Annotated in this window: 45 protein-coding genes (1 of these 45 running past the window's edge); 35 read left to right on the top strand and 10 right to left on the bottom strand. The window is 68.5% G+C overall.

The features are described 5' to 3' along the window. The 3 genes in view from treY to glgX are tightly spaced (each overlapping or abutting the next) and all read left to right on the top strand, a layout consistent with a single transcriptional unit that may run on beyond the window. On the top strand, nt 1-2,238 hold the 3' portion of the coding sequence (treY, locus tag QP609_RS11860) for a malto-oligosyltrehalose synthase (RefSeq protein WP_197621213.1). The gene continues 336 nt to the left of window position 1, outside the view; only the last 2,238 of its 2,574 coding nucleotides appear in the window; its start codon lies off the left edge, out of view; its stop codon occupies nt 2,236-2,238. Continuing rightward, nucleotides 2,207-2,377, top strand: a complete 171-nt coding sequence (locus QP609_RS11855; RefSeq protein ID WP_014647380.1) for a DUF2934 domain-containing protein — start codon at nt 2,207-2,209, stop codon at nt 2,375-2,377. Before treY ends, QP609_RS11855 begins: the two co-directional genes overlap by 32 nt. Continuing rightward, nucleotides 2,364-4,484 (top strand): glycogen debranching protein GlgX, encoded by a 2,121-nt coding sequence (glgX, locus tag QP609_RS11850; RefSeq protein WP_014647379.1) that lies wholly within the window; start codon nt 2,364-2,366, stop codon nt 4,482-4,484. Before QP609_RS11855 ends, glgX begins: the two co-directional genes overlap by 14 nt. 68 nt (nt 4,485-4,552) lie before the next feature. On the opposite strand, the gene QP609_RS11845 is transcribed toward glgX, so the two are convergent. Both QP609_RS11845 and QP609_RS11840 read right to left on the bottom strand, forming a co-directional pair. After that, nucleotides 4,553-4,867, bottom strand: coding sequence for an AzlD family protein (locus tag QP609_RS11845; protein ID WP_014647378.1), 315 nt, complete (start codon nt 4,865-4,867; stop codon nt 4,553-4,555). Then, entirely contained in the window at nt 4,864-5,595 is a 732-nt protein-coding gene (locus QP609_RS11840) for an AzlC family ABC transporter permease (RefSeq protein ID WP_049439472.1), read from the bottom strand. Before QP609_RS11840 ends, QP609_RS11845 begins: the two co-directional genes overlap by 4 nt. Nucleotides 5,596-5,722: 127 nt before the next feature. Here QP609_RS11840 and QP609_RS11835 point away from each other — a divergent pair, with 127 nt between their 5' ends. The 15 genes from QP609_RS11835 (at nt 5,723) to QP609_RS11765 (ending at nt 32,479) form a co-directional block, all read left to right on the top strand. Beyond that, nucleotides 5,723-6,187, top strand: a complete 465-nt coding sequence (locus tag QP609_RS11835) for an Lrp/AsnC family transcriptional regulator (protein WP_005413654.1) — start codon at nt 5,723-5,725, stop codon at nt 6,185-6,187. A 538-nt stretch (nt 6,188-6,725) separates the two neighbouring features. Next, entirely contained in the window at nt 6,726-7,406 is a 681-nt protein-coding gene (locus tag QP609_RS11830; RefSeq protein WP_046430979.1) for a TonB-dependent receptor, read from the top strand. Between the two features lie 16 nt (nt 7,407-7,422). Beyond that, a complete protein-coding gene (locus tag QP609_RS11825) occupies nt 7,423-7,953 on the top strand; it encodes a sigma-70 family RNA polymerase sigma factor (RefSeq protein WP_032961748.1) in 531 nt (176 codons plus the stop codon). 69 nt (nt 7,954-8,022) lie between these two features. Next, nucleotides 8,023-9,003: a DUF4880 domain-containing protein gene (locus QP609_RS11820; protein WP_197621108.1), complete on the top strand. Its 981-nt coding sequence runs from the start codon at nt 8,023-8,025 to the stop codon at nt 9,001-9,003. A gap of 58 nt (nt 9,004-9,061) precedes the next feature. Further along, nucleotides 9,062-9,613, top strand: a complete 552-nt coding sequence (locus QP609_RS11815) for a hypothetical protein (protein ID WP_046430975.1) — start codon at nt 9,062-9,064, stop codon at nt 9,611-9,613. Between the two features lie 120 nt (nt 9,614-9,733). Then, nucleotides 9,734-10,315, top strand: a complete 582-nt coding sequence (locus QP609_RS11810; RefSeq protein WP_046430973.1) for a hypothetical protein — start codon at nt 9,734-9,736, stop codon at nt 10,313-10,315. A 57-nt stretch (nt 10,316-10,372) separates the two neighbouring features. Next, nucleotides 10,373-10,810: a type II secretion system major pseudopilin GspG gene (gspG, locus tag QP609_RS11805; protein ID WP_046430971.1), complete on the top strand. Its 438-nt coding sequence runs from the start codon at nt 10,373-10,375 to the stop codon at nt 10,808-10,810. Between the two features lie 9 nt (nt 10,811-10,819). Then, the gene (gspK, locus tag QP609_RS11800; protein WP_142234841.1) at nt 10,820-11,725 is read left to right on the top strand and encodes a type II secretion system minor pseudopilin GspK; all 906 of its coding nucleotides are present in this window, start codon (nt 10,820-10,822) and stop codon (nt 11,723-11,725) included. Continuing rightward, nucleotides 11,722-12,885, top strand: a complete 1,164-nt coding sequence (gspL, locus tag QP609_RS11795; RefSeq protein ID WP_014647369.1) for a type II secretion system protein GspL — start codon at nt 11,722-11,724, stop codon at nt 12,883-12,885. Before gspK ends, gspL begins: the two co-directional genes overlap by 4 nt. Then, on the top strand, nt 12,882-13,409 hold the full coding sequence (gspM, locus tag QP609_RS11790) for a type II secretion system protein GspM (RefSeq protein ID WP_014647368.1): 528 nt from the start codon (nt 12,882-12,884) through the stop codon (nt 13,407-13,409). Before gspL ends, gspM begins: the two co-directional genes overlap by 4 nt. Beyond that, nucleotides 13,406-15,784, top strand: coding sequence for a type II secretion system secretin GspD (gene gspD / locus QP609_RS11785; RefSeq protein WP_197621107.1), 2,379 nt, complete (start codon nt 13,406-13,408; stop codon nt 15,782-15,784). The genes gspM and gspD overlap by 4 nt, the downstream gene beginning before the upstream one ends. Further along, nucleotides 15,781-17,214, top strand: coding sequence for a type II secretion system ATPase GspE (gspE, locus tag QP609_RS11780; RefSeq protein WP_197621106.1), 1,434 nt, complete (start codon nt 15,781-15,783; stop codon nt 17,212-17,214). Before gspD ends, gspE begins: the two co-directional genes overlap by 4 nt. Nucleotides 17,215-17,221: 7 nt before the next feature. Then, nucleotides 17,222-18,421: a type II secretion system inner membrane protein GspF gene (gene gspF, locus QP609_RS11775; RefSeq protein WP_197621105.1), complete on the top strand. Its 1,200-nt coding sequence runs from the start codon at nt 17,222-17,224 to the stop codon at nt 18,419-18,421. A gap of 299 nt (nt 18,422-18,720) precedes the next feature. Continuing rightward, nucleotides 18,721-19,896 carry a substrate-binding domain-containing protein gene (locus tag QP609_RS11770; protein WP_014647364.1) on the top strand — a complete coding sequence of 392 codons (1,176 nt, stop codon included), beginning with the start codon at nt 18,721-18,723 and terminating at the stop codon, nt 19,894-19,896. Between the two features lie 199 nt (nt 19,897-20,095). After that, nucleotides 20,096-32,479 carry a filamentous haemagglutinin family protein gene (locus QP609_RS11765; RefSeq protein WP_197621104.1) on the top strand — a complete coding sequence of 4,128 codons (12,384 nt, stop codon included), beginning with the start codon at nt 20,096-20,098 and terminating at the stop codon, nt 32,477-32,479. A 366-nt stretch (nt 32,480-32,845) separates the two neighbouring features. Here the strand turns inward: QP609_RS11765 and QP609_RS11760 are convergent, their stop codons facing one another. The 3 genes from QP609_RS11760 to gspH are packed head-to-tail and all read right to left on the bottom strand — an operon-like array spanning nt 32,846 to nt 34,262. Continuing rightward, entirely contained in the window at nt 32,846-33,460 is a 615-nt protein-coding gene (locus QP609_RS11760; RefSeq protein ID WP_046430961.1) for a prepilin-type N-terminal cleavage/methylation domain-containing protein, read from the bottom strand. After that, nucleotides 33,457-33,807 carry a type II secretion system minor pseudopilin GspI gene (gene gspI, locus QP609_RS11755; protein WP_219634480.1) on the bottom strand — a complete coding sequence of 117 codons (351 nt, stop codon included), beginning with the start codon at nt 33,805-33,807 and terminating at the stop codon, nt 33,457-33,459. The genes QP609_RS11760 and gspI overlap by 4 nt, the downstream gene beginning before the upstream one ends. 8 nt (nt 33,808-33,815) lie before the next feature. Beyond that, nucleotides 33,816-34,262 carry a type II secretion system minor pseudopilin GspH gene (gspH, locus tag QP609_RS11750; protein WP_014647360.1) on the bottom strand — a complete coding sequence of 149 codons (447 nt, stop codon included), beginning with the start codon at nt 34,260-34,262 and terminating at the stop codon, nt 33,816-33,818. Between the two features lie 103 nt (nt 34,263-34,365). On the opposite strand from gspH, the gene QP609_RS11745 reads away from it, so the two are divergent. Then, nucleotides 34,366-34,842 carry a general secretion pathway protein gene (locus tag QP609_RS11745; protein ID WP_014647359.1) on the top strand — a complete coding sequence of 159 codons (477 nt, stop codon included), beginning with the start codon at nt 34,366-34,368 and terminating at the stop codon, nt 34,840-34,842. Nucleotides 34,843-34,932: 90 nt separating this feature from the next. Here QP609_RS11745 and QP609_RS11740 read toward each other — a convergent pair whose 3' ends face one another. Further along, the gene (locus tag QP609_RS11740; RefSeq protein ID WP_014647358.1) at nt 34,933-35,268 is read right to left on the bottom strand and encodes a hypothetical protein; all 336 of its coding nucleotides are present in this window, start codon (nt 35,266-35,268) and stop codon (nt 34,933-34,935) included. Nucleotides 35,269-35,469: 201 nt separating this feature from the next. Here QP609_RS11740 and QP609_RS11735 point away from each other — a divergent pair, with 201 nt between their 5' ends. The 6 genes from QP609_RS11735 to QP609_RS11710 all read left to right on the top strand — a co-directional run bounded on the left by QP609_RS11735 (nt 35,470) and on the right by QP609_RS11710 (nt 42,253). Further along, nucleotides 35,470-37,086 carry a ShlB/FhaC/HecB family hemolysin secretion/activation protein gene (locus tag QP609_RS11735; RefSeq protein WP_197621103.1) on the top strand — a complete coding sequence of 539 codons (1,617 nt, stop codon included), beginning with the start codon at nt 35,470-35,472 and terminating at the stop codon, nt 37,084-37,086. 38 nt (nt 37,087-37,124) lie between these two features. Then, on the top strand, nt 37,125-38,909 hold the full coding sequence (locus tag QP609_RS11730) for a MotA/TolQ/ExbB proton channel family protein (RefSeq protein ID WP_197621102.1): 1,785 nt from the start codon (nt 37,125-37,127) through the stop codon (nt 38,907-38,909). Between the two features lie 10 nt (nt 38,910-38,919). Next, the gene (locus QP609_RS11725; RefSeq protein ID WP_005409874.1) at nt 38,920-39,333 is read left to right on the top strand and encodes a biopolymer transporter ExbD; all 414 of its coding nucleotides are present in this window, start codon (nt 38,920-38,922) and stop codon (nt 39,331-39,333) included. 39 nt (nt 39,334-39,372) lie between these two features. Further along, nucleotides 39,373-40,038: a TonB family protein gene (locus QP609_RS11720; protein ID WP_197621101.1), complete on the top strand. Its 666-nt coding sequence runs from the start codon at nt 39,373-39,375 to the stop codon at nt 40,036-40,038. 42 nt (nt 40,039-40,080) lie between these two features. Then, nucleotides 40,081-41,826: a putative porin gene (locus QP609_RS11715; protein WP_197621100.1), complete on the top strand. Its 1,746-nt coding sequence runs from the start codon at nt 40,081-40,083 to the stop codon at nt 41,824-41,826. Nucleotides 41,827-41,923: 97 nt separating this feature from the next. Then, nucleotides 41,924-42,253, top strand: coding sequence for a hypothetical protein (locus QP609_RS11710; protein ID WP_005409871.1), 330 nt, complete (start codon nt 41,924-41,926; stop codon nt 42,251-42,253). Nucleotides 42,254-42,261: 8 nt separating this feature from the next. Here QP609_RS11710 and QP609_RS11705 read toward each other — a convergent pair whose 3' ends face one another. The 3 genes from QP609_RS11705 to QP609_RS11695 all read right to left on the bottom strand — a co-directional run bounded on the left by QP609_RS11705 (nt 42,262) and on the right by QP609_RS11695 (nt 44,341). Next, a complete protein-coding gene (locus tag QP609_RS11705; protein WP_049404363.1) occupies nt 42,262-42,660 on the bottom strand; it encodes an OsmC family protein in 399 nt (132 codons plus the stop codon). Between the two features lie 61 nt (nt 42,661-42,721). Next, the gene (locus tag QP609_RS11700; protein WP_014647352.1) at nt 42,722-43,402 is read right to left on the bottom strand and encodes a hydrolase; all 681 of its coding nucleotides are present in this window, start codon (nt 43,400-43,402) and stop codon (nt 42,722-42,724) included. A gap of 72 nt (nt 43,403-43,474) precedes the next feature. Then, a complete protein-coding gene (locus QP609_RS11695; RefSeq protein WP_014647351.1) occupies nt 43,475-44,341 on the bottom strand; it encodes a pirin family protein in 867 nt (288 codons plus the stop codon). Nucleotides 44,342-44,490: 149 nt separating this feature from the next. On the opposite strand from QP609_RS11695, the gene QP609_RS11690 reads away from it, so the two are divergent. The 10 genes from QP609_RS11690 (at nt 44,491) to QP609_RS11645 (ending at nt 55,934) form a co-directional block, all read left to right on the top strand. Beyond that, the gene (locus tag QP609_RS11690; protein ID WP_014647350.1) at nt 44,491-45,417 is read left to right on the top strand and encodes a LysR family transcriptional regulator; all 927 of its coding nucleotides are present in this window, start codon (nt 44,491-44,493) and stop codon (nt 45,415-45,417) included. 130 nt (nt 45,418-45,547) lie between these two features. Continuing rightward, nucleotides 45,548-46,051, top strand: a complete 504-nt coding sequence (locus QP609_RS11685; RefSeq protein ID WP_014647349.1) for an RNA polymerase sigma factor — start codon at nt 45,548-45,550, stop codon at nt 46,049-46,051. 82 nt (nt 46,052-46,133) lie between these two features. Beyond that, on the top strand, nt 46,134-47,090 hold the full coding sequence (locus tag QP609_RS11680) for a FecR domain-containing protein (RefSeq protein ID WP_197621099.1): 957 nt from the start codon (nt 46,134-46,136) through the stop codon (nt 47,088-47,090). Nucleotides 47,091-47,274: 184 nt separating this feature from the next. Beyond that, on the top strand, nt 47,275-50,391 hold the full coding sequence (locus QP609_RS11675; RefSeq protein ID WP_289213779.1) for a TonB-dependent receptor: 3,117 nt from the start codon (nt 47,275-47,277) through the stop codon (nt 50,389-50,391). 52 nt (nt 50,392-50,443) lie between these two features. After that, nucleotides 50,444-51,208, top strand: coding sequence for a Slam-dependent surface lipoprotein (locus QP609_RS11670; RefSeq protein ID WP_014647346.1), 765 nt, complete (start codon nt 50,444-50,446; stop codon nt 51,206-51,208). Between the two features lie 89 nt (nt 51,209-51,297). Then, nucleotides 51,298-52,752, top strand: coding sequence for a porin family protein (locus tag QP609_RS11665; RefSeq protein ID WP_197621097.1), 1,455 nt, complete (start codon nt 51,298-51,300; stop codon nt 52,750-52,752). Between the two features lie 136 nt (nt 52,753-52,888). Next, nucleotides 52,889-53,293, top strand: coding sequence for a response regulator (locus QP609_RS11660; protein WP_014647345.1), 405 nt, complete (start codon nt 52,889-52,891; stop codon nt 53,291-53,293). Nucleotides 53,294-53,302: 9 nt separating this feature from the next. Continuing rightward, nucleotides 53,303-54,889 (top strand): PAS domain-containing protein, encoded by a 1,587-nt coding sequence (locus QP609_RS11655; protein ID WP_197621096.1) that lies wholly within the window; start codon nt 53,303-53,305, stop codon nt 54,887-54,889. A 70-nt stretch (nt 54,890-54,959) separates the two neighbouring features. After that, nucleotides 54,960-55,301 carry a type II toxin-antitoxin system prevent-host-death family antitoxin gene (locus tag QP609_RS11650; RefSeq protein ID WP_014647343.1) on the top strand — a complete coding sequence of 114 codons (342 nt, stop codon included), beginning with the start codon at nt 54,960-54,962 and terminating at the stop codon, nt 55,299-55,301. Nucleotides 55,302-55,304: 3 nt separating this feature from the next. Further along, nucleotides 55,305-55,934: a hypothetical protein gene (locus QP609_RS11645; protein ID WP_014647342.1), complete on the top strand. Its 630-nt coding sequence runs from the start codon at nt 55,305-55,307 to the stop codon at nt 55,932-55,934. 72 nt (nt 55,935-56,006) lie between these two features. On the opposite strand, the gene proP is transcribed toward QP609_RS11645, so the two are convergent. Next, the gene (gene proP / locus QP609_RS11640; RefSeq protein WP_014647341.1) at nt 56,007-57,497 is read right to left on the bottom strand and encodes a glycine betaine/L-proline transporter ProP; all 1,491 of its coding nucleotides are present in this window, start codon (nt 57,495-57,497) and stop codon (nt 56,007-56,009) included. Between the last annotated feature and the right edge of the window lie 174 nt (nt 57,498-57,671).

Here is a 57,671-nt window from a genome sequence, read left to right as displayed (position 1 = left end):
CCGCACGCAGCTTGGTTTGACATCGAGTGGGAGGCGCCGGGCTGCGAGGGCCGGCTCTGGCTGCCGGTACTGGACCGGCCGTTGCACGACGCGGTACGCGACGGCGTGGTGCGCGTGGTGGTGGACAACGCGCGGCCCGTGCTGCGCCACCATGGCCTGGCATTGCCGTTGTCGCCGCGCAGCCATCCGCTGGAACCCGCGCAGTGGCCGGCGTGGGCCGAACGCTGCAACCGCAGCGTTGAACGGTTGCACACGCTGCTGCAGCGGCAGCACTACCGTCTGGCCTGGTGGCGCACGGCCGGCGATCAGGTGAACTACCGGCGCTTTTTCGATATCAACGAACTGGCCGCGCTGCGGGTGGAGCGCGAGGATGTGTTCGAGGCAGTGCATGCGCTGCCGCTGCGGCTGGTACGCGAGGGATGGGTGGACGGCCTGCGCATCGACCACGTGGATGGCCTGTCCTGCCCGGGCGCGTACCTGCAGCGCCTGCGTGAATCGCTCGACGCCGCCTGCGCGGCCGGCGGTCGTGACCCGCAGGCCGTCAGCCTGCATGTGGAGAAGATACTGGCCGAGGGCGAGCAGCTGCCCGACGGCTGGGCCTGCGACGGCACCACCGGCTATGACTTCATGGACCAGGCCGGTGCCTGGTTGCACGATCCGGCGGCTGCACCCGCGCTCTCGCGCACGTGGCAGGCGCTGGGCGGTGACCCGCGCAGCTTCGACCGGATCCAGCAGGACGCCCGCGCCATGTTGCTGCGCCAAGGCCTTCATGCCGACTTCCAGCGGCTGCTGCGCAGCGCGCAGCAGGTCCTGCAGGCGCGGCTGGCCGAAGCCGATATCGGAGTGGCTGCGCTGGCCCGCGCATTGGCTTCCGTGCTGGGGCATTACCGCACCTACCGGCCCTATTCGCTGCAGGGGGCGGGTGAACGAAAGGCGCTGGCGGACGCTTCCGCCGCAGCGCGCCAGGCACTGGACGGTGCCGCACGCGCGGCGCTGGACCTGTTGCTGGCAGCGCTTGCCGGCGAGGCGCAGGCCGAGCGCGTGCTGCGTGCGCGTTTCGGTCAACTGGCCGCGCCGTTGAATGCCAAGTCGGTGGAAGACACCGGGTTCTATCGCTATTTCAGGCTGCTCTCGCGCAACGACGTCGGCAGTGATCCGCAGCGGCTGGGCATGGAGGGGCGCGCGCTGCTGGAACACGCCGCCGCGCGCCTGCGTCGCCATCCCAGGGCGTTGCTTGCGCTTGCGACCCACGATCACAAGCGCGGCGCCGACAGCCGGGCACGGCTGGCGGTTCTCAGTACCTGCACGTTCGAATGGCGGGACGCTGTGCGGCGCTGGAACCGGATGTTGACCCGCGCCGGCGCGCCGATGCCATTGCCGGGTGCCGAGGCCTACGCACTGTGGCAGGCGCTCGTGGCCGCATGGCCGATGCACGGTGCCCCTGGCGCCGACTTCGCCTCGAGGATGGTGCAATGGCTGACCAAGGCATTGCGCGAGGGCAAGCGGGTCAGCAGCTGGTCAGACCCGGATGTGGCCGTGGAGGAGGCCGCCGCGCAGTGGCTGCACGCGCTGCTGGACGCAGCGCCCTTGCAGCCGGTGCGCGAGGCGCTGGCGACGTTCGTGGCGCGCATCGCGCCGGCCGGCGCCTGCAACGGCCTGGCGCAGCTGTGCCTGCAGCACTGCCTGCCCGGCGTGCCCGACCTCTACCAGGGCGGCGAAGGCTGGGACCTGAGCCTGGTGGACCCGGACAACCGGCGTGCCGTGGACTATCCAGCGCGGCAGGCGTGGCTGCGCGATACGCGCGGGTGGCCCGCGCTGCTGGAAGACTGGCGGGACGGTGGCATCAAGGCATTCCTGCTGCGGCAATTGCTGGAGTGCCGCCGCAGGCACCCGCACCTGTTCCTGCATGGCCAGTTGCAGCCGCTGTCCGCGCCTGCGCGCTCGCCGTGGCTGGCGTTCACGCGCAGGCATCAGGCGCAGGTGCTGCTGGTGATCGTGCGGCGGGGTTCGCCCGCCGCCGTGCCTGGGCCCAGCCTGCACGCCGCGCACGACGTTGGCACCGGCGTAGCACTGCACGGTCTGCCGACAGGCCCCATGCGCAACCTCCTGGACGGGCGCATCGAACATTTCAACGCAACCGCGGACGTGGGCAGGCTTCTGGCTGGCAGCCCGCTGGCGATATGGATCAACGAGGAGACAGGTAGGGATGGACAGCAGGGAACGACGGCAGCGGATTGAGGCATTGGCCCACCAGATCTGGGAAGCGGAGGGGCGCCCGGACGATCAGCAGCAGCGGCACTGGCACATGGCCGAGCGCCTGGTGGAGGCCGAGATTGCCGCGGCGCGCGGCGAGGAGGGCACCGATGGCCAGCCGTAAGTGGACGCAGACCTCGCGCGTGCGCGAAGGCCGGCCGTTCCCGCTGGGCGCGACGTGGGACGGGCTGGGCGTGAACTTTGCGCTGTACTCGCGGCATGCCACCCGGGTGGAGCTGTGCCTGTTCGATGCGCGCAACCGTGAAGTCGAGCGCATCGTCCTGCCTGAGTACACCAACGAGATCTGGCACGGCTACCTGCCGGACGTGCGGCCCGGGCAACGCTATGGCTATCGGGTGCACGGCCCGTATGCGCCGGAGGAGGGGCATCGCTTCAATCCCAACAAACTGTTGCTGGACCCCTACGCCAAGCAGATCGTCGGCGAGCTGAAGTGGGCGCCGCACCTGTTCGGCTACACCCTGGGCCACCGCGATGGCGATCTCAGTTTCGACCGCCGCGACAGCGCCAGCTACATGCCACGCTGCGCGGTGATCGATCCGGCCTTCAGCTGGGGTGTCGAACGTGCACCCGCAACGCCCTGGGACCGGACCGTGATCTACGAAGCGCACGTGCGCGGACTGACCATGCAGCACCCCGATGTCCCGCAGGCCGAGCGCGGCACCTTCTCTGCCCTGCGCCACGACGCGGTGGTCGACCACCTCAGCCATCTGGGGGTGACCGCCATCGAGCTGCTGCCGGTGCATGCCTACGTGGATGACCAGCAGCTGCTCGAGCGCGGGCTGCGCAACTACTGGGGGTACAACACCATCGGCTTCTTCGCGCCGCAGCCACGCTACCTGTCGCTGGGCACCGTGGCCGAGTTCAAGCAGATGGTCGCGCGGCTGCACAGTGCCGGCATCGAAGTGATCCTGGACGTGGTCTACAACCACACCGCCGAAGGCAATGAGCTGGGCCCTACGCTGTCCTTCAAGGGCATCGACAATGCCAGCTACTACCGCCTGGCCGATGATCGCCGCTATTACATCAACGATACCGGCACCGGCAACACGTTCGACCTGACCAATGCCGGCGCGCTGCGCATGGTGATGGACTCGCTGCGCTACTGGGTGACCGAGATGCGGGTGGATGGGTTCCGTTTCGACCTGGCCACCATCCTTGGCCGCGAGCGGCATGGCTTCGATGCCTCGGGCAGTTTCCTTGATGCGGTACGCCAGGACCCGATCCTGAGCCAGGTGAAGCTGATTGCCGAGCCATGGGACATCGGCCCGGGCGGCTATCAACTGGGCCAGTTCCCGCCGGGCTGGGCGGAATGGAACGACCGCTTCCGCGATACGGTGCGCGCGCTCTGGCGCGGCGATGGCGGCCAGTTGCCGGAATTCGCCACGCGCTTCACCGGCTCGGCCGACCTGTTCGAACATCATGGCAGGCGGCCCTCGGCCAGCATCAACCTGGTGACGGCGCACGATGGGTTCACCCTGCACGATCTGGTGAGCTACAACGATCGCCACAACGAGGCCAACGGCGAAGACAACCGCGATGGCCACTCGCACAACCTCTCCAGCAACCACGGTGTGGAGGGCGACACCGATGATGCGGCGATCCTCTCGTTGCGTGCGCGGCAGATGCGCAACCTGCTGGCCACGCTGCTGTTCGCGCAGGGCACGCCGATGCTGCTGGCCGGCGATGAGTTCGGCCATTCGCAGCAGGGCAACAACAACGCCTACTGCCAGGACAACCCGCTGAGCTGGATCGACTGGGAGCGTGCGGCATCGCCGGCTGCACAGGCGCAGGTGGCGTTCGTACGCCGGGCGCTGTCGCTGCGCCGACGCTATGGCCTGCTGCGCAGGAACCGGTTCCTGCGCGGCGAATACGATGAAGCGCTGGGCCTGCGCGATATCGACTGGCGGCATCCTGACGGCCGCAGCATGGAGGAAGCGGACTGGCATGACGCAGGGCTGCGTGCGCTGCTGATCGTGCTGGACGGCCGCAGCCCGGACAGCGGCCTGCGCGAGCCCGGGCGGCATGTCAGCCTGGCCCTGCTGTTGAACGCCGGAGACCAGCCGCAGCGGTTCAGTGTGTCGGATGAAGCCTTGTCGTTCCGGCGCGTACTGCTGCAGACCGACGAAACGCCGTTGGAGCCGGATGAAGCAGGTGCCTGGACCCTGCCGCCGCGCAGCCTGTGCCTGCTTGCGGCCAGCAGCAGCGCCTGACGGCAGCGCGCGTACAGGCGGTGCTGCGATGACTGGCCAGCGCCGGGCCTTTGCCCGGCGCACCGCAGTCAGCCCATCAGGTAGCGCAGCAGCCCGGCCGAGGCCACGCCGATCAGCACCGTCGGCAGCATCGACAGCCGCGTGGCGGCCAGCAGGGTGATCGCCAGCGCGGCCAGGTCGGCGGGCTTGTCGGCGACGAAATCCGGAGCGATCACCGAGATCAGCACGCAGCCCGGCGCGGCTTCCATCACCGTCACCGCGCGCTTGCCCAGCGTGCGGTTGCGCAGCGCGAGGAAGCCGACGATGCGGGTCAGGTAGGTGGCGGCGGCCATCAGCACGATGGTCAGCACCGAGGACCAGTGGATCAGGCCGTTGAAGATCATGCTGCGTCCTCCGCCAGCAGCCAGGCGGCGGCCAGGCCGGCCAATGCGCCGCTGGCCACGTACCACGCACCCGGGATCAGCAGATAGGTGGCGGCGGCCACGACCAGGCTGACCAGCCACGGGCGCGCGGCCTTCATGCCCTGCCACATGCCGCGCAGCAGCACCAGGAACACGGCGGGGAAGGCCATGTCGAAGCCGTAGGCGTGGATGTCGCCCAGCAGCGGCCCGACGATCGCACCCAGCGCGGTGCAGGCCACCCAGACGGTGTAGAGGCCCGCGGAGACGCCCAGGTAATAGGCCAGGCTGAAGCCGAGCGCACGGCGGCGCGCATCGGCCACGCCCATCGCCCAGCTTTCGTCGCACATGAAGAACAGGGCCGGCAGCACCCGGCGGCGCGGCAGGTGCTGCAGCAGTGGGGCCAGGCTGGCGCCCATCAGCAGATGGCGGCTGTTGACCAGTGCGGTGATCGCCACGATCAGCGCGATGTGCGGTGGCGAGGTCCACAGTTCGACGGCGGCGAACTCCGAGCCGCCAGCGAAGTTGAGGCCCGTCATCAGTGGCACTTCCAGTGCGCTCAGGCCTTTCTGGGCGGCCTGCGCGCCGAGCACCAGGGCGAAGGGAATGAAACCGATCATCACCGGCACGGCGGCGCGCAGGCCGCGCAGGAATTCGGCACGCGGCGCGGTATCGCAGGTGTCGGGCAGGGGGAGGGTGGTACGGGCGTCCATGGAACGGCACAACGAGGTGGGGGTGGCCCATGCTAGCGGTCCGATCGCGAAATCGGGTTGCGTTGATGCCACTGGATTCTGGATGATTGATATTTCATGCGGCCAAAAGTGACAAGGGCGAAATCCCATGCAGTATCAGCTCGACAACCTCGATCGGCGTATCCTCGACGCCCTGCAGCGCGACGGCCGCCTGCAGAACCTGGAGCTTGCCCGGCTGGTCGGGCTGTCGCCGTCGGCCTGCCTGCGTCGGGTGCGGCTGCTGGAGGAAGGCGGCTACATCGACCGCTACGTGGCCTTGTTGAACGAGGCCAAGGTGGGCCGTGGCTTCACGGTATTCGTCCGCGTGTGGCTGCGCGGGCAGGACGAGGACACCACCAATCACTTCATCAACAGCATCAAGTCTTTCCCGGAAGTGCTTGAATGCCATCTGATGGCCGGTGACTGCGATTTCCTGCTGCGGGTGGCGGTGGCCGACCTTGATGCCTACCGGCAGTTCCAGATGCAGCACCTGAACCGGATCGCCGGGGTGCAGAACACCAAGACCGAGATTCCGATGCAGCGGATCAAGCAGACGACCCAGCTGCCGCTGTGAAGGGCGGGGGTTTCCGCCCGGGTGGCGCCCGGCACCCGCAGGTAGTGCCGGCCGCTGGCCGGCAACCCCAGAAGCAACAGCCGAAGCAACAGCCGAAGCAACAGCGTGCATTCCGTTGGATGGCGGGGTGGGTCCGGTTGCAGGGGACGCCGTAAACCCTTCCATGGGGGCTTGGCCGCGGCATTCATGCCGCGGACGCCCCTGCAACCAGACCCACCCCGCCTTCGACAGTTCCCCGCAATCTGCCGGAACGGCATGAACTGCTCTTGGTGGGTGTCGACCTTGGTCGACACGTTTGGGCCGGCACGGGGTCGGATCCCGTTGCTGCGCAACGGGCTCTGACCCCAGGCGTGGATGAGGTGGTCCGTTCGATTTATTGATTCCTGATGGGTGACTGGCTTCACGTCGGCTGTAGGCGGCGGTCATCGCAATGACATGTGGCCCCGCTACGGTTTGAGCCCGCTTGCGGGTCGCGCGCGGGCCGGGGTGCTGGTCCTGGTGCGCGTCCACTGCAGCTGCTGTCGCTGCCGAGGGTCATGTGTTCTACGTCAGGGGGCTGAATGGACACCATGCGGTCAGAACTTGGAAGGTGGCCATCGTCGCGTGGCTGCTGCTGTCCTCTGCCGCTGCCGGGCAGGACGGAGTTCATGCCTACGACATCCCTGCGCAACCGCTGGAACAGGCGGTCGAGCGCTTCAGCGTCATCAGTGGGTGGTCGGTGATGTACCCGGGCGACCTGGCCGCGGGCCGCAGCAGCCATGCGCTGCGCGCCAGCCTGGAGCCGCTGCCTGCCTTGCAGGTGCTGTTGCAGGACTCCGGCATCGAGGTCGAGGTGATCGGCGCGCAGCGCGTGGTGCTGCGCCGGGGCACGTCCTCGGCCGCCGAACCCGGTGTTGGCGCCGAACTTCCCGAGGCCGAACGTCGGCGTCGCTATGGCGGGCTGCAGCAGCGGCTGCGTGCGGCGTTCTGTGACGACCCGGAGATCGCGCCCGGCCGCTACGCCGCGACGCTGCGCTTCCGCATCGACGGCGCGGGCCGGGTGAGCGAGCCCGAGCTGCTGTCCGGCAGTGGTAGTGCCCGCCGCGATGCACGCCTGCTGCAGGCGCTGCAGGGCCTGGTGCTGGCGACCGAGGCCGCCGCGCTGGCGCAGCCGGTGACCCTGCAGATCCGTCCTTCCGGCACCGACCACGACTGTGGCGGGCGCGCGCCCCTTCCATGACTTCAAGGATTCGAACATGAGCAACGGTACGGCTGGCGCAGTTGACCTGATGGACCACCTTCTGGGGGCCTACGACGAGCTGAAGCGCCGGTTGGTGCGCAAGCTGGGATCGGAGGAACTGGCCGGTGACGCGCTGCAGGACACCTGGATGCGCCTGAGCGCGCGCCGTGACCGCCTGGACGCCGTGCAGAACCCTGCGGCCTACCTGCTGCGCATGGCGATGAATACCGTGATCGACCGCCAACGTGCCGACCATCGCCTGCTGAGCCTGGAAGAGGTGGAGACGCTGATGGACATGGCCGACCCGGCACCGGGGCCGGCGCAGGCGGCCGAACTGGACTTCGCGCTGGAGGACATGGTGGGCCTGCTGCAGCGCATGCCCGAGCGGCGTCGCCGCATCCTGCTGGCAATCCGCGTCGATGGCCTGCAGCAGCGTGACGTCGCCGATCACCTCGGCGTGTCGCTGCGGCTGGTGCAGCGTGAGCTGAAGGCGGCCCAGGACTACCTGGCCGAGCGCAGCGGGCAGGGGCGCCAGGTGCGGTTCTGAGCGGCGGCATCCGTCTACACTTTGACGCCGAGCAGAACCCCGCAGCGTGCGGGTCCGGCATGAGCCCCCATGGATCCTGACGATCACCCGCAACGCCCGCTGGATGCCGTCGAGCGCCAGGCGCACGCGTGGGTGGTGCGGCTGACCTCGGGCGAGGCTACTGCGGCCGACGGGCGCAGCTTCCGCGCGTGGTGCGAGGCTGATCCCCGTCATCGCGAAGCATTCGGCCGTGCGCGCCGGCAATGGGAGCAGGTACGCCTGGCCGGCGAGCAGCTGCCTGCCGCTGCACGCCAACCGGTCGTGCCGACGCCGACCCAGCGCTGGAGCCGGCGTGCCTTCCTGGGTGCCGCGATTGCCGCCCCGGCCAGCCTGGCAGTGGTGGCGGCGATCCGTCCGCCGCTGGGGCTGTGGCCCTCGGTGACGGCGATGACGGCCGACTTCCACACCGGTACCGGTGAACGGCTGCAGATCGCACCTTCGCCACAGCTGAAGATCGAGCTGGATACGCAGAGCAGCCTGCGCCGCCGTGCGGACACGGAGGGCGAAGGCTTCGAGCTGGTGCAGGGCCAGGCCGCGATCGAGATCCGGGCCGGCCTGCGCCTGGCCCTGTTCGCAGGGGCGGGCTGCGTGATTGCCGATGAAGGGGCGGTGCGCCTGGACGTGCGCAACACCCACGGCCAGGTACGGGTGACCTGCCTGCAGGGCAGCGCCCGGATCGAGCACCCGCAGGGCCGCCTGCAGCTGCAGGCGGGCCAGCAGACCCGGTACGACGAGCGCCTCAGTGGCGTGGTGGCCGAAGCCGTGGCCTCGGAAGTGAGTGCCTGGACCGAAGGCATGCTGGTGTTCCGCCGGGCGCCGCTGCGCGAGGTGGTGGAGGAGATCAACCGCTACCGCCGCGGCAAGGTGCTGCTGGGTGAATCGGCATTGGCGCGCGCCCCGGTCAGCGGCCGCTTCCGCATCGATGATCCGGATGCGGCGCTGGAGCAGCTGCGACTGACGATGTCGCTGGATCTGCGTCGCTTTCCAGGTGGCATTGCCGTCCTTGGTTAGGTGAAGACGCTGGCCGTGCGCGCCGCGCAGGGCTGTTGCAAGCAAGGAGACGCCAAGGATGCGCAACGAGACCATCGGTGTGCTGGATCTGCGCCGCAATCTGTCGGCGTTGCTGGAAACCACCCAGCGACGGCCGTTGATGGTGCACCGCTACGGCTCGCCATGGGTATGCGTGGTATCGGACGCACAGTGGCAGCAACAGGCCGTGCTGCTGGACTTCGATCCGCAGTCGCACCCGCTGGCGATGCTGTTGCGCCTGCAGCAGCAGGTGCTGCCGCTGGCTGAAACCGGTGTGTTGCCGCCTGCGGCGCTGGCACGCGCACTGCTGCTGATGGACATGCATGGCATCAGGGATCTCGCGCTGCTGCACGAGCAGGTGCTGCACCATCGGCTGTGGCACTGGTTCGTGGCGGGCACCCGCGGGCTGATGGACGGCTGGCAGCTGCCCGCGGTGCGCATTGCGATGGCGTCGTGGTGCGATGACGTGGACATGACAGACGCGCTGGTCGCGTTCGCCGCGCGCAGCGACGTGGCGGTACTGGCCCGCCGCTGCGGGGGTGACGCACCGCGCCTGCAGCGCGAAGCCTGCAGGCGGATGACGCTGCGATGACGTTGCCGATGAAGCACCACCCAGCGCACAGAGCGGCATTCGCGCTGTCGCTTCACCTGCCTTGCTGACGTCTTCTCCAGAGTACGACGCACCACGCGTCGCGGAGCACGGGCGACGAAGATGGCAGACAGTCGCAGGATCAGCATGCTGGAGCTGGATCGCCACCTGAGCCGGTCACTGGAGCAGGCGCGGCACACGCCCTTGAATGTGCAACGCTACGGACACTCGTGGGTCTGGGTGCTGTCCAGTGATGCCTGGGCCGATGCCGCGCGCTGGGCGGCACTGGACAGCAGCGCGCATCCATTGGCGGCGCTGCGGCACGCCCTTGATCTGCAGCTGCGGCCGTGGTCCGAAGCAGCCATGAACGCGCTGCCGCTTGACGCAGGCGATGCGCGGCTGCTGCAACGTGCGGCCCTGCTGGTGGTCGTGCGTGATCTCAACAGTGCGCAGCGCGTGTACGACGATCTGCGCTATCACCAGGCCTACCGCACGTTCATCGGCCTCGACCATGGCACCGCGTGGTCGCCGATGCAGTGCGTGCGCCTGTTGCAGGCGTGCGCGCTTCCGCTGCTGCGCGGCTGCATCGACGAAACGCTGGCCAGTGTGCCGCCACACCTGCTCGAGGCGGCACGCGGACCGGCTGCGCCGGCGCCCGCCCAGGCACATGCGCAGCGAATTGCCGGCGGATGTTTATCGTACTGACACATGCACCGCTGACCATGGCGCAGCGGTCTCTTCCAGGATGACGAGGGCGGAACAATGGCAAGGCAGGTGGGTGGTCGCAGGGCTCGGCAGCAGGGTTTCAGCCTGATCGAGATCATGGTGGTGGTGGTGATCATCGGCATTCTCGCGGCATTGATCGTGCCGCGCTTGATGGACCGTCCCGACCAGGCGCGCGTGGTGGCGGCGCGCCAGGACATCGCGGCGCTGATGCAGGCGCTGAAGTTGTTCAAGCTGGACAATGGTCGCTATCCCAGCGCCGAGCAGGGCCTGCAGGCGCTGGTGAAGCCGCCGCAGGGCAGTGGCGCGATGCCGGTCACGCCCTATCTGGATCGCCTGCCGAACGACCCGTGGGGCCACCCGTACCAATATCAGGTGCCTGGCACACATGGCGACATCGATGTGTTCTCGCTGGGTGCGGACAGCAGGCCCGGTGGCGACGCCGGGAACGCGGACATCGGCTCGTGGCAGCTGTGAGGCAGGCCGATGTCAGCCCGGATGCGGTCTGTTTCGAGTGTCCGTCAACGTGGCATGGCGGTGATCGTCGCCCTGCTGGTGGTGGCACTGGTGGCAGTGATTGCCACTGCACTGCTCACCCGGCAGTCGGCCCAGCTGCGCGCGCTGCGTGGTGACCAGCTGCGCGCACAGGTACGCATGGCCGTGGACGCAACGCTGGAACGTGCGGCGCAGCAGTTGCGTGAGGATGCAAAGGAACAGCTGACCACGGTGCGCAGCGGGCGCTGGGCGCGCCCATTGGAGCTGCAGGCGCCGTTGCCGGTGCAGCTGCAGCTGGTCGATGCGCAGTCGATGTTCAACCTGCGCAATCTGCTTGCGCATGGCAGGCCGGACCCCGAGGCGCGGCGCGCGTTCATCGCGTTGTGTGCCGGGCAGGGGCTGGGCCAGGGCGCCTGCACATCCGCCGCGGACCACATCCAGGCGCGCCTGCGCGATGGCGACATGCAGGCGCAGGCGCCGCTGCCGCGCGAATCACTGATCGAACAGGCGCTGCCGGGTGCCGATCCGGTGGCGTTGCAGGCGCTGGCGCGACGCACCGTGGTGTTGCCGGCACAGACCCTGGTCAATGCCAACACCAGCGACCTGCGCGTTCTGCAGGCGGTGACGCCTGCGGTCGAGCCGGCACGGCTGCAGGCGCTGCTCGGTGAGCGCGACGCTGGCCATTGGCTGCTCAATCGCGGCGACATCGCCAACCGACTCCAACTGAGCAACGAACAGATGGCGGTACTTCCCTTGGGTATCCATAGCGAGTGGTTCCTGGCTGTCGGCCGGGTGCAGGCTGACGGCAGCGCGGTTGATTTCCGCGCGCTGCTCTGGCGCGAGTACCGCGACGATGGCGTGCGTGTGCAACGCGTGTGGACGAGGATCGGCGCATGAACGGGCAGCTTCGGGTGCGCCTGCCGACGCTTGAGGGTCTGCACGCCGACAGCGCGGTGGACTGGGCGCAGCTGCACAAGGGCGAGGTGCTGGCCCACGGTTGCGCCACGCTGGCGGCGCTGGGTCTGCGGCATCCGCGGGCTGCGGTGCATGCCTGCCTCGATCCGAGCGACCTGATCCTGCTGGAACTGCAGCTGCCACCGTTGTCCGGGCGCCGCCTGCAGTTGGCGTTGCAGGGTGAGGTGGAGGCGATGTTGCTGGATGACCTGCAGGACGTCGCGCTGGCCCACGGTGCGCAGGCGGCTGACGGCACGGTTCCGGTGGCCTGGCTCGGCCAGCAGGCGGTCCTGCAGGCGCAGCAGTTGCTGGCTTCGTGCGGACTGCAGCTGCAGGCACTCCATCCGACGCCCCTGCTGCTGCCCTGGCAGGACGGACAGGCCACGCTGCAGGTCAGCGGCGAGCACCTGCTGGTGCGAAGCGGGCGCGATCGGGGCTTCGTCCAGTGGTATGGCGGACGTGATGCGTGTGCAGTCATGCAGGCGCTGGCCGTGCGCCTGCGACAGGCCGGCGTGCAGGCCGTGCAATGGATCGGCAGCGTACCGCCGGCGTGGCCGGACAGCCTGCCGGCCACCGCCGTCATGAAGGAACGGCAGGCATGTGGCCCTCTGCCGGGGTGGTCACTGCCGCTGCCCGGTGCGGGTCGGCAAGCGCCACGCCTGGCAATCGGCCTCGCGTTGGCGGCAGTGCTGCTGGCCGCGCTCGGCCTGCAGCTGCAGGTCTGGCGTTGGCGGATCGAGGGCGAGGCGCTGCAACAGGACATGGCGCGGCAGTTCAGCGCACGCTTCCCGGAGATCACCGATGTGGTGGATCCGGTGCTGCAGGCAAGGCGTGCTCTGGCGGTGCCGCCACCGGCGCCACCGTTGCCGCCGTTGCAACGGCAGGTAGCCAGCACGCTGCTGGCGGTTCCGGAACTGGCCGGGCAGGTGCGCAGCCTGCATTACCAGCCCGGCCAGCTCGACATGGAGCTGGATGCCGATGCCCAGGCATTGGCCGACGATCCGCAGCGGCTTGAGCACTGGCAGCAGGCGCTGCAGGTGCAGGGCCTGCTGCTGGCGCGCGACGCCGGTGGGCGCCTGCGGGTGAGCGGAGCGGGACAGTGACGGCCCGCACCCTGCGGCTGGGCGGGGGGCTGGCCGGCCTGCAGCAGCGCTGGCAACGCCTGCCACCGCGCGACCGGCGGATGCTGTGGGTGATGGTGGTGGCGCTGCTGGTGGCGGGCCTGTGGTCGTTGTGGCTGGAGCCACTGCTGAAGCAGCGCACGCACTGGCAGGCCGAGCTACCGCGGCTGCAGGCGCAGTCGCGCGCACTGGCACCGCTGCTGCGCGTCCGTGAGCGCCAGCAGCTGGCGCAGGGCCAGCATCCGACACTTCCTGGGCTGCGCGATGGAATCAAGACCGCCGGCCTTGCCGACGGCCTGCATATCGAAGCGCGCGACGGGCGCTGGCACCTGCAGGTGCAGGCGGTGCCCGCCGATGCGCTATGGAACTGGCTGCTGCCGCTGCTGGCCGACCCGGCCATCGAGCTGCAGCAGCTGCAACTGACACGCACAGGGGACGCGAACATGCCGGCGGCACGGATTTCCGGAAACATCGTGATGGTGGCCACTGCGGGTGCCCATCCATGAGGGCGATGCGCAGCCTTGCCTGCAGTACTGCATTGGCCCTGATCGTGGGCATGGCCCACGTGCCGGCGCCGGTGGCAGCGCAGGACACACGCGATGAGCCGGTGCAGCTGAACCTGGTGGATACCGATATCGGTGGCGTGCTGCGGATGGCGGCACGGTTCACCGGCCGCCAGTTCCTGGTCGACCCACGGGTGACCGGCAAGATGACGGTGGTCTCCGATGGCCCGGTCAGCCGTACCCAGGCCTATCAGCTGCTGCTGGGCGCGCTGCGCATGCGCGGCTTCGCCGTGGTCGAGAATGGCGGCGTCAGCCGGGTGGTGCCGCAGGCCGACGCCAAGCTGCTCGGTGGCCGGGTGGGCAGTGGCGGTGCAGGAGGCGAGGTCGCCACGCGCACCTTTCCGCTGCGCTACGAGAACGCCGCCGCGCTGGTGGCGGTGCTGCGGCCGATGATCAGCCCGGACAATCCGATCACGGCGAACCCGGGCAACAACACTCTGGTGATCACCGACTATGCCGACAACCTGGAGCGCATCGCGCGGGTGATCGCCAGCGTCGACACGCCGGCCGGCATGGACACCGATGTGGTGAAGCTGCAGCAGGGCATCGCCGTAGACGTCGCGGCGATGGTCGCGCCGCTGCTGGATGCGCAGGGCGCAGAGCCCAGCCAGAAGGTGGTGGTGATGGCCGACCCCCGCAGCAACAGCGTGCTGCTGCGTTCCAGCAGTCCCGGGCGCACCCGTCTGGCCCGGCAGCTGGTGGAGAAGCTGGACCGCGCGCAGGACGAGTCCGGCAACCTGCATGTGGTCTACCTGCGCAATGCCCAGGCCAATCAGCTCGCCGGCGTGCTGCGCGGCGTGGTTGCGGGGCAGAGCGATGCGCCGGCAGTGGGCAGCAATGAAGGCATCACGCCACTGCCTGGCGATGCAAGCCGTTCCGCACCGGCGCAGCCGTCGCAGCCACAACAGGCCAGGACCGGCAGCAATGCGCTGGAATCGCAGCGGCTGGATCCGAACCGCGACCCGATCGACGCCGGGAGCACCGGCTTCAGCCAGAACGGCATTTCGGTGCAGGCGGACGTGGCCACCAACACGCTGTTGATCTCGGCGCCGGAACCGGTGTACCGCAACCTGCGACGGGTGATCGACCAGCTTGACCAGCGCCGTGCACAGGTGCTGGTGGAAAGCCTGATCGTGGAGGTCAACCAGACCGACGCGGCCGAACTGGGCGTGCAGTGGATGCTGGGCAATGGCCGCACCTTCGGCGGCACCCACTTCGGCGGCACCAGCGGTGGCAGCGGGCTGAACACCACCGCGCGCACCACCCTGGACGTGCTGCCCAAGGATGGCCTGAAGATCGGGGTGATCGACGGCACCATCAACCTGCCCGGCGTCGGCCAGATCCTCAACATGAAGGCGCTGGCCAACGCGCTGCAGAGCAAGGGCGGTGCCAACATCCTGTCCACGCCGAACCTGATGACGCTGGACAACGAGGCGGCCAGCATCATGGTCGGGCAGACCGTGCCGTTTGTGAGCGGCCGCTACGTGACCGACGGTGGCGGCGGCAGCAACAATCCATTCCAGACCATCGTGCGCGAGGACGTGGGCCTGAAGCTGCGGGTACGCCCGCAGATTTCCGAGGGCGGCACGGTGAAGCTGGACATCTACCAGGAAGTCAGCAGCATCGATGCGCAGAGCGCGAACAGCACGGCCGGCATCATCACCAACAAGCGCGCACTGGATACCAGCGTGCTGCTGGACGATGGCCAGATCATGGTGCTGGGTGGCCTGCTGGAAGACAGCGTCAGCCATGGCCGTGACGCGGTGCCGGGGTTGGGGAAGATTCCGGTGCTGGGTGCCTTGTTCCGCAGCGACACACGCAGGCGCGCCAAGACCAACCTGATGGTGTTCCTGCGTCCGCACGTGGTGCGTGACCCGGCCGCCGGCCAGCGCCTGACCCGCGACCGCTATGACTACATGCGCAACGCGCAGGCTGGCGCGCAACCGGTGCAGAGCTGGGCATTGCCGGCGCTGTCGGCACCGCAGCTGCCACCGCAGGACCTGTCTGTACTCGGCCAGGGCAACGCGCGCGATGGCCAGGGCCAGCCGCTGCAGAACACCAGCCTGGCAGCGTTGTATCCGGCCGGTGACGGCGATGCGCAGCTGGTGCAGTTCGCACAGGGGCTGGACCCGACCCGTGCCCGCCAGGGCGTGGCGCAGGTGCGGGCGCTGGGCCTGCAGGCCTATGCCGAGGCGACGCCGGGCGAGAGTGGCCAGCGCCTGCGGGTGCGGCTGCCGCGCGACCCGGCGACGCTGGATCCGGCACTGCAGCAACTGCGCGGGCTGGGCTACACGCCGGAACTGGTGATCGGACCGTGAGCGCCGCCGCGTCACTGCCGTACGCCTGGGTGCGCAGCCATGGGGTGATGCTGTCCGAGGTTGGCGGTGAGCCTGTGCTGCTGGGTACCGTCGATACCGCAGCGTGGGCTGTGGCCGAACTGCGCCGCCGGCATGGACCGTTGCCCTTCCAGGCACTGGATGCCGCGATGTGGCAGCAGCGGTTGGCTGAGCAGTACCGTGACGGCGGCGACGCCGCTGCTGTGGTCGGTGCCGCCGAGAGCGAAGTCGATCTGGACCGGCTGATGCAGGACATGCCGGAAGTCACCGATCTGCTGGACGCGCAGGATGATGCGCCGGTGATCCGCATGATCAACGCGCTGCTGGCGCAGGCCGCACGTGATGGCGCCAGCGATCTGCACATCGAGCCGTTCGAGACCCATTCGGTGGTGCGCTACCGGGTGGACGGCACGCTGCGCGACATGGTGCAGCCACGGCGCGCACTGCACGCAGCGCTGGTATCGCGCATCAAGATCATGGCCCACCTGGACATCGCCGAGAAGCGCCTGCCGCAGGACGGGCGCATCGCGATCCGCGTGGGTGGGCGTCCGCTGGATATCCGAGTCTCCACGGTGCCGACCGGGCATGGCGAGCGCGCCGTGCTGCGACTGCTGGAGAAGGATGCCGGCCGTCTGCAGCTGCAGCGCCTGGGCATGGCCGATGACACCCTGGCCACGTTCACCGGATTGATCCGGCAGCCGCATGGCATCGTGCTGGTCACCGGCCCGACCGGTAGTGGCAAGACCACCTCGCTGTACGCCGCGTTGGGCCAGCTCGACAGCAGCACCAGCAACATCCTCACCGTGGAGGACCCGGTGGAGTACGACTTCGCCGGCATCGGCCAGATCCAGGTGAACGCGCGCATCGGCATGAGCTTCGGCACCGCGCTGCGCGCGATCCTGCGCCAGGACCCGGACACCATCATGATCGGCGAGATCCGCGACCTGGAGACCGCACAGATTGCGGTGCAGTCGTCGCTGACCGGCCATGGCGTGCTGGCGTCCCTGCATACCAACGACGCGATTTCGGCAGTGACGCGCCTGGCCGACATGGGGGTGGAACCGTTCCTGCTGGCCTCGTCGCTGCGCGGTGTGCTGGCGCAGCGGCTGGTGCGGCGGCTGTGCACCCAATGCCGGCGTGCCGAGGTGGATGGGGACGGCCGTACCGTATGGCGCGCGGTGGGTTGCGCGGCCTGTGCCAACAGCGGCTACCGGGGGCGTACCGGCATCCACGAGTTGTTCGTGGTGGACGATCGCGTGCGTACGCTGATCCATGAAGGGCAGGGTGAACCTGCACTGCGCGAGGCGGCGCGGCGTGCCGGCATGCGGACCTTGCGTCAGGACGGCCAGCGTTGGGTCGACAGCGGGGTGACCACGCTGGAAGAGATCCTGCGCGTCACCGGCGACGACTGAGGCTTGCATGGCGCTGTTCGACTACCAGGCCGCCAACGCGCAGGGCCGCATCGAGAAGGGCCAGCTGGACGCTGACAGCCCGCGCGGTGCGCGGCAGTTGCTGCGCGGTCGTGGGCTGACACCCGTGCAGGTCAGCGTGGCGCGCAGTGCCGGCAGTGGCTGGGCTGCCCGGCGGCTGTCTGCCAGCGAGCTGGCCTGGGCCACGCGCCAGCTGGCCAGCCTGCTGGCCGCCAGCCTGCCGTTGGAAGGCGCCTTGAGTGCGGTGATCGAGCAGGCCGAACGCCCGCACGTGGCCCAGGCGCTCACCGCAGTACGCGCCGACGTGCGTGCCGGCCAGCGCCTGACCGTGGCGCTGGCAGCGCGGCCGCGCGATTTCCCGCCGATCTATCGGGCGCTGGTGGGTGCAGGTGAGGATTCCGGCGATCTGGCACGGGTGATGGAGCGCCTGGCCGACTACATCGAAGAGCGCAATGCGCTGCAGGCCAAGGTACTGACCGCCTTCATCTACCCGGCGGCGATCAGCCTGGTGTCGGTGGCGATCGTGATCTTCCTGCTCAGCTACGTGGTGCCGCAGGTGGTGACCGCGTTCGTTCAGGCACGGCAGACGCTGCCGATGCTGACCCAGGTGATGCTGGCCGCCAGCGCGTTCGTACGCAGCTGGGGCGTGTGGGCAGCGCTGGGCATGGCTGCGCTGGTGGTGGCCTGGCGGCTGGCATTGCGGCGGCCGGAACTGCGCCTGCGCTGGGACGCGATGCTGCTGCGGGTCCCGATGGTCGGGCGCTTCGTGCTGGGTGTGAACAGTGCGCGCTTTGCCTCGACGCTGGCGATCCTGCTGGACGCCGGTGTCCCGCTGCTGCGTGCACTGGAAGCGGCGCGGCAGACGCTTGGCAATGCGTTGCTGGCGCGCTGTGCCGATGATGTGGCTGCTCGCGTACGCGAAGGTGCGGCACTGGGTGCTGCGTTGAAGGTACAGAAGGTCTATCCGCCGATCCTGGTGCATCTGGTGGCCAGCGGCGAGAAAACCGGTTCGCTGGCGCCACTGCTCGAACGCGCCGCGCAGACGATCTCGCGCGAGATCGAGCGCCGCGCGATGGCGCTGACCGCACTGCTGGAACCGACCATGATCCTGGTGATGGGCGGCGTGGTGTTGACGATCGTGCTGGCGGTGCTGATGCCGATCATGGAAATGAACCAGCTGGTGCAGTGATGCGCAACGCGCATCACGGGTAGAGTCGACTGCTTCCAAGCACACTTCGACAGGACCAGCGCTCCGTGCACCAGTCGACGCACAGTCGACTCTACCCGGTCGCCGTCTTCGATTCTCCACACAATCCTCCACACCTTTTTCCGATCTTCCACAGGTTTCTTAAGCGGCCTGTCATCGGCGCGGACCAGCATGGACACGTCGCCGCAGAGTGGGCTGGGAGGCCCTCGGCGGCAGCAGGCGTGTAGTGACCGTTCCTCCCTTGGTGTTTCCCTTCGCAGTAAACCCTTCAGGAGAAGATCATGAACAAGTGCAAGACCCTGGCCGCGCTGGTTGCCACCGCGCTGCTCGCTACCGTGGGCGCCGCCTCGGCGCAGACCGTGACCGGCGGCGGTGCCTCGTTGCCGGCCGACCTCTACAAGGGTTCGTCCGACAGCATCCTGCCGGCGAACTTCAGCTACGCCGTGACCGGTTCGGGCACCGGCAAGAAGGCCTTCCTGGAAAACAACTCGCTGCTGTTCTCGACCACCGGCACCGTGCACTTCGCCGGCAGCGATTCGGTACTGAGCGGCACCGAGCTGAACACCTACACCACCAACTTCAACCAGCCTACCAATGCCAACCGCTACGGCGCGCTGATCCAGGTGCCGTCGGTGGCCACCTCGGTCACCATCCCGTTCAACAAGGCCGGTTCGGCGGTGAACCTGAGCGTGGCGCAGATCTGCGGCGTGTTCTCGGGCGCGATCAGCGACTGGTCGACCATCGATGCCAACCGCAGCGGCCCGATCCAGGTGGTGTATCGCGCGGAAAGCAGCGGCACCAGCGAAATGTTCAGCCGCTTCCTGACCGCGGCCTGTGCCGCTGAGAATGCTGACACCTCGAAGCTGGTGGGCGGCAAGTTCGCCATCAAGTCGACCTTCGCCGACCTGTACAAGCGCGATGCCAACGGCAACCTGCCGGCGTTCCTGGTGGCCGCCCCGGCCACCGGCGGCACCTCGCTGTACAACACTGTCTACGCGGCTGAAGGCCGCATCGGCTACGTTGGCCCGGACGTGATCCCGAACCTGACCGATGCGACCAAGGTCGCCAAGGTCAAGGGCTTCTCGCCGGACCAGGTGAGCGTGCAGGCCACCCTGGACACCGTCGCTCCGCCGACCGGCACCGATGCAGAGAACCCCGCCAACTGGGTGCCGGTGTTCGGCAACCCGTCGGCCGGCTATCCGATCGCCGGGTACACCAACCTGGTGATCGGCCAGTGCTACAAGGATTCGAGCGTCGCCACCAGCCTGCGCGGCTTCCTGGCGCGCCACTATCCGGCGACCTACACCGTCGCGTATGAGAAGTCGATCACCGACCACGGCTTCATCCCGCTGACCAAGGCCTGGCGCGATGCGATCCGCAACCGTTTCGTGCTGGCCAGCAGCACTGCCGGCCTGAACAACCCCAGCACCTGCGCCGGCATCGGCCGTCCGCTGTAATCCGCAGCACGGGTTGAATCCTGCTTGACCCGACGCCGGCCTCTGGGCCGGCGTCGCCATTTCCGCGACGGTGCCGCTGTTGCAGCGTTTGGCTGTCGGCTTCGTCTCGCGTGAACCGTCTATCAGTGGCAGGGCATGCGTTGCGTGTGCCTCCCCGATCGTCGCCGCAGCTGCGGCCCACCAGGTTGATGAGGTTCCGATGTCGCACCCGCTCCCGTCCGCTGTTCATCCGACCGCGTCGATGCGCCGCAATCATCCGATGGCGTGGGCCATCGCGGTCGCACTGGGGAGCATGGTAGCCCCGGCCAGCCAGGCGCAGCAGGCGTTCACTCCGGGCTGGTTCGCCGAACGGGGTGCGGCCCAGGGCAGCGCGGCACAGAGTGGCCGGATGCCCAACGGCGTGCCGATCCAGTTCCAGTTGCCGGCCCAGCAGCAGGATGCGGCACGGCAGAAGCTGCAGCAGTCGATCGACAATCTTGGCACTGCGGCACAGGCGATTGCCCTGCAGCAGCGCCTGCAGGAACAGGCCCGGCAGGCGCACCGCGAGGCTGGCTTCATCGTTGCCGATGGCCTCGGCAAGGACGGCCTGAGCGTCGACCAGAACCCGCTGACCCGTGGCTGGCTCAATGCGCGCGACGCGATCCAGTCGCAGGGCAGCGACGGGAGGGTGCAGGTCACGGTAGAGCAGACCGCGGACAAGGCGATCCTGAACTGGGAGACCTTCAACATCGGCGGCAACACCACGCTGAATTTCCTGCAGAACCCTGACTGGGCCGTACTGAACCGCGTCAACGATCCGCAGGCGCGGCCCAGCCAGATCCTGGGCCAGCTGAAGGCCAGTGGCACGGTGTTCGTGGCCAACCGCAACGGCGTGGTGTTCGGCAACAACAGCCAGGTCAATGTACGCAATCTGCTGGCGGCTGCAGCACGGATCAGCGATGCGCAGTTCCGCGACAACGGCCTGTACAGCCCCGACGCCAGCAGCAGCGCGCTCAGCGATGCATTCGGCAAGGTCATGGTGGAGCGGGGCGCCCGCATCGCGACCCATGAGCCGACCAGTGCGACGCGCGGCGGTGGCTACGTGCTGCTGGCCGGGCACAGCGTGGACAATGCTGGCCAGATCGAAGCGCGCAAGGGCCAGGTGCAGCTCGCAGCAGGTGACAGTTTCGTGATCCGGCGCGGCGTGGGTACGGCCACCAACACCAGTTCCACCACCCGCGGCAATGAAATCGCGCCGCGCTTCATCGCTGGCAGCACGGCTGGCAGCGTGCGCAATACCGGTCTGCTGCGCGCACTCGAGGGTGACGTGACCCTGGCCGGACGCAGCGTCGAGCAGGCCGGTGTGGCCGTGGCCAGCACCACGCTTGCACAGCGCGGCACCGTGCATCTTCTGGCCTCGGCCAGTGATGCAGGCAGCAGCGTCACGCTTGCTGACGGAGCCACCACGGCGGTGCTGATCGAGGACGATGGCAAGACCACGGTGCTGGATACGCAGCGCGACGCTCTAATCAAGGAATCGGCCGAGCAGGACGCGATCCGCGCTGGCGCGCGTTCGGCAACCTTCGACAATCTGTCCCAGCACAATGATCGCCGGGACCAGTCGCGGGTGGAGATCGTCTCGGGTGGCAACATCCATTTCAGCGCGGATTCGCTGACGGTTGCCACGGGCGGCCAGATCATCGCCGATGCGGCGGCCCGTAGCTACGTGGACGATGCCGCGCGCGTGGACGTGTCCGGCGCAGTGGGCGTGCGGGTGTCGATGGAGAGCAACAATGTCCAGGTCAAGGTGCAGGGCAACGAACTGCGCGATGCCCTGGACAACCGCGACAGCGGCAAGCTGACCAGCAGCGAAGTCTGGGTCGACCGCCGCAGGCTGGTCCACGTTCCGGCCGGTACCGGGGGCTACGAGGGTGAGCGCTGGTACGCCGCAGGCGGCCTGCTGGAAGTGGGGGGCTACCTCGACAACCAGGGGCACTCGATCGGCGAATGGGCTGCGCAGGGAGGCACCGTCCTGCTGGGCGGCAGGGAAGTGATCACGCAGGGTGGCTCACGCATCAACCTTGCCGGCGGCAGCCTGGATGTGCAGAGCGGCGTGGTCCGGCAGAGCTGGGTGCGCGGCGTTGATGGCCAGGTCTACCGTCTTGATGAGGCGCCAGCGGAGATGCTGTTCGATGGCCTGTACAGCGGCCATGAAGTGAAGCAGGAACGCTGGGGCATCACCGAGACCTTCCGTGATCCGATCGTATTCGCGGCGCAGCGGGTCGATAACGGGTACACGGTCGGCCGCGATGCAGGACGGCTGATCGTCTCCGCACCGACCGCGGTGCTGGATGGAAAGGTTGAGACTGCAACCTTCCAGGGCGCGCAGCAGAACCGCAGGCCGGATGCCGCGCTGGATGGCTATGCACAGGCGCAGACGGCGGTCGCGCGCAATGCACAGTTGTACCTGGGGCGCTACGACGGCCAGGGCCGCAGTGGTGCGTTCGGCTCGGATGTGCGCCTGGGTGACAAGGCTCCGACGAAGACGGCGTGGTCGCTGGCGGCTCCGGTCAACGAGGAGCGGCGTGACACGGTGTGGCTGGATATCGCAGAGCTGAGTGCCCAGCAGTGGGGGCGGATCGACCTGGCGACCGCCGATCGCATCCGCATCGACGGCAGCCTTCGGCTTCAGGCCGGCGGGCAGCTCAACCTGACCGGCAGCGAGGTGGAGCTGGCAGGCGACATCGGCATTGCCGGCGGCCAGTTGTCGGCGGGCAACCTGCTGGATGTCCAGGGCCGGCCGACGGCGCTGCTGCACGATGGCCGCGCCCGCACCGTCATTGCCGACGGCACGCGGATCGACCTCTCCGGCGAATGGAGCAACGCCTCACTGGCGATGCCGCGCGACGCGAGCGGTGCCTGGACGGATGGCGGCCGCCTGAGCCTGGGCAACAGTCATGACGTGGCCGTGGGCGCCAAGGCAACGGTTGACGTCGAGGCCGGTGCTGCGCTGGACCTGCGCGGCAAGGCCCATATCGGCAAAGGCGGCAGCGTCAGCCTGCAGGCGAACAGCAGTACGGTTACGACCGATGGCAGTGGCCGGGTGCAACTGGGTGAGGGAAGCCGGTTCAGTGGTCGAGGACAGGGCGGTGGTTCTTTCTCGCTGGGGACCGGTGGCCAGGTGCGGGTGGGCGATGCGGACCTGGCGGGCGCGGCGCTGCGACTGGACCCCGGCCTGTTCGGCAGTGGCTTCGCGCAGTACGACATCAATGGCCACCACGGCGTGGAGGTGGCCAATGGCGCGCGGCTGGTCGCTGCCCTGCCAGGCCTGCGCCTGACCCAGGACGCGCCGATGGCGACCGACCGGGCGTCCGCACTGGCGGCGTGGGACGAACCGCTGTACAGCGCCGATCCGTCGAGCGGGCGCGTCAGCCAGCGCGCGGGTGCGAGCATCAGCCTGCGTTCGGAGCGCAACAGCGTGGGCGGTGACCTGCGGGTCGGCAAGGATGCACTGATGGCGGTCGATCCAGGCCAGACGATCTCGCTGCTTGGTGCGGGCAACATCGATGTTGAAGGCACGCTGCGCGCGAAGGGCGGACGCATCCTGATCGACGATGTGCGCCCGGAGAACGCGCTGTACGCCGGGCAGCGCACCGAACGCACCTGGCGTTTCGCCGAAGGCGCGCTGCTGGATGCCGATGCAGACGCGATTTCGCTGCCCGATTCCAGCGGCCGTCTGCGCGGGCAGGTGCGCGCGGGTGGACGCATCGAGATTGGCGGGGCGCTGGACTGGGAGACCACAGCGTTCGTCGACAACCGACCACCGGAAGCCTTCGTGGTGGTTGAACGCGGTGCGCGCCTGCGGGCGCGGGGTGCGTCGGCCGAGCTGGACGTCGACGGCCAGGGCCGTGTCCGCGTGGACAGCGATGGCGGGCAGATCGTGCTGCGCTCGGCCAATGCGCTGTACCTGGACGCCGGGATGGACGCGGCCGCCGGTGGTGCCGGCGCACGCGGCGGCACCCTGGGGCTGGCCTTTGGCGGCAGCATCCATGCACGTGGCGCCAGCGAGGAGGTACTGCGGTCACGTGCGATCACCCTCAGCCAGCACAGCGCACCGGGGCAGCCACTGCCGGCCGCATTGGAGTATGGCCACGCCGCGTTGTCGGTCGAGCAGCTGCAGGCTGGCGGTTTCGACAACCTGTCCGTGTTCGGTGACATCCGCGCGGTCGGCGACGTCGACCTGCGCCTGGCCCAGAGCCTGCGCATCCACGGCCAGGGTACTTCGAGCCTGGGCATGGCCGTGGATGCCGGGTCATCGTCGGGGCTGCGACTGAGTGCGCCCTACGTTCGCCTGGCGCAGGCACGCTGGCGCCAGATGCCGGGCGAGAACCTGCAGGGCACCGCCGCGGTCGCTTCGTCCGGGCCGGAAGATCACGCGCTGGCGGTGCAGGCCGGGCTGATCGACATCCGCGACGTCACCTGGCTGCCGGGTTTCAAGCATGTGGCGCTGGAAAGCCGCAGTGACGTGCGCCTGACCAACGGCATTGCCAGCAGTGGCAACACCAGCGCGTTGATGACGGCTGGTTCGATGGACGTGACCGCTGCGCGCCTGTATCCCACCACAGGCGCGGTCGGCACGCTGGTGGCCGGCGCGTCGGCGCAGACCGTGCAGACCGCTGATTACTGGTCCGATCCGGATGCCGTGCTGCGCATCCACGGCACCGGTGCGGCCACGAAGCCGGCGCCGGAATCGGCGCTGGGTACGCTTCGCCTGGTGGCCGCCACGGTGCAGCAGGGCGGCAACGTACAGGCGCCGATGGGCACGCTGCAGCTGGGTGGCCTGATCCAGAACGGAACCGTCGGCAGCCGGGTGGAACTGCTGCCAGGCAGCGTAACCTCGACCAGTGGCGCCGGCTTGTCGCTGCCCTATGGTGGCACCGTCGATGGTGTTGACTGGCGGGTCGGTACGCGCAGCCTGGGTTCGCTGACGCCGGCCGGTATCTCCTCGATGGGGGTGACACTGAAGGCCAACGAGATCGAGGTGGCGCCGGCGGCCCTGCTGGACATGTCCGGCGGTGGTGAGCTGACCGGCGCCGCCTTCGTGTCAGGACGCGGTGGCTCTGTCGACGTCCTGCGAACGGCGTTGGCCGACGCCAACCCGCGCTACGGGTTCAGTGCGTCGGGCAACCCGGTGTACGCGATCGTACCGGGACGCGCCGGGGCATTCGCCCCCAGTGGCGAAGAAGGGTTCGCAGCTCCGGCGGTGGGCCAGCAGATCACCGTGCCGGCTGGCGTGCCCGGCCTGGCGGCCGGCACCTACACGCTGATGCCGGCAAGCTATGCGCTGCAGCCCGGCGCATTCCGGGTGGAGCTGGGCGCCACCGGCACCTCCGGCATCGTGCAACCGATTGCGACCGGCACCGGCACCTGGCGTGTGTCCGGCCAGCAGCGCACGGCGTTGGGCGCGGCAATCTCGCCGTTGCTCACCGACATCCTGCTGACTCCCGCGGCCGTGGTACGCCGGCACTCGGGCTACAACGAAACCTCCTACAACAGCTTCGCGCAATCGGTGGCCGACCGCCGCGGCGAGTCGCGTGGCTGGCAGACCATCGATGCGCTCGGGTTGACCCTTGCGTTGGGCGAAGGCGCAGGTCGTGCAGACACGCCTGCCATCCGCTTCGCCGGCACCGCGCGGTTCGGCGCCGCCACCGACAACGGGCGAGGCGGCACGCTGGCAGCCACGTTGGCCAGCCCGGCGGTCGGTTCACTGGAGATCGTCGATGGCGGTGCGCCATCGCAGGCGCGTGATCGCGGCGCCACCTTCAGCGACGACGCGCTCAATGCCTTCCTGCCGGCGCGGATGATGATCGGCGGGCAGTTCAACCAGGAGGCCTCGCAGGTGGCGGTGACCGGCCAGGCGCGCAGCGTGGCGATCCGTTCCGGCGTCACCTTGAACGCGCCGGAAGTGCTTGTGGCAGCGGCCTCCGGTGGCAGTGGCGTGCTGGTCGAGGCCGGCGCGACCCTCGATACACTGCCGTTCGCATCCGCCAACGCGAATGCCAGCGCGACCCTGCCTTACCAGGTCTCCGGCGGCCTGCTGGCGGTGTCCAACCAGCGCCTGAACCTGATCACCGGCACCACCGGGGTGGAGGCCGGTCCGGTGGCGATCGACATCGGGGGATGCCAGGCGGCGTGCGACGGCCAGACGCGGCTGGTTTCCGATGGCAGCATCGCGGTAGCGACCGATGGCGCGCTGCAGATGCGCGACTCGGCCAGCTATGGCACCCGCCAGCTCGGCCTGGGCATGGCGGCGCTGAACCTCGGCAGTGCCGAAGCGATCGCCCAGGCCGCTGCGGCCGGAGCGCTGCCCAGTGGCATGACCATGAACCAGTCCGTGCTGCAACAACTGCTGCGCGGCAATGATGCGACCGGCGCGCCGGCGCTGGACACGCTGAGCCTGGTCGCGCGGGAGTCTGTCAACGTGTTCGGCAGCGTCGACCTGGATGCGCGCGACAGTGCCACCGGCCGCAGTGGCCTGCAGACGCTTGTGCTCGGTGCGCAGGCCATCCGCGGCTACGGTGCGGCGACCGACCGCGCGCGCATCCTGGTGGACACGCTGGTCTGGGACGGCTCATTGGCGGCGGGCCAGGCGCCGGGCAGCGACGCGACGGTGCCGCCGGCCGAGCCGATGGTGGACCGGCTCGGGGCCGGGCAACTGGACATCGTCACCCGGCAGCTGCAGCTGGGGCGGGCGCCATTCAGCCGTCCCAGCTCTGAAGTACCTGCGAACCGGCAGGTGCTTGGCTTCAGTGCGCTGAACCTGAGTGCCTCGGAGCAGCTGTCGTTCTCCGCGCAGGGCACGCTGGACGTATTCCAGCAGCGTGGCGACTATCTGGCCGACAAGGGGTGGCAGTACAGCGGAGGCAACCTCGGTATCGATACACCGCTGTTGGCCGCCGATCCCGCCGCGCAGCTGCGCGTGCGCACCGGCGGCGACTTCCGCCTGCTGGGTGGCGCCGGCAAGACGGGTGGCGATGCACTGGGCAGTGAGTTGAGCATCGACGCCAACCGGATCGCGCTGGACAGCACGGTCGCGCTGGCGTCCGGACGGCTGTCGGCGAACGCACGCCAGGGCATCACGCTTGGCAGCCGGGCCGAGTTGGATCTGGCCGGACGCAAGGTCTCGCTGTACGACGTGGACAAGTTCAGCTGGGGCGGCGATGTCCTGCTGTCCAGCGACACGGGTGACATCCGCGCCGATGCGGCCTCCCGCATCGATGTTTCCGCACGCAACAACCGCGGCGGACGCCTGACGGTCACCGCAATGGCCGGCCGAGCCGATCTGGCCGGTGTTCTGCAGGGTGCCGCCACTGGTCGTTACGATGCCGGTGGCACGCTGGTGCCCTATGACGGTGGCGAACTGGTGGTGCGGGCACGCCAGCTGCAGGACTTCGCCGGCCTCAACCAGCGATTGACTGCCGGCGGCGTCGTCGGCGGTCGCAGCTTCCAGATCGGTGAGGGCGATCTGCAGATCGGCGACGAAGTGAAGGCGCGCCGGGTCGACATCAGCGTCGATGCGGGCAGCCTGACCGTGGCCGGCCGCATCGATGCCAGCGGCGAGCAGGTCGGCAGCATCCGCCTGTACGCCCGCGATCAGTTGCAGGTGGACGGCACGCTGGACGCGCACGGTACCGGCCTGCGCGTGGACAGCCATGGCAAGATCATCGACAGTCCCAACCGGGCCACCATCACGCTGGGCAGCGCCGAGGGTGCCGTCGGCCTGGGCAGCGCGGCGCAGCTGGACCTGCGTGCGGGCAGCGACGTTGCCGTCGGTGGACGTCCTGGCCAGAACGATGGCACCCCGCGCGGCACGCTGAAGATCGATGTGCCGCGGCTGGGCAGCAACGATGCGGCGATTGCCGCGGCCACCGGCCTGCGCATCGATGGCGCGGCCGACATCCAGCTCAATGGTGTTCGCCGCTACGACGATGCGCCCCTGGCAACCACCGCTGACGTGCGCGGCAACCGCGCGCAGCTGGTCACCCAGCAGTGGCTGGACCAGGTGGTCGATCCGCACAGCGTGGCCTGGATCGATGGTGCGCTGGGCAACGCGGATCTGCAGCAGCGCACGCGGGCGCTGGGCGATGTCCGCCTTCGTCCCGGCGTGCAGGTGCTGGCGCGGCGCAGCGACGCCAACCCGGACGGCGACCTGACCATCGCCGGCGACATCGATCTGTCCGGCTACCGTTACGGCCCCGATGCCAACCGCGCCGATCCATCGCGGCGTGGCTTCGGCGAATCGGCCTCGCTGGTGCTGCGCGCCGAAGGCAACATCAACGTCTACGGCAGCATCAACGATGGATTCGCATCGCCGCCGTCCACGCCGGATGAGGGCGGCTGGCAGCTGTACGAGGGTCGCAATGGCAGCGCGGGGCACACCCCCTTTGGCGGTGGGCTGGTGGTGCCGGTGGACGGAGTGAAGCTGCAGCCCGGCACCGAGTTCCAGGCCGGCACCCGCCTGAACTATGACGTGCCGGTCGAATCGGTAACGCTTCCGGTCGGTACCGTGCTGCCCGCGCCGATGGTGATCTCGCAGAACCTGCGGCTGCCTGCAGGCACGGTGCTGGGTGCGGCGGTGACCACCGACTCCGGGCAGACGCTGGCCGCGGGCACCGTGCTGCAGGAGCCGCTGATGCTGGCGGCCGGTGCGCGGCTGGGAGCCGGCTTCCGCCTGCGCAGTGCGGTACAGATGGCGGCACAGGAGTGGCCCGCCGGCGCGGTGCTGCCGGTTGCGCTGCGCCTGGCACGCGAAGTCGCGCTCAAGGTGGGCGCGTACATCCCGTCGTTGACCAAGGTGGAGCTGCCCGGCGACGCGCCGGTGAATCTGAGGCCGGCCGATGCCGGCGGCAACCAGGGGCGCAACTGGGCGCTGGCGCCGATGCTGGCCGAGGGCACCACCTCCTGGGACCTGACCGTTGTTGCCGGCGCCGATGCCGGGGCAGCCGACCCACGCAGCCGGCGCTGGGGCCGCGATGGCAGCGTGGTGCTGGCCGATACCCACCAGGGCTCGATCGGCACGGTCAAGACGGAAATCATCTGGGTGGGGGATCGCGCGTTGACCGAGCAGGCATCGTTGGACTGGATCGGCGACACCTCCTATGCAGGCCGTCCGATCGCGGAGCTGGCCGACATGTTCGGCTTCACCGAAGACGAGTTCTGCGCGATGTCGGCCGACTACTGCGGCCCGGCACCCCGCCAGGTGGCCGCGCAGGGCTCGCTGGATTACTGGGGCGACGAGTCCTACGCAGGCACTCCTGCGAAGGACTTCGCCGCGATGTTTGGCATGACCGAAGACGAGTTCTGCAGCACCGCGCCCACCTACTGCGCCGGCGGCGGCACGCAGACCGAAGTGACCACTTACGGCAAGCGCGCAGGCACGCCGGCGTGGAGCGTACTGCGCACCGGCAGGGGCGACATGGAACTGCTCGCGGCCGGTGACGTCGTGATGAAGTCAGGCTTTGGCGTCTACACCGCCGGCACTCCCGCCGCGCTGGGTGGGGGCCGCGACGCTGCCTTCAATTCGCCCCGTGCAGCGGCCCCTTGGAACACCGTAGTGCTGGGACCGAACCTGGTGCCGGGCAGCTATGACGCCGCGATGGCAGGCTACCAGGCCTGGTATCCGGATCATGGTGGCAACCTGCGCGTCGAAGCCGGGCGCGATATCGTCGGCGACGCCTGGACCGCGCGCGCAGAGTCGGGCAGCAGCGATCGCGACTGGGCGCTGTACTCCAGTGCCGCGGTCGGCAACTGGCTGTGGCGGCAGGGTACCGGCGGCACCACTGGGGTGGAGCCGGTGCCGACCAGCTGGTGGGTGAACTTTGGCGCCTACACCAACGTGTCCGCTGCCGCTGGCGCCTCTCCACGGATGGTTGGTTTCACCGGCTTCGGCACATTGGGCGGGGGCAACCTGACGCTGGAGGCCGGGCGTGACGCCGGCGTGCGCGATGCGATAGGTGACGCGTTGGTCTCGACGATCGCACCGCGCTCGGGTGCGATCATTGCTGCGGTGGGATCGACCGGCCGGGTCAGCGATGGCCAGCTGCACCTGACCGGCGGCGGCGACCTGCAGCTGCGTATCGGTGGCGCGCTGAATCCGAACCTGCAGGCGACGATCTCCAGCCTCAACCCCTCCAGGGCGGGACAGAATCTCGACCTCAACGGTACCTTCAGCAACCTGCGTGGGAGCCTGCAGCTCGATGCAGGGCGCATCGGTGCAATGGGCGTCACCCTGGAAAGCTACGCGACGCTGGGTAAGCAGCGGGCGGCAGACCTGTTTGCGCCTGACGCCGCCCGCGCGATGGGCGGGCCGGTGCTGGTGCTGGGCGACGCTGCCGCGCAGCTGCAGGCGCGGGGCGATGTGGTGCTCGGCGGCGTCGCCGATGCCGGCCGGGTTCCGCTGGCCAACTACAGCGCGGTGCTGCAGGATGACGGCGCGCGCGCTGCAGGCAGTACGTGGTTCTCCCTGTGGACCGCCAACACGGCCGTGGATCTGTTCAGTGCCGGTGGTGACCTCGCGCCAGGCCTCGCCGGGCCGGAAAACATGACGGGCAGCAATCTGTGGCGGGAGCAGGTCCAGCTTGTTGTGCGTGGCGGCGATGATCTGCTGAATTACTGGCTCTATCCTTCGCGCTTCAGCGCCATTGCTGCGCAGGGTGACATCAAGCTGGACCGGATCAGCACCACGCCGGGGACGCAGGATGTGATTCTGCTGGCACCCTCGGCGACAGGACGGCTGGACGTCCTGGCCGGCGGAGGCATCTTCGCCCAGCCTGGCGCGACCCAGATCGCGCGCTCGGCCAGTGACGCGCGCCTGCCGGGACCCTTCGACCCGGCATTCATGGCCGAGCAGGGGGATTCCGCAGGCAATGTGACCCGCTCGCGGCACAACCTGTCCGTCGACGGCAACACGGCATCGCCGGCGGGGTCGCTTCCACTGTTCGCATTCGGTCCGAATACGCCGCTGTCCACTGTGTCTGCGGCACTGGCGCCGAGCCGTTACTACGCGGTGCAGGGCGACATTATCGGTCTGGCCACCGGCGCCCGGCGCACGCTGAATCCCAACGCGGGGCAGCGCACGCAGTTGAACTGGTTCGAGGCCGCCGGCGCCGTGCAACTGCGGGCAGGCCGGGACATCCTCGGGGTGTCGATGACCGCGTTGAACACCGCGCCCACCGACATCACGGTGGCGGCGGCGGGCCGCGACATCGTGCATCTGAACGCGACCATCGCTGGCCCCGGCAACACCGAGATCAGTGCCGGCCGCCAGCTGCGCCAGGAGGATGCGGGCAGCATCGTCAGCCTCGGTGGCATCGTGCAGGGCGACACCCGTCCCGGCGCCAGCATCGCGCTGACGGCCGGCAACCAGCAGATCGATTTCGCGGCCCTGCGTGCCCGTTATCTGCACCCTGCCAACCTTGCCGATCCCGCGCAATCGCTTGCATCGCAGCCGGGCAAGGCAGTCAAGGTCTACAACCAGGAGTTGAAGCAGTGGCTGCAGCAGCGCTTCGGCGTGGCGGCCGACGGCGACGGGGCGCTGGCCGCGTTCGATGCGCTGCCGCAGGAACAGCAGCGCATCTTCCTGCGCCAGGTCTATTACGCCGAGCTGCGCGAAGGTGGACGGGAATATACCGATGCAGAAGGGCCCCGCTTCGGCTCCTACCTGCGTGGGCGCGAAGCCATCGCCACGCTGATGCCGGACAGGAATGCGGCCGGTGCGACGATCGACCGTACCGGCGATATCGTGATGTACGGTGGCTCCGGCGTGCGTACCGAGGCGGGCGGCAACATCGAGCTGATGGCACCGGGTGGGCAGATCGTGATCGGTGTGCAGGGCGTGGTGCCACCTGCCAGCGCCGGCCTTGTCACCCAGGGGCAAGGCGATATCCGGCTGTTCAGCCAGGACAGCGTGCTGCTGGGCCTGTCGCGGGTGATGACCACCTTCGGCGGCGACATCATGGCGTGGTCGGAGCAGGGTGACATCAACGCCGGTCGTGGTTCGCGGACGACGTTGCTGTACACGCCACCGCGCCGCGTCTATGACGGCTGGGGCAATGTGATCCTGTCGCCGCAGGCCCCGGCCAGCGGTGCCGGCATCGCGACCTTGAACCCCATTGCCGAAGTACCGCCGGGCGACGTCGACCTGATCGCACCGCTTGGCACCATCGATGCGGGCGAGGCCGGTATCCGCGTCTCGGGCAACATCAACCTGGCCGCACTGCAGGTGCTCAACGCGGCCAACATCCAGGTGCAGGGCGAGAGCAAGGGCCTGCCGGTGCTGGCATCGGTGAACGTCAATGCGCTGGCCTCGGCCAGTGCGGCAGCCAACAGCGCCAGCCAGGCGGCACAGGATGTGATGCGCAAGAGCCAGGACGAGGCACGGCGCAACCAGCCGTCGGTGATCAGCGTGCAGATTCTGGGCTTCGGCAGTGGTACCAGCAGCATCGCCCCGCCGGCGCGTGGCAACACTGCCAACAGCGGTTATGACGCCAACAGTGCCTTCCAGTTCCCGCAGGCAAGTCGCGACGAGGGCACGCAGCGCCGATAGGTGCCGTCCTTGGTCGGCACACGTTGCTGCCCACCAAGCTCGGCAGTAGATCCACGCCATGCGTGGATGCGACCGGGCCGAAAGAACGAACAGCATCGGGCCAGCCGCCACGGAACGGTGGCGGCCCCAGCCAGGATGGCACGGAGGGCAGGGAGCGGCCATCAGCGGTGAGGACCACCGACACGGCGCCGCCGGGTGCAGGAGCGCGCCCGGCGGCAGGCTCGGCAGTAGGTCCACGGCATGCGCGGATGCCCGGACCAGCCTCAGTGCCGACCAACGGTCGGCACCCACCAGGGCAGGCCGGGCAGTAGAAGCCGCTCGGCAGTAGATCCACGCCATGCGTGGGTGCTTTGCCTGGGAGGAATCCTAAAGCTCCAGCACGCGCCGGTAGCCCAGCGGTCCACGCCCGTCACGCAGGCCCAGCCGCAGTTCCAGCCCGGTGGCCGGCAGCACCTCGCCCTCGCTCGGCAGCATCGCCCAGCCGGCCCCGGGCTGCCAGGCGCGCACCTCGAACCGCTGCACATCCTTTGCCACTGCAATGCCTTCCGAAGGAACCGGCGCGGGCAGGGGATAGCGGTCCGTCGCCGTACCGCTGGCGCGCCACAGCGTGTTGCCTTGCCGCCACCAGCGCACCCGCTGCCAGCGCAGCCCATCACTGTCGACGCTGCGGGTGATTTCCAGCGCAAAGCTGCCATCCGGGTGCCGTTCGCTCACCAGCGAAGGCGGCAACAGTCGCTGCGGACGATCCGCCGGGCGCACCGCGCCGTTCATCAGCGCATCGTCGGCACGCATCTCGATATCGCGCTGGAACTGCTGCAGCACGCGCAGTGCCGTCGTGGTCTCGGCATCGGCCCGGCGCAGGCGCTGGTCGCTGCTGGCCACGCTGTCGAGCGCTCGCCAGCAGATCAGCGCCAGCACGCCCATGATGGTGATCGCGATCATCACCTCGATAAGGGTGAAGCCTGCTGCGGTACGCTTCATTGCGCCGCGGTCCACGGCAGCTGCATCCGCGCCAGCGACTGCCGCGGTGCATCTTCGGCAGCCACGCTGAGTTCCAGTTGCGGCTGTCCGTCACCCCCCGTGCCGATATGCTGCAGCACCAGGAAACTGCTTCGCCCCTGCACGCAGCGCAGCCGTGCATCCTGCGGCGGCTGCCCGGCCAGGCGCAGCTCCTGCCAGCGGTCCTGCGCGCACAGCAGCGCCAGGCGACGGTCGCGCAGGCGTGACTGATCGTCGGTGGCCACCGCGACCGAGCGCATGACCGCAGCCAGCGCAATCGAAACGATCGCCAGTGCGATCAGCACTTCGATCAAGGTGAATCCGCGCATGTTCCGCTTCACTGCACGACCTGCAACTGTCCGCTGCCATCGTCACGAAGACGCAGCTGGCGGCCCTGCAACGACAACGTCAGTTCCCATGCCACGCCGATCCACTCCGGGCTCAGTTCAACCGGGGTGGCCGGCTGCACCACGATGCCGGCCGGTTGCCATGACTGTGGGCGCAGCAGATCGTCGCGTTGCACGTCCACCCAGCGGGTGCCTTCGCGCCTGCTGAACCGGTAGCCGGCGGCGTCGGCCTGCCAGCGCAGGGGGCGGCCATCGATGCGGGCCTCGTCGCGCGCCACCTGCAGGCGCTGCGCCAGTCGTTCGGCCTCCTGCCGCAGCTGGCGCGCGGGGTCGAGCAGGCTGCCCAGGCCCAGGCCGATGCCCGCCGTGCAGATGCCGATGATCACCAGCACCACCATCAGTTCCAGCAGGGTGAAACCACGCGGCACGTGCTGCATCGACGTTGCCTCCTGTCCAGGTCGATGCCTGCCAGCGTAGGCCCGCATGATGAAACAAAAGCGTCAGCGGCGGCTGCTAGCGTGGGCGGACACGAACGTGGCGATGGTGCGGAACATGGATGGCAGGCGCTGGGATCGCAATCGGATGTTGACCCTGCTGGCGGCCACCCTGCTGCTGGCGGTGGTGGCCTATTGGAGCGTCACCCTGTCTGCGGTGGCGCCTGCGGCGGCGGCCAGCGAAGCGCATGCCGATGCGCCGGCCCGGCCGCTGTTCGATGCGGTGGCCAGTCTGCCGCTGGTGCGGCTGCTGTCGCCCGGTGCGGTGCAGACCGAGGTGGTCGTGCTGGGTGTGATGGCGGGTGACCACGCGCCCCTGGCCCTGTTGTCGGTGGATGGACGCCCGCCGGAGGCTTACGCGCCCGGCCAGCGGCTGGGGCCCTGTACGGTGCTGGCCAGCATCAGCGCCAACGCGGTGGAACTGAACCAGGCTGGGCAATCGCGCAGCCTGCCGGTGCCCGCGCTGCCACCGGTGCCGAACGATGGCATCGTGCCGGCCGCTCCGCAGGGCGGCGCTCGGTAGAGCCGAGCCCGCGCTCGGCTGCCTCTGCATGGCTGTTGAACGGTGTGCAGGCGCAGCCGGGCGTGGGCTCGGCTCTGCAGTTGCATGGGTTCATCGCGCCGGACGCTGCGGTACCACGGACCGCCCGAAGGCATCGCCCATGCGTTGCCGCGTGCCTTCCAGGTTGTACTGCATCAGCTGGTTGCCGGGCTGCCGCATCAGGCGTTCGGCATCCGGCAGCGCCGCTGACTTCGCCGATTTCGGCGCCGGCGCCAGCCTGCGTTGCAGGCATTCCCACGCGGGGATGCGCTCGCCGTTGACCTGTACTTCGATGCACGGCGCAGCACCGTCCTGCTTCTTCGCCTCTCCGGCCCAGGCCGATGGCAACGCCAGCAACAAGGCAAGGGCGAGGGCAGGGCGAAGGCCCGCCTTCAATGGCTCACTCATCTCGAATCTCCTGCAACAACCGACGCTCTGCAATGAAGACGTGTGGCGAGGGCAGTCTACGCCGGCGAGTGCTCTGGCGCTGTCACAAGATGACAGTGCTGTCACAAAACTGGTGGCGGTTTTGACGCGACGTGCACGTCCTGTTGGTAGACCCACGCGCCGCTCCCTGGCCCCTCCCTCCGATACGACGCGATGCCTTCGATGACTCCTGTTCCGTGCCGAGCCGTCCGCTTTCCGTTGCGCCTGCATCCGCTGGTGCTGGCGCTGGCCGCGATGCCGCTGCCATTGTTCGCGCAGGAGGCAGCGCCTGGGCCCAGCGTGAACATCAATGAATACATCGTGCGCGGCAACACCGTGCTCGATCCGCGTCAGATCGAACGGGCGGTAGAGCCGTTCCTCGGCCCGGGCAGGACCCTGGCCGATGTCGAGAAGGCGCGCGATGCGGTCCACGCGCTGTACCAGCAGGCGGGCTACCAGTCGGTCTACGTCGAACTCCCCGAGCAGCAGGTCAGTGGCGGCGTGGTGCTGCTGAAGGTGCAGCAGACGCCGATCGGCCAGCTGCGCGTGGTCGGCACCCGCCACGAATCGCCTGACCGCATACGCGATCGCGTACCGGCACTGGCCGAGGGCAAGGTGCCGGACTTCGACCAGGCGCAGAAGGAACTGACTGCACTGAACGAGGGCGGGCGTCGCCAGGTGATGCCGCTGGTGCGCGAAGGCCAGGTACCGGGCACGATGGATGTGGACCTGCAGGTCGAGGAGAAGTCGCCGTGGCGTGCCAGCGCGTCACTCAACAACGACCACAGTGCCGACACCGAGAAACTGCGCCTGAGTGCGTCGCTGGCCTACGACAACCTGTGGAAGCGCGGGCACAGCGCCAACATCGGCGTGTACTTGGCGCCGGAAGATACAAAGCAGGCCAAGGTGTTCTCGGCCTCGTACACGATGCCGTTCGAAGGCACGCCGTGGAGCCTGGAAGCCTCCGGCTACAAATCCGACAGCCGCGTGTTGAATGCAGGCGGGCAGGTCGGTACCGGCACCGGCACCAACGTGATCGGCAACGGCCATTCGATCGGCCTCAAGCTCAACTACCGCCTTGCCGGCAGCAGCCAGTGGTGGCGCCAGCTCAGCCTCGGTGTGGATTTCAAGGACACCGAGGAAGACACGCAGATGGGCAAGGACAGCCTGAAGACACCGCTGAAGTATGCGCCGATCACCCTGGCCTTCGTCGGCGTGCGCCAGGGCGAGCAGGATCAGCTGAGCATCAACACCCAGCTGGTGGCCGGTACCCGCCGCCTGTTCGGTTACGGCAGCGACGCCACCGCGTTCGGGCAGAAGCGCTACTGGGCTGACCCGAGCTTCGTGGCCTTCAAGGCCGACGTGGCCAACACCCACACCTTCAGCAGCGACTGGCAGTGGTATGCGCGTGGCTCGCTGCAGGTAACCGATGCGCCATTGGTGTCGGCCGAGCAGTTCGCTGCTGGCGGCATGTACACCGTGCGTGGCTACCTGTCGGCCGAGGCGATCGGAGACTACGGCGGCCTGGCCAGCCTGGAATGGCGCACCCCGGCGTGGTCGCTGTGGAGCGGCACCGATCTGCGTGTCTACAGCTTTGCCGACGCGGCCTACCTGCGCCTGCGCCAGCCGCTGCCCGAGCAGCGTGACAAGTACAACCTGGCCTCGGTCGGCCTGGGCGCGCAGCTGCGCCTGGGTGAACACCTGCAACTGCGCCTGGACTACGCCTGGCCTTATGCCGATGGCCCGGTCACGCGCAAGGACGACCCGCGCCTGCATTTCAACATCAGCACCAGCTACTGACCCTTCCCTTGAACATGCGTTCTCCGGAGACCCTTCGCATGGACCGTTTGCTTTCCCGAGTGTTGCTGCTGCTGGCCGCGCTGGTTGCGTTGCCTGCGGCTGCGGCCGATGCCAATTGGTGGCAGGCCGAATGGAAATACCGCAAGCCGATCACCGTAGACGCGGGCCCGCAGGGCGCGGGCCTGGCCGGTGACCCGGGCCGCACGCCACTGCTGCTGCGGCTGCATACCGGCAACTTCGGCTTCGACGGCACCCAGGATGCGGGCAACGACCTTCGCTTCGTCTCGGGTGATGGCCGTACCGTGCTGGCCCACCAGATCGAGCAGTTCGATCCCACGCTGGGCCTGGCCCTGGTCTGGGTGGACCTGCCGGCGGTCAGTGCCGCCGCGCCGCAGACCATCTGGATGTACTACGGCAATGAAAAAGCCCCGGCCAGCGGCAACGGCCAGCAGGTGTTCGATCCGGACTACACGCTGGTCTATCACTTTGCCGAGGCCAATGCGCCGGCACGCGACACCACCGCCTATGGCAACAATGCCGGTGCGGTGGTGCCGCCGTCGGAAGGCGCGGTGATCGGCCGCGGCGTGCAGCTGGGCGCCGGCCCGCTGCCGCTGCCGGCCAGCGCGTCGCTGGCGCAGGAAGCGGGCGCGCCGCTCACCGTTTCGGCCTGGATCAAGCCGGGCAGCAACAATGCGGCTCAAGCAATCTACGCCCGCCGTGATGGTGCTTCCGAACTGGTGCTGGGCATCGAGAACCGCGTGCCGTTCGTGCAGCTCAATGGCCAGCGCAGCACGCCGGCGCAACCGATTCCGGAAGGGCAGTGGGCGCATGTTGCACTGACGGCAGAGAAGGGCGCGTTGCAGCTGTACCTCAATGGGCGCGTAGCTGCCCAGCTGAGCGGTGCGCTGCCGGCGCTGGCCACCGCGCCGGTGGTCGGCGCCGATGCGCCGGGCGCCGCGCAGCCGCTGGCCAACTTCGAAGGTGCCCTGGACGAGTTGCGCATTTCGCGGGTGGCACGCCCGGCCGCGCTGCTGCTGGCCGACGCCACCGCTCAGGGCGCCGACTCGCGCCTGGTCAGCTACGGCGCCGACGAGCAGTCCGCCGGGCAGAGCCACTTCGCCTTCATCCTCAAGGCGATGCCGTTCGATGCCTGGGTGGTGGTCGCCATCCTCGGCCTGATGATGCTGCTGTCGTGGGCGATCATGATCGCCAAGAGCCGCCACTTCGGCCGTACCAGCAAGGCCAATGCCGTGTTCACCGAGAGCTTCGGCAAGCTGTCCGGCGTACCGCTGCGCACCCTGTCCGACATGGACCGCCAGGGCAAGGCGCCGACCGCCATGCACGATGGCTCGTTGTGGCGCATCTACCAGGTGGCCATCGATGAAATGCAGCAACGCCACCAGCGCGATGTCAACAGCGGTTACCTCAGTGGTGCCACCATCGCGGCGATCCGCGCCTCGATGGATGCAGTGATGGTGCGCGAGCAGGAAGCGATGGCGCGGCGCATGAACTGGCTGTCGACCACCATCGAAGGCGCGCCCTACGTGGGCCTGTTCGGCACCGTGATCGGCATCATGCTGGTGTTCGTGGTTGCGGCGATGGCCGGCGCGGTGGACATCAACTCGGTGGCACCGGGCATGGCCGCGGCGTTGCTGTGTACCGCCGCCGGCCTCGGCGTCGCGATCCCGGCGCTGTTCGGCTACAACTACCTGGGCGCGCGTGCCGAAGCGATCGGTGCGGACATGGCGGTGTTCATCGACGAATTCGCCGCGCGCCTGGCCGAAGAGCAGGACGGGCGCGGCCCGGCCGCGGTCCAGGGCTGAGGGGCGCGCCATGGGCCAGAAGGCGAAGTTCGGCATCAAGAAGCGCGAGAAGGGCATCAACGTGACGCCCTTCGTCGATGTGCTGCTGGTGGTGCTGGTGATCTTCATCCTGACCAGCAACGCTTCCATCCCCGGCATCGAGGTCAACCTGCCGAAGGCCAGCAACAGCGTCGCGCTGGAGAAGCCCAAGACCAAGGCGATCACCATCGACCCCAGTGGCCAGGTGTTTCTGGATGCCTACCCGGTGACGATGGCGGAGCTGGAAGACCGCCTGCGCACCGAGCGCGCGACCACGCCGGATTTCCCGGTGATCGTGCGCGGTGACGCGCAGGTGCAGTACGCCCGCGTGGTCGAGGTGCTGGACCTGCTGCGGCGCCTGGAGCTCGCCCAGGTCGGTCTGGTCACCGGCAAGGCGCAGGGCTGAGGCATGACGGCCCATCAACCCCCTCGGCCGGAGCCCGGCATGCGCGGTCGCCAGCTGCTGGTGACTGTCGCGCTGGTGCTGGCCGCGTTGCTGGTGCTCGGCATCGCCGTGTGGTGGATGCTGTTCAAGGACACCGCCAGCACCCGCCGGCCGGTGGTGCAGCCGCCGATGCTGGCGCTGCCGCCAGCGCCTCCGCCACCCCCGCCGCCGCCGGAAAAGCCGCCGGAGCCGGAAACGCCGCCGGAGGAGGCGATGCCCGAACCGGAGCCGCTGGAGCAGCCGACGCCGGCTGAAGAGCCGGCACCGACTCCGGACAATGCCGATCCGGTGACGATGAACGCCGATGCGCAGGCCGGCGGTGACAACTTCGGCATCCAGTCCGGCAGTGGTGGCGGTTCGTCCGGCGTCGGTCGCGGCGGTGCCGGCAATGCCACCTATGGGCGCTACCTCGGCTACCTGGTGCAGCAGGCAATCTCGCGCGACGACAAGGTCAAGCGCCTGGCGTTCCAGCTGCAGGTGAATGTGTGGCTGGCCAGCGATGGCCGCCTGGAAAAGGTCGAGCTGGTGCGTGGCAGTGGCAACGAGGAGGCCGACGCGGCCGTGCTCGATGCACTGCGCCGCATCGGCAAGGTCGACCAGGCACCCCCACCGTCGCTTGATTTCCCCGCCCGCGTCCTGATCCAGGGCCGCCGGCCCGGGGCCTGATTCCCGACCTCCGTGATTTCCCTTCTTTCGATGAGAACCGTGATGAACGACCACGTCCGCGCACGAACCGATTCCCGCCGCCCGCGGCCGGCCCGACGGGCGCTGCTGTGCTGCGCCGTGCTGCTCAGCCTGGCCGCCCCGGCCGGTGCGATGGCCGCTGAAACCACCATGGTCAAGCTGATCAAGGGCCTGATCGCCAGCGGCGCACTGAAACCAGAAGACGGCCAGGCATTGCTGGTGCAGGCCGAGGCCGAAGCGGCGGCCGCCCAGCGCAGCGCAGCCACCGCGACCTCGGCCGCCAGTGGCGGTGTCGCCCTGGAAGCCGGCGACGTGCGTGTACCTTACGTGCCGCAGAGCGTGCGCGACGGCATCCGTGACGAAGTACGCCAGGACGTGATGGCGCAGGCCAGGTCCGAGGGCTGGGCGGCACCGAACGAAGTGGCTGAGTGGACCAAGCGCATCAAGGTCACTGGTGACATGCGCGTGCGCAGCGAATCGCGCTTCTTCTCCGAACGCAACAGCGACATCGTGAGCAACTGGTCGTCGATCAATTCCGGCAACGGCTTCGACACCAACACCAACACCAACCTGCAGCTGCCACCGCTGCTGAACACCCGCCAGGACCGCCGCAACCTGTGGCGCATCCGCGCCCGCCTGGGCATCGAGGCGACCATCGGCCAGCACACCACGGCCGGTGTGCGCCTGGCCAGCGGCAGCAGCAATGGCCCGGTGTCGACCACCGAGCAGCTGGGCGGTGGCCTGAGCAAGAAGGACGTGTGGCTGGACCAGGCCTGGCTGGCCTACAGCCCGGCCGACTGGGTGACGGTGCGCGGCGGCCGCTTCGGCAATCCGTTCTGGACCAGCGACACGCTGTTCTCCAACGACCTCAACTTCGATGGCCTGGCCGCCAACCTGAAGTACGACTTCGACGGCGGCGACCTCGGCCTGTTCGGTAATCTGGCGGTGGTACCGCTGGAGTACACCTCCGACAGCGCGCCCAGCCAGAGCCGGGTCAAGACCCCGAACGAGAACAAGTGGCTGTCCGGGGCGCAGGTGGGCGTGAACTGGCGCTTCAATGACGACAACGCGCTGCGCGCGGCACTGGGCTACTACGACTTCAAGAACATCAGCGGCCGCCTGTCCTCGCCGTGCGCGCTGTATGCGGGCGCGGTGGGCTGCGACACCGACTGGTCGCGTCCGGCGTTCATGCAGAAGGGCAACACCCTGATGCTGATCCGCGACATCGCGCGCAATCCGCTGGATCCGGCCAATACGCCCACCCCGCAGTATGTCGGCCTGGCCTCGGCATTCCGCCTGGCCACGCTGAACCTGCGCTGGGATACGCAGCTGGCCCAGGACGTCGGCCTGCGCCTTGAAGGCGACTACATCCGCAACCTGGCCTATGACAAGCAGGCGATGTTCAGTCGCGCCAACAACGGCATCGTCAACAACTACGGTGCCGGTGGTGCCGCCAGCATCGACACCTTCCGCAGCGGCGACACGGCATGGATGCTGCAGGCCACCTTCGGTGCCGCCGAGCTGAAGGAGAAGGGCCAGTGGCAGGCGCTGCTGGGCTACAAGCACATCGAGGCCGATGCGCTGCCGGATGCCTACAACGATCCGAACTTCCACCTCGGTGGCACCAACGCCCGCGGCTACTACGTGGGCGGTGCCTATGCGCTGGACGCGCGCAGCTGGATCAGCGGCAAGTGGATGGCGGCCAAGGAAGCGTCCGGTGCGCCGCTGTCGATCGACGTGTTCCAGCTGGAGTTCAATACCGGCTTCTGAGTGACGGCGTGATGCGGATCACGTAGTGCGTGGCGGGGGCGCAGCGATGCGCCCGTCTAGGGAAAGGAGACCACGCGTTGTTCAAAAGGAGGAGTGGATGAGCCGTCGCAAGCTGTTCGAGAGTCCCGAACCGTCCAGCCAGATGCTGGGTGTTGGACCGGCCTATGTTTCCGTGGAGGGCCTGCGCCAGCACCTGGCCGAGTTCCTGCTGTACGCGGGCCGGCCGGTGGTGATCATGCGCGGGCGCAGCGAAGTGGGCTACTTCCTGCCGGCGCGCTGCTGGCGCCAGCGTGACGATGATCCGCTGGCGGCCGCGGCCGCCGACCAGCTGCTGGATGCCGCCGGGTTCCAGGCCGAAGACATCCAGCAGGTGGAGCAGGAATTCAACGCGATGCGCCAGCGCACGGTGCTGCATTCACGGCGCTGAGCCTTCTGTTACGCCGCCGCCCCACGCTCACTGGTGATGCGTGCACCTTCGCGCATCACCAGGGTCACCGGGGTCTTTTCCACCACCTCCAGCAATCGCTGCCACTGCGCATCGCTCAGCTCGGCACTGGCATGCAGCACGCGGTGCACGTGGAGGCGTCCGTCCTCATCACGTTCCGAGCGCAGCTCGGCATGGAACTCGCCCAGGTCCCAGCCCTTGCGCTGCGCGTACATGCGCAGGGTGATGGCGGTGCACGCCGCCAGCGAGGCCAGGTACAGGTCGAACGGCGCGAAGCCCTTGCCCTGGCCGCCCAACGAGGCAGGCTCGTCCGCATCCACATCGAAGCTGCCATTGCTGATGTGGTGCAGGTAATTGTCGGCGGTCGAAACAATGCGTGCGTAGGCCATGGGGATCTCCTCTGTAGCGTCGAGCGGTGCCCGACGCGTTGGACTGTACCGTCTTGCGCGCTCAGCTGCGCTGCGAATCCAGCGGCTCGTGGTTCTTCTGCACGTCCTGCGCCTTCAGGTAGCTTTCGATCAGCAGCTGGTAGTTCGGGAAGATCTTCGTGTAGACCTCGGCCCACTGCTGGGCATCGTCGCGGTTCCAGCTGCGCTGGATCTCCGAGGCCACCGCGGCGGTGTCCATCGGCACCACGCCGGCCTGCACCACCCGGGCCAGGGTGATCTCCTCGGCCATCTTCGAATAGGTGCCCGAGGCATCGATGACCGCGAACACCTGATAGCCATCGGCAACGGCGGCAATGGACGGGAAGGCCATGCAAACGCTGGTGATGGTGCCGGCAATGATCAGCTGCCTGCGGCCGGTGGCCTTCACTGCGGCAACGAATTCCGGGTTGTCCCAGGCGTTGATCTCGCCCTTGCGCGCCACGTACCGGGCATGCGGGGCTGCGTCGTGGATCTCCGGGATCAGCGGGCCGTTCGGGCCCTGCGGAACAGAGGCAGTGGTGATCACCGGCATCTTTGCCAGCGTGGCCATCCTGGCCAGCGCGGTGGCGTGGGCGCGCACGCGGGTGAACGGCATGTCACCGATGGTCTGGAACAGGCCGCTCTGATGGTCGATCAGCAGCATCGCGGCGTTGTCCGGATCGATCACCGGGCGGGCACCGTTGAAGTTGGCGGGGGTACTCATGGTCAGTCTCCTGGAAAAAGCGGGCGATGGCCCGGACGGTGCGGCGGGCCATCGCCCGCCGCTTTGAAACGATCAGTGCGCGATCTGGCCGAAGCGGCCGCTGTTGAAGTCGTTGACCGCCTGCGCGATCTCGGCCTGGCTGTTCATCACGAACGGGCCATAGCCCACCACCGGCTCGTCGATCGGCTCACCGCTGAGCAGCAGTACGGTGGCGTCGCTGTCGGCGTCGACGAACACGTCCTCGCCGCTGCGGTCGAAGGTGACCAGCTGCGCTTCGCCGACCGGCTGGCCGCCGTTGATCCGCACCGTGCCCTTCAGCACCACAAGCGCCAGCGTGCGGCCCTCGGCCACCGGCAGGTCGGTGTGGTGGCCCTGCTGCAGGCGGATGTCCCAGACATCCATCGGCGTGTGGGTGCGCGCCGGGCCGGCATGACCGTGGAAGCGGCCGGCGATGACCCGCACGCGGCCGGCGCCATCGGGCAGATCCACCGAGGGAATCTCTGCGTCGAGCAGGGTCTGGTAGCCCGGTGCGCCCATCTTGTCGCGCGCCGGCAGGTTCACCCACAGCTGGACCATGTCCAGCGTGCCGCCGCGCCTGCTGAATTCCGGCGTGTGGAATTCCTCGTGGAGGATGCCGGAGGCAGCCGTCATCCACTGCACGTCACCCGGGCCGATGGTGCCGCCGGCCCCGGTCGAATCGCGGTGGGCGACCTCACCCTCATAGACGATGGTGACGGTCTCGAATCCGCGATGCGGATGCTGGCCGACGCCACGCGGCGTATTGCTGGGGGCGAAGGTGTACGGGCCGGCGTAATCCAGCAGCAGGAACGGGCTGAGGTGCTGGCCGTGGGTGTTGTAGGAAAACATCGAGCGGGCGGGGAATCCGTCGCCCACCCAGTGCGGGCGGGGGGCGCTGTAGGTACCGGTGACACGCTTCATGGCGATCTCCTGGCCGGGGCTGCCGGCCGCTGTTCTTCGTTGCGAAGACGATATCGCCGTGACAATAAGGCCGGTAGACGCCAGTATTTGCCGTCATAGTCCTATCTGGTGAACAATGTCTGCAGGCCGTGGCCGCAGGAGATCGCCCCGTGTTCATCGCAGATATCCGCCGTTGTGACCTCAACGACCTGTTCTACTTCGCCATGGTGGTCGAGCATGGCGGCTTCTCGCAGGCCGGCCGGGCGCTGGCGATGCCGAAGTCGAAACTGAGCCGGCGCATCGCGCTGCTGGAGGAACGGTTGGGCGTGCGCCTGATCCAGCGTTCGACCCGGCGTTTCTCGGTCACCGAGGTCGGCCAGGACTACTACCGCCACTGCAAGGCCATGCTGGTCGAAGCCGAAGCGGCCGAGGAAGCCATTGCGATGTCACGTGCCGAGCCGCGCGGCACCATCCGCCTGGCGTGCCCGATCGCGATCCTGCACGCGCGCATTGGCACGATGCTGGCCGATTTCCTGGCCCTGCACCCGCAGGTGACGGTGCAGCTGGACGCCACCAACCGGCGCGTCGATGTGGTGGGCGAGGGTGTGGACGTGGCGATCCGCGTGCGGCCGCCGCCGCTGGAGGACAGTGACCTGGTGGTACGCGTGCTGGCGCGCCGGGTCTGGTGCACCAGTGCCAGCCCGGCGCTGCTGCAGCGGCTGGGCACGCCGCAGGTGCCGGCCGACCTGGCGATGATGCCGACCGTGGATCTGGCATCGCCCAGCCAGCAGCATGCCTGGGAGTACACCGGGCCGGGCGATGTGCTGGCCAGCGTGCACCATCGCCCGCGGCTGGTCAGCGATGACATGATCGCGTTGCGCACCGCCGCGGTGGCCGGGGTGGGCCTGCTGATGCTGCCGCGGATGATGATCAGCGACGAGCTGGCCAGTGGCGCGCTGGTGCCGGTACTGCCGGAGTGGGTGCCCAAGCACGGCATCGTGCACGCGGTGTTCCCGTCGCGACGCGGCCTGTTGCCTGCGGTGCGTGCGCTGATCGACTACCTCGCCGAACGCTTCGAGGCGCTGGAGGAACCGTAGATCCTCCATCCACGCCATGCGTCGATGATGCTTTCGTGGCGCGGCTTGCCGCCTGCGGCCCCGCAGCCCACAATCCACGTCCGGACCGTCGCCATCACGCCCATCATTCCCCGGTCCGGCCTTGGCACCTATGTCTCCCAATGCCCTGGCGCTGGTCGAGCTGCTGATCCGCGAGCGCCGTGCGTTGTCCCGCTTCGTCGCGCGCTACCTCGACCCGGCCAGCACCGAGGACACCCTGCAGAACCTCTACCTGAAGGCCAGCAGCGTGCCCGGTGATCCACCGATCCTGGAGCCGCGCGGCTATCTGTACCGGATGGCCTACCACCACGCGCTCAACCGCAGCCAGGCCGACGCCCGCGAGCGGCGCGCGATGGCCGAGTACGCCACCGGCATGGCCGAGGCAGGCCACGACGGCGAGGCGCAGGCGCTGGACCAGGCGCAGCTGCGCGAGATCACCCAGACCATCCTGGCCCTGCCGGCCCAGGTACGCGAGTGCTTCGTGCTCAACCGCTACCTGGGCCTGAGCGAACGCGAGATTGCCGCGCGCCTGGGGATCTCCAAGAGCCTGGTCGGCAAGCATGTGCTGCGCGCAGCGCTGCTGATCCAGCAACAGCAGCGGGGAATGGGCCGATGAGCGGCAATTGCCGTGGGCAGATCGTGCCCGCCGTTGTCACAACAGGAAAGCGCACCCATTCGCGGTGCGGCAGGCCACAACCATGACCACGTCCGAACCCTCGCCGCGTCAGGCCAGGCAGGCGTTGCGCTGGGTGATACGGTGCAGTGCAGGCCCGTTGCCGGGACGCCAGCAACGCACCCTGCAGCGCTGGCTGCAGTCCGATCCGCGCCATGCGCTGGCCTGGCGCCAGCAGCAGGCCTTCTGGCAGCGGTTGGACGCTGCCGGGCCCGAGGTGCTGGCCGCGCTGCCCGAGCTGACCGCCGACCGCCAGGGGCTGCGGCCGATCGCACCGCGCCGTCGCCTGCCGTGGCTGCTGGCATCGGCTGCGGCCGTGGTGCTGATGGTCGCGGCCGCTCCGCATGCGTTGCTGCTGGCGCGCAGCGATGTGCGCAGCAGCGATGCGCCACGAGTGGTGCAGCTGGCCGATGGCAGCACGGCGGTACTCGATGCCGGTACCGCGCTGGAACTTTCGTTCGATGACCGGCAGCGCCACCTGCGCCTGCTGCGCGGCCAGGCCTGGTTCCAGGTAGCGCACGAGGCTCGCCCGTTCCAGGTCGAGGCAGCGGGCGGCCTGGTCCGTGACATCGGCACTGCCTTCAGCGTGTCGATGCTGGATACCACGGTCACCACCCAGGTCAGCGCGGGTGTGGTCGATGTGCGCCCGGGCGATGGCAGCGTGCAGCGCCTGCATGCCGGACAGGCACGCGCGTTCCGTGACGGGCACTGGCTGCAGCCGACGCAGCTGGAAGATCCGGAGAGCATGGCGCCGTGGCGGCGTGGCGAGGTAGTGATCGATGATCGGCCGGCCGCGCAGGCCATCGCCGACCTGGCGCGCTACCGTCGTGCCCCGGTCTGGGTACTGGGCGGGCAGGGCGCACGCATACGGGTCAGTGGCCTGTTCCACCTGCAGCAACCGGACACGGCCATCGTCGCCGTGGCCGCGCAGGCGGGACTGCGCGTGCAGCGCTTGCCCGGTGGTGCGTTGCTGCTGTGGTGAAGCACCCGCGGAACATGGACGAACCGGTCGCATGAAAAAAAACATGAAAAAACCGTGGGCAGTCGTCGCAGCCCGCTGTCTATAGAGGTATAGCCAGAGCGAAACAGCGTTTCTTCTCAAGCCAGACACACCACCGGGCACCGGACGTGTCCGTGGTCCCGCCCCGCTTGAGGAGTTCCTGTCCATGCCGTCCACGGCATCCGCCTGTCATCGTCGCGCCACCGCTCTGGCCCTGGCTGTTTCCACCGCATTGCTGCAGTTGGCCTGGGTGCCGGCCGGGCAGGCGCAACCGGCGGTCGTCGCGCCGCTGCGCCAGTACGCCATTCCGGAACAGCCCCTGGCCGACGCCGTGCGTGCCTTTGGCCGCCAGGCCGATGTGCAGGTGGTGTTCCGCAGTGACCTGGTGGAAGGCCGTCGCTCCAGCGCGGTGAGCGGCGAGTACAGCCAGATGCAGGCCCTGCAGCTGCTGCTGCGTGGCAGCGGCGTGCGCGCGCAGCGTGGCATGGACGGCACCTGGAGCCTGCGTACCGCAGCGGAGGCGGGTGAAGGGGAAGGGGTGCGGGTGACCGAGACACTGGACGTGGCCGGTCGCCTGCAGTCGGAAGGGGGCGAGGCCCGCGATCGGCGCGGCTACGATGATGTGTTCGCGCTGGACATGGCCACGGCGTATTCGGGGCGCGACCGGGTGGAGCGCTACCGCGGCTCCAATCCGGCCGACGTGGTCAAGGATCTGGTCGGTGTGTTCAGCGGCGATGCGCGCAACAGTGGCGCGCTGGACATCAACATCCGCGGCATCCAGGGGCCGGGGCGGGTGCCGGTCAGCATCGACGGCGGCGAGCAGGCACTTACGGTCTGGCGCGGCTACAACGGCGTCAGCAACCGCAACTACATCGATCCCAACCTGATAGGTGGCATCCAGGTCATCAAGGGGCCGGGGCTGGTGCGCGATGTGCACAGCGGGATCGGTGGCGCGCTGGTGATCAAGACCATCGACGTCGATGACATCGTGGAAGCGGGTGAGCGCTTCGGCGGGGAGCTGAAGATCGAAGGCAGCAGCAATGCGGTGGCGCCACGCCTGCCGCGGCTGCATACCGGCGAGGACTACCGCACGGTGCCCGGGTTCCCGCAGGGCTCGCCCTCGGCACCGTATGCCGACAGCACGCTGCTGGTGCCGGTGAAGTCGCGCGGTTCGGAAGCCAATGTGTTCGCCGGCGAGGACCAGGCCTGGCGGCTGGCGCTGGGCCTGCGCGGCGAACACGTGGACCTGATGGCCGCGTATGCCTGGCGCAAGCGCGGCAACTACTTCTCCGGCACCCAGGGCACGGCGTACTACGACCAGGACCCGCGCGAGCAGTTCGAGTACAAGGGCCTGGACTACATCACCACGCTGGCGCGCTACTTCAAGCCCGGCGACGAGGTGCCCAACACCTCCAGCGAGCAGGAATCGTGGCTGCTGAAGGCGACCTGGCAGATCAACGATGGCCAGCAGCTGCGCGCCACCTGGCGGCGTACGCTCTCCCACTACGGCGAGATCATGCCCTCGCGCATCCTGTCCGCGCCCGACTACGGTCGCATCCAGTGGCCGCTCAGCCGCGTCGATGCCGATGCCTGGAACCTGGAATACCACTGGCAGCCTGCCGGCAGCCGCTGGCTGGACCTGCGTGCCAACCTGTGGCGCACCGAAACCACCAGCGATACCTACACCGCTGGCGGCTTCCCCAATTTTGCCAGCAACCCCGACTGGAACCCCGGCAGCAGCCCGATCCTGCGCAATACCGCGCTGGCCAATGCCCGCAACGACCGCACCGGCCTGACCCTGAGCAACCGCTTCGCGTTGCATTCCACCCTGGACCTGACGGTGGGCGGCAACTGGCAGTTCGAGAAACTGCGCTCGGCGGACCCGTACTTTGGCGTCAGCGATGGCTGGCGCATGTACCCGCGCGCCGGGCGCCGCCAGGAAGGCGAGGGCTATCTGGTGCTGGACTGGCGGCCGGTGGATTTCCTCTCCCTGAGCGCCGGCGTGCGCTACGCGCGCTATTGGGCCTTCGATGATTTCCTGCAGGAACACCCGGAACTGATGACCACCGCTGTATTCCCCAAAGAGGCCCGCTACCGGGTCAACGAACTGCCTGAGCGCCCGGCCAGCCTGCAGGGCGAGATCGACGCCATCGAGTCGCAGCGCGCGTTCTGGGAGAGCATCGGCATGGGCTTCATCGTTGATCATCTGCTGAAGGGCCTGCTGAGCAGGTACGAGACGCCGGTGGCGGTGGACCACAGCATTCCGTGGCTGCCGGATGCGGACGGCAACTACAGCCGTGCCAGCAACCCGTGCCTGAATGGTCAGGTGGCGGCCATTCCCGGGCTGTTGCCGGTGCAGGGCGCGCAGATCCTGTGCAGCATCCAGAACGGGCGGCCGCAGACGGTGGCCGGGCGCAACGAGCGCAGGCGCGACCATGCCTGGCTGCCGACCTTCTCGGCCACCGCGCATTTCTCGCCCAATGCGCGCGCCTATGTGCGTTACAGCGAGGCGGTGCGTTTCCCCAGCATGTTCGAGAGCACCATCGCGTTCTCCAGCAGCCTGAACCCGCTGTACCCGCTCAAGCCCGAGCACGCCTACAACTACGAAGTGGGCTATGTGCACAACCTGTCCGCACTGTTCGGCAACACCGCCGATGCCGACGTGAAGCTGGCCTACTACGTGCACAAGACCCGCAACGTGATCGAGCGCGACGGCAATTTCCTGTTCGACAACCTGGACAAGCAGCGCATCCGCGGCCTGGAGCTGCAGGCGCGGTTCGACAACCGGCGCTTCTTCACCGACCTGGGCATCACCCGTACGCTGGAAAACAAGGTCTGCGACGAAAGCATGGCGGTGCAGCTCGATGCGCTGGCCGGCAAGGTGCCCAACTGCGTGCAGGACGGCTTCGTCAGTGGCTACCTGCTGACCCAGGCCATTCCCCGGTTGTCGGTGAACGTGTCGCTGGGCACCCGGCTGTTCGATGAGCGCCTGGAGCTGGGCAGCCGCATCGTGCATTACCAGCGCCACCAGAACCCGGACCTGCAGGCCTACCGTGACCGACTGTACGCCGGCAGCGGTGGCCTGATCTGGCAGAACGTGCCGTTCACCTGGGGAAACATCACCACCGTCGATGCCTACGCGCGCTGGCGCTTCAATGACCACACCAGCGTCGAGCTGGTCGGCACCAACCTCGGCAACCGCTACTACGTCGACCCGGCCACGCGCTCTACGCTGCCGGCGCCGGGGCGCACGCTGAAGCTCGGTGTCACTGCACGCTTCTGATGACCTGTCTCGTTGTTGTACCCGTAGTTCCCTCAACCCAAGGAGTAGTTCCATGAAGATGATCTCCCGTTCCGTACTGGCCATGGCCGCCACCTTCGCCCTGGCCGGTGCCGCCCAGGCCGCCGACATCGTCGGTGCGGCCAGCCCGGCCACCGATTCGCAGCTGTACGTCAAGGTCGGTGCCTCCGAAGTCAACGGCGGCCCGCACAGCGCAGGCAAGGCCGGCATCGGCGTCGGCACCGTCTCCAACGGCAAGCCGGTCGACTTCCAGGGGCTGGCGGCCTACTCGGCCCCGACCACCGTCAACGGCGTTACCGTGCGTACCCTGGCCATGCCGATCACCGGTACGCCGGGCAGCCATTCCGGCATGGGCCACTTCAACTTCGTCAAGGTGGGCAGTGGCGATGTGTGGTTCGGCGAATGGTCCAAGGACGGCGCTGCGGGTGGCTTCAACAACCGCCAGGTGTACTTCGCTGGCGACCGCGCCGGCACCACCCTGCCCAGCGGTACCGCCACCTACGCGGTGGCCGGCCTGAACCGGTTCAATGGCAGCAACCTGCTCAGCGGTACCTTCGCGGCGAACTTCGGCACTGGCAAGCTGACCGGCGGCCTGACCGGTGGTGGCCAGACCCTGGCGATCAGCGCCAACATCAACAGCGCCGATGCATCCTTCGCCGGCACCGCCGTGGCCAACGGCTCGGTCACCGGCAACAGCCAGGGCCAGTTCTTCGGCGCCAACGCGGCCACGCTTGCCGGTATCGCTACGTTCGCCGGCAACAGCCAGTACGACACCGCCTTCGGCGGCAGCAAGAACTGATCGCCACGCCCCTGACGGGGCAGGGCAGGGACAAGCCGCGATCCGCCAGTCCCTGCTTCGGCCGCTGCATGCACCACCACGGATCGACCATGCGCCATTCCACCTTCCTTGTCGTACTGCTGTTGGCTGCCGCTGATGTGCGCGCCCAGCAGGACGATCTGCGCCGCGTGCTTGAACAGGGCAGCGAACTGCGCCACCAGCAGCAGGACCGGCAGCGCCTGCAACAGGCCGAGTCGGAGCGGCCGACCATCACCATCGACGGCAGGACGCTGCGCGTGGAGCGCAGCGTCGACGATCTCGGCCAGGCCCTCTACCTGTCACTGCAGCATCAGCAATGGCGGGTCGCCGCGGCGTTCCTCGAGGAGTACATCGAACTGCAGGGGCATGACCCGCTGCTGCGCCATTACGCGCAGGGGGCGTTGGCCCGCGTGGCCGGCGACCATCGTCGCGCGGCGAAGGAGTACGAAGCGCTGCTGGCGGCGCAGCCGGATTTCCTGCCGGCCCGTCTCGAGCTGGCACGTGTCTATGCGGAAGACCAGCGTGATCGCGATGCGGTCGCGCTGTTCACGGCCATCGCTGCAGGCATCAATGCTGATGATCCGGCCACGGCCGGCGTCCGCGCGCGCGTGGACGGGTACCTGGGTGCCCTGCAGGCGCGCCAGCGCTGGAAAGGCGCGCTGTCCGCCGGCCCCGCATGGAGTGACAACATCAACCGCAGCTCGGCCAGCCGCACCTGCCTGTTCGGCGTAGGCGACGCCTGCATCATCGAACGGAAACTGCCCGACGCCCAGCGCGCAGGGGGCCTCGACTACGACGCCAGCCTGGAACGGCGCTGGGTCCTCGACGGGCATCATGGGCTGTACGTGCGCGGTCTCGCCTTCGGTCAGGCATGGCGCGGGCACCGTGCCTACAACGAGCTCAATGCCAATGTGCAGGCAGGTTACAGCTGGCGCAGTGCGCGGCAGACCGTGCTGCTTGCCCCCAGCTATGACGTCCAGGGCCTGGGCAACCATGCGCTGCAGGGCGGCAGTGGCGTGCACGGCGAATGGCAGTACGCCCTGGATGCACGCAGCCTGCTCAAGCTGGAGGCCGACTGGAAGCGCCAGCGGTATCGCCAGCAGGGCCTGGCCAGCAATTATGACGGCGAGCTGGTATCGGTGTATGCCACCTGGTTCCGTGCGCTCAATCCGCGCTGGACGGTCTTCGCCGGGCTGGATGTCACCGGCAGCAGCGCTGCCGACCCGGCCAACGGCTACCGCCAGCGCGGCTTGCGGCTGGGCGCGGCGCGGCAGTGGAGCGGCACCACGGCCACGGTGTTCGTGTCGCTGCGCCGCCGCGACTACGACGCCTGGAGTCCATTGCTGGAGGCGCGCAGGCAGGACGACGAACAGAACCTGATCGCCATCGTGCGCAGCGAGCGGCTGGCGGTGGCCGGGCTGGTGCCCAGCCTGGGCCTGCGCTACGCCCGCATCGACAGCAACGTCGGCTGGCTGTACAGCCACGACCGCAGCCTGCTCAGCCTGAAATGGGAGCGGGCGTTCTGAACGCGCCGCTGCAATGCCCGGGTGAACGGGCCGTGGCGGCGATCTTCATCGATCATCACGCGCCCTTGTAGCCCGTTTCGCGCATCCTGCAGGCGTTGCGGCAGAGGTGCGCCGCGTGTATCGAGGAGCGCGGGTCGTGCTGGAAGCGGGCAACAAGCCAGAGGGCCTGAAAGGGCTGCGGGTGCTGGTGGCGGAAGATGAATTCGCCATCGCGATGTTCCTGGTGGACTATCTGGAACTGAAGGGCGCGCAGGTGGTGGGACCGGCCGGTGACCTGCAGGCGCTGGGGCGTCTGGTCGATGAGAACCCCATCGATGTCGCCCTGCTGGACATCAACCTGGGGGGTGAACTGGTCTACCCCTTGGCCGACCGCTTGGCGGACGCCGGCACGCCGTTCATGTTGACCTCCGGCTACGATGACAATCTGCCCAGCCGCTTCGCTGGCGCGCCCCGCTGTACCAAGCCCTATCACATCGAGGCACTGGTGCAGCAGCTGGCACGGCTGGTGGCAGGCCCGCAGGCTGCTGCGGGCATCGCCTGATTGCGCGGCATGTCACACCGCATCCAGGGTCTCCCGGCCATTGAGCGCCCGGCGGGCATGCCGCCGCCGCTGCAGGCGCATGCGCGCCATGACGGCATGGCCGCCCGTATTGCCCGCCACGACTGGTCAGGCACGCCACTGGGTGCGATCGAGCGATGGCCGCCGCACCTGCGCGCCACTGTCGACCTGATGCTGGCCCACGGCTTCCCGATGATCGTGCTGTGGGGCGAGCAGCTGGTGCAGCTCTACAACGATGGCTATGCCGAGATCCTCGCCGACAAGCATCCGGGCGGGCTTGGCCAGCCCACCCGCGAGTGCTGGCCTGAGGTCTGGCACATCAACGGCCCGATCTACCAGCGGGTGTGGCAGGGCGAGACCATCACCTACGAGGACAAGCTCTATCCGCTGGCGCGGCGGGGGCGGCTGGAGGATGTCTGGTTCACCATCACCTACAGCCCCATCCGCGGTGAGGAAGGGCGCATCAACGGTGTGCTTGTCACCATGTTCGAAACGACCGCCGCGCATGTCGCGCAGGCGGCCCGCGAGCGCGAGGAGCAGAAGCGCCGTGAGAGCGACCGGCGCCTGGCGCTGGCATTCAAGGTGCTGCCGGTGGGCGTCTGCATTGTCGATGCCGAAGGCCGACTGCAACTGTCCAACGACCGGATGCGGACCTATCTGCCCACCGGCAAGGTGCCGTCCACTGATCGTCCCAACCACTACCGCTGGCAGGGATGGCACCCCGACGGCTCGCGCATCGAGCCCCATGATTTCGCCATCGCCCGCGCCCTGCGGGGGGAGACGGTGGTCCCTGGCCTGGAGTTCCAGTTCATCCATGACGACGGGCGCGCCCGCTGGACACGCGTCGCCGCTGCGCCGCTGCGCGATGCAGACGGCGAGGTGACCGGGGTGTTCGCCATTGCGGTGGATATCGACGACCTCAAGCGCGCCACCGAGCGCCAGGCGGTGCTGCTGGCCGAACTGCAGCACCGGGTCCGCAACATCATGTCCACCATCCATGCCCTTGCCTGGCGGACGCGCAGTACCGTGGCCAGCGTGGACGAGTACGCCGAGCGGCTGTGCGGGCGGTTGATGTCGCTGGCGCGCACGCAGAGCCTGCTGACCCGCGGCGGCAATGCCGGGGTCTGCCTGCGCGGGATGATCGAAGAGGAAGTGTCGGCGCAGATGCCGGGCACGGGCCTGTGCGAGCTGCACGGTGAGGACGTGCTGCTGCCACCGAAAGCGGCCGAGGTGCTGTCGTTGGCCATCCATGAGCTGGCGAGCAACGCGCTGCGCTATGGCGCGGCCGCGCGCGCGGCGGGGCGGATCGAGGTGTCCTGGCATCTGCAGGTGCAGGACGCCGAACCGTGGCTGGGCCTGCACTGGTGCGAGCGCCATGCCGACGTGGAGGGCTGGGAAATGCCACGCCAGCGCGGCCTGGGCCGGGCGCTGATCGAGCAGCGCGTGCCCTACGAGCTGGCTGGCAGCGGCGAGCTGCACTTTGGCCCACAGGGGCTGGATGCGTGGATCCGCTTCCCGCTGCGCGAACGCGACAGCCTGCTGCAGACCGACGCTCCGGACACCGGGCCCCTGCGGTAAAAGGGGATTTATCCCCAATTTGGCCAAATTGGGTATAGTGTCGCTCATCCACCCCGCCTGGAGCCGTGCCATGACCCTGCCGCTGGATCTGCCTGGCCTCGAGAAGGCCCCGGCCTCGTCGGTGAAGACCCGGGGCTGGCCGAGCCTGATGCGCACCGTGCGCGAAAAGCAGGCGCTGGTCATCACCAACCACAACCACCCGGAAGCGGTGATCGTGGACATCCGCACCTACCAGGAACTGCTGGCCAAGGCCGCCGGCGGTGATGCCGGTGAGCGCAGCGAGGAGCTGCAGCGCCTGCGCAGCGAGTTCGACCAGACCCTGGCCGGGCTGCAGCGCGGGGAAGGGCTGGGCAAGGTGCTGGGCCAGCCGATCCGGCGCGGCCGCAAGGTCACCCTTGGCCGTCCGCTCTGATCGATGGGACGCATCCTGGCGTTGGCCGGTGTCAATGGCGCCGGCAAGAGTTCGCTGCTGGGCACCTGGCTGGACGCCGAAGGGCTGAGCTGGTTCAACCCGGACTCGTTCACCCGCCGCCTGGTCGACGCCGGCTGGCCGCTGCCGGACGCCAATGCCGAGGCCTGGCAGGAAGGCACCCGCCGCCTGCGCCAGGCCATGGCCGATGGCACCGACTTCGCCTTCGAGACCACGCTCGGTGGCAACACCATTCCGCGTCTGCTGCGTGAGGCCTGCGAGCGGCACCAGGTGGCGATCTGGTTCTGTGGGCTGGCCGATGTCGGGCTGCACGTCGCCCGTGTGGCCGCGCGGGTGGCCGCCGGTGGCCACGATATTCCGGTGGAGAAGATCCACGCGCGTTTCGATTCGGCGCGCGCGAACCTGCTGGAGCTGCTGCCGCACCTGGCCGAGCTGCATGTCTACGACAACAGCGCGCCGGCCGATGCCGACGGCTGCGTGGTGCCGCTGCCGGTATTGGCCATGGCTGCAGGCCAGCTGCATTACCCGGTCGCAGTGGCCGACCTGTTGCACACGCCGGGCTGGGCCAAGCCCATCGTGATGCGCGCGATGGAATTGGACACCCCGGGTGATTGATGCCGCACGGGGTGCGGAGTCGAACCCATGCTCGGCTGATCCCCTGGAAGTCAGTCGAGCGCGGGCTCGGCTCTACAACGCCGGCTTCGCCTGCTCGGGCTCGGCAACGTCCGGCAGCGGCGGCAAGGTCGGGTCCACCGTCACAGGCACATTGCTCTTCAACAGCGCAGCCGCTTCCCGTTCGCTGCCAACCGCTGGCGGTGAACCGCGCAGCGGCAGGCCGGCGGTTTCCTTCACGAACAGCATGGTTACCAGGCCGATCACCGCCGCGCCCATCAGGTAATAGGCCGGCACCAGCGGGTCGCCGGTACGCTCCACCAGCCACGCGGTCACCAGCGGCGTGGTGCCACCGAACAGCGACACCGACACATTGAAGGCGATCGACAGCGCGCTGTAGCGCACCGGGGTGTAGAACAGCGCCGGCAGCGTGGACGGCATCGAGCTGGTGAAGCACACCAGCGCCAGCCCCAGCAGCATCAGGCCGAGGAAGATCAGCCCGTCGTTGCCGCTACCGACCAGCAGCAGGCACGGAATGGCCAGCACCAGCAGCGCGATGCAGGCACCGATGATCATCGGGCGCCGGCCCAGCCGGTCACTGAACAACCCGCCGACGATGTTCAGCGGCATCATCACCAGCATCACGATGATGATCAGCAGCAGGCCCTTGCTCTCGGCATAGCCCATCGTGACGCTGAGGTAGCTGGGCATGTAGGTCAGCAGCATGTAATCGGTCACGTTGAACACCAGCACCAGACCCATGCACACCAGCAGCTGGCGGCCATGCACCTGGAACAGCGCGCCCAGCCCCGGCCGCTCGTGCTCACGCTTCTCGGCTTCCTCGGCGAAGGCGCGGAACGCCGGGGTTTCCTCCAGCTTCATGCGCATGTACAGGCCGAGCAGGCCCAGCGGGCCGGCCACCAGGAACGGAATGCGCCAGCCCCAGTCCAGCATCTGCTCGCTGCTCAGCAGCATGTGCAGCGCGGTGACGGTGCCGGCGCCGGCGATGTAGCCGCCCAGCGTGCCGAACTCCAGCCAGCTGCCCATCAGGCCGCGGTTGCGGTCGGTGGAATACTCGGCGATGAAGGTGGCCGCGCCCCCGTATTCGCCGCCGGTGGAGAAGCCCTGCACCACGCGCGCCAGCAGCAACAGCACCGGTGCCCAGATGCCGATGCGCTCGTAGGCGGGAATCAGGCCGATGGCAAACGTGCCCAGCGCCATCAGGATCATGGTGAACGCCAGCACTTTCTGGCGGCCGTAGCGATCACCCAGGGGGCCGAATACCAGGCCGCCCAGTGGCCGCACCAGGAACGCCACGGTGAAGGTGGCGAACGCAGCGATCACCTGCGCGGTGGGGTTGCTGGAGGGGAAGAACACCTGGCCGATGGTGACGGCCAGATAGCCGTAGACACCGAAGTCGAACCACTCCATGGCATTGCCGAGTGCGGCCGCGCCGACGGCGCGCTTGAGCATGGGCTTGTCGACGACGGTGATCTCATCGACCTTCAGGTGGCGGCGGCGTTTGAACCAGCCGAAATGGGCATGTGCATCGGGGGTGTCCTGCATGGGGGCTCCCTTGTAGGCAGAAGAGGGGAAATGAGCGGTGAGGTAGGTCCCGGAAATCGGAAACGGCGATGCAGGCGCAGGTGGCGCAGGGGCATCGGTGAGTGGGGTGGGGGCCGGGGAATGTGTGCAGGCACGGCGCCATGCGCACGGCAAAGCACCGCCGCAACGGCGGAA

The sequence above is a fragment of the Stenotrophomonas sp. 8(2023) genome, assembly GCF_030345295.1.
GTDB lineage: Bacteria > Pseudomonadota > Gammaproteobacteria > Xanthomonadales > Xanthomonadaceae > Stenotrophomonas > Stenotrophomonas muris.
The sequence above is the reverse complement of the archived record's forward strand: the minus strand, read 5'-3'. Positions and strand labels throughout refer to the sequence as shown.

Coding starts and splice junctions, on each gene's coding strand:
- gspH (WP_014647360.1), bottom strand. CDS start 34,262: ATGCAGCACGTGCCGCGTGGTTTCACCCTGCTGGAACTGATGGTGGTG.
- gspG (WP_046430971.1), top strand. CDS start 10,373: ATGGCAAGGCAGGTGGGTGGTCGCAGGGCTCGGCAGCAGGGTTTCAGC.
- QP609_RS11730 (WP_197621102.1), top strand. CDS start 37,125: ATGGACCGTTTGCTTTCCCGAGTGTTGCTGCTGCTGGCCGCGCTGGTT.
- QP609_RS11655 (WP_197621096.1), top strand. CDS start 53,303: ATGTCACACCGCATCCAGGGTCTCCCGGCCATTGAGCGCCCGGCGGGC.
- QP609_RS11745 (WP_014647359.1), top strand. CDS start 34,366: ATGGTGCGGAACATGGATGGCAGGCGCTGGGATCGCAATCGGATGTTG.
- QP609_RS11720 (WP_197621101.1), top strand. CDS start 39,373: ATGCGCGGTCGCCAGCTGCTGGTGACTGTCGCGCTGGTGCTGGCCGCG.
- gspD (WP_197621107.1), top strand. CDS start 13,406: ATGAGGGCGATGCGCAGCCTTGCCTGCAGTACTGCATTGGCCCTGATC.
- QP609_RS11680 (WP_197621099.1), top strand. CDS start 46,134: ATGACCACGTCCGAACCCTCGCCGCGTCAGGCCAGGCAGGCGTTGCGC.
- QP609_RS11725 (WP_005409874.1), top strand. CDS start 38,920: ATGGGCCAGAAGGCGAAGTTCGGCATCAAGAAGCGCGAGAAGGGCATC.
- QP609_RS11840 (WP_049439472.1), bottom strand. CDS start 5,595: ATGGACGCCCGTACCACCCTCCCCCTGCCCGACACCTGCGATACCGCG.
- QP609_RS11675 (WP_289213779.1), top strand. CDS start 47,275: ATGCCGTCCACGGCATCCGCCTGTCATCGTCGCGCCACCGCTCTGGCC.
- QP609_RS11770 (WP_014647364.1), top strand. CDS start 18,721: ATGAACAAGTGCAAGACCCTGGCCGCGCTGGTTGCCACCGCGCTGCTC.
- QP609_RS11650 (WP_014647343.1), top strand. CDS start 54,960: ATGACCCTGCCGCTGGATCTGCCTGGCCTCGAGAAGGCCCCGGCCTCG.
- QP609_RS11665 (WP_197621097.1), top strand. CDS start 51,298: ATGCGCCATTCCACCTTCCTTGTCGTACTGCTGTTGGCTGCCGCTGAT.
- QP609_RS11815 (WP_046430975.1), top strand. CDS start 9,062: ATGCGCAACGAGACCATCGGTGTGCTGGATCTGCGCCGCAATCTGTCG.
- QP609_RS11760 (WP_046430961.1), bottom strand. CDS start 33,460: ATGAAGCGTACCGCAGCAGGCTTCACCCTTATCGAGGTGATGATCGCG.
- QP609_RS11855 (WP_014647380.1), top strand. CDS start 2,207: ATGGACAGCAGGGAACGACGGCAGCGGATTGAGGCATTGGCCCACCAG.
- proP (WP_014647341.1), bottom strand. CDS start 57,497: ATGCAGGACACCCCCGATGCACATGCCCATTTCGGCTGGTTCAAACGC.
- gspL (WP_014647369.1), top strand. CDS start 11,722: ATGAACGGGCAGCTTCGGGTGCGCCTGCCGACGCTTGAGGGTCTGCAC.
- QP609_RS11845 (WP_014647378.1), bottom strand. CDS start 4,867: ATGATCTTCAACGGCCTGATCCACTGGTCCTCGGTGCTGACCATCGTG.
- QP609_RS11695 (WP_014647351.1), bottom strand. CDS start 44,341: ATGAAGCGTGTCACCGGTACCTACAGCGCCCCCCGCCCGCACTGGGTG.
- QP609_RS11765 (WP_197621104.1), top strand. CDS start 20,096: ATGTCGCACCCGCTCCCGTCCGCTGTTCATCCGACCGCGTCGATGCGC.
- QP609_RS11700 (WP_014647352.1), bottom strand. CDS start 43,402: ATGAGTACCCCCGCCAACTTCAACGGTGCCCGCCCGGTGATCGATCCG.
- gspK (WP_142234841.1), top strand. CDS start 10,820: ATGTCAGCCCGGATGCGGTCTGTTTCGAGTGTCCGTCAACGTGGCATG.
- QP609_RS11645 (WP_014647342.1), top strand. CDS start 55,305: ATGGGACGCATCCTGGCGTTGGCCGGTGTCAATGGCGCCGGCAAGAGT.
- gspF (WP_197621105.1), top strand. CDS start 17,222: ATGGCGCTGTTCGACTACCAGGCCGCCAACGCGCAGGGCCGCATCGAG.
- QP609_RS11710 (WP_005409871.1), top strand. CDS start 41,924: ATGAGCCGTCGCAAGCTGTTCGAGAGTCCCGAACCGTCCAGCCAGATG.
- QP609_RS11670 (WP_014647346.1), top strand. CDS start 50,444: ATGAAGATGATCTCCCGTTCCGTACTGGCCATGGCCGCCACCTTCGCC.
- QP609_RS11740 (WP_014647358.1), bottom strand. CDS start 35,268: ATGAGTGAGCCATTGAAGGCGGGCCTTCGCCCTGCCCTCGCCCTTGCC.
- QP609_RS11685 (WP_014647349.1), top strand. CDS start 45,548: ATGTCTCCCAATGCCCTGGCGCTGGTCGAGCTGCTGATCCGCGAGCGC.
- QP609_RS11810 (WP_046430973.1), top strand. CDS start 9,734: ATGGCAGACAGTCGCAGGATCAGCATGCTGGAGCTGGATCGCCACCTG.
- QP609_RS11835 (WP_005413654.1), top strand. CDS start 5,723: ATGCAGTATCAGCTCGACAACCTCGATCGGCGTATCCTCGACGCCCTG.
- glgX (WP_014647379.1), top strand. CDS start 2,364: ATGGCCAGCCGTAAGTGGACGCAGACCTCGCGCGTGCGCGAAGGCCGG.
- QP609_RS11825 (WP_032961748.1), top strand. CDS start 7,423: ATGAGCAACGGTACGGCTGGCGCAGTTGACCTGATGGACCACCTTCTG.
- QP609_RS11820 (WP_197621108.1), top strand. CDS start 8,023: ATGGATCCTGACGATCACCCGCAACGCCCGCTGGATGCCGTCGAGCGC.
- gspI (WP_219634480.1), bottom strand. CDS start 33,807: ATGCGCGGATTCACCTTGATCGAAGTGCTGATCGCACTGGCGATCGTT.
- QP609_RS11715 (WP_197621100.1), top strand. CDS start 40,081: ATGAACGACCACGTCCGCGCACGAACCGATTCCCGCCGCCCGCGGCCG.
- QP609_RS11735 (WP_197621103.1), top strand. CDS start 35,470: ATGACTCCTGTTCCGTGCCGAGCCGTCCGCTTTCCGTTGCGCCTGCAT.
- QP609_RS11705 (WP_049404363.1), bottom strand. CDS start 42,660: ATGGCCTACGCACGCATTGTTTCGACCGCCGACAATTACCTGCACCAC.